Source organism: Bartonella sp. TT29SHDZB (assembly GCF_042193395.1).
GTDB lineage: Bacteria > Pseudomonadota > Alphaproteobacteria > Rhizobiales > Rhizobiaceae > Bartonella.
This window is the reverse complement of the sequence record NZ_JBHILQ010000004.1, coordinates 41,333-86,967: the sequence shown is the minus strand read 5'-3', so window position 1 is coordinate 86,967 and position 45,635 is coordinate 41,333. Positions and strand designations below refer to the sequence as shown.

38 protein-coding genes and 3 pseudogenes are annotated in these 45,635 nt (G+C 39.0%); 20 read left to right on the top strand and 21 right to left on the bottom strand.

The features are described from left to right. Window positions 1-1,271: 1,271 nt before the first annotated feature. Window positions 1,272-2,062 (top strand): annotated as a pseudogene (locus ACFIJJ_RS03550) (tyrosine-type recombinase/integrase); the annotation flags it as partial. A gap of 907 nt (window positions 2,063-2,969) precedes the next feature. Here ACFIJJ_RS03550 and ACFIJJ_RS03545 read toward each other — a convergent pair. The 3 genes from ACFIJJ_RS03545 to ACFIJJ_RS03535 form a co-directional block, all read right to left on the bottom strand. Beyond that, on the bottom strand, window positions 2,970-3,554 hold the full coding sequence (locus ACFIJJ_RS03545) for a CarD family transcriptional regulator (RefSeq protein WP_273790499.1): 585 nt from the start codon (window positions 3,552-3,554) through the stop codon (window positions 2,970-2,972). Window positions 3,555-3,858: 304 nt separating this feature from the next. Beyond that, window positions 3,859-4,200, bottom strand: coding sequence for a ferredoxin FdxA (gene fdxA / locus ACFIJJ_RS03540; RefSeq protein ID WP_375622556.1), 342 nt, complete (start codon window positions 4,198-4,200; stop codon window positions 3,859-3,861). A gap of 21 nt (window positions 4,201-4,221) precedes the next feature. Beyond that, window positions 4,222-5,802 carry a hypothetical protein gene (locus tag ACFIJJ_RS03535; RefSeq protein WP_375645929.1) on the bottom strand — a complete coding sequence of 527 codons (1,581 nt, stop codon included), beginning with the start codon at window positions 5,800-5,802 and terminating at the stop codon, window positions 4,222-4,224. Between the two features lie 573 nt (window positions 5,803-6,375). On the opposite strand from ACFIJJ_RS03535, the gene ACFIJJ_RS03530 reads away from it, so the two are divergent. Beyond that, window positions 6,376-7,287, top strand: coding sequence for an RNA polymerase factor sigma-32 (locus ACFIJJ_RS03530; protein ID WP_375645928.1), 912 nt, complete (start codon window positions 6,376-6,378; stop codon window positions 7,285-7,287). Window positions 7,288-7,596: 309 nt separating this feature from the next. On the opposite strand, the gene ACFIJJ_RS03525 is transcribed toward ACFIJJ_RS03530, so the two are convergent. Next, window positions 7,597-9,171 (bottom strand): M48 family metalloprotease, encoded by a 1,575-nt coding sequence (locus ACFIJJ_RS03525; RefSeq protein ID WP_375645927.1) that lies wholly within the window; start codon window positions 9,169-9,171, stop codon window positions 7,597-7,599. A 161-nt stretch (window positions 9,172-9,332) separates the two neighbouring features. On the opposite strand from ACFIJJ_RS03525, the gene ACFIJJ_RS03520 reads away from it, so the two are divergent. The 4 genes from ACFIJJ_RS03520 to rimJ all read left to right on the top strand — a co-directional run bounded on the left by ACFIJJ_RS03520 (window position 9,333) and on the right by rimJ (window position 13,450). Continuing rightward, window positions 9,333-9,968: a thiamine diphosphokinase gene (locus tag ACFIJJ_RS03520; protein ID WP_375645926.1), complete on the top strand. Its 636-nt coding sequence runs from the start codon at window positions 9,333-9,335 to the stop codon at window positions 9,966-9,968. Window positions 9,969-10,068: 100 nt separating this feature from the next. Beyond that, window positions 10,069-10,455 (top strand): hypothetical protein, encoded by a 387-nt coding sequence (locus ACFIJJ_RS03515; protein WP_375645924.1) that lies wholly within the window; start codon window positions 10,069-10,071, stop codon window positions 10,453-10,455. Further along, on the top strand, window positions 10,455-12,317 hold the full coding sequence (locus tag ACFIJJ_RS03510) for an ABC-F family ATP-binding cassette domain-containing protein (RefSeq protein WP_375645963.1): 1,863 nt from the start codon (window positions 10,455-10,457) through the stop codon (window positions 12,315-12,317). The genes ACFIJJ_RS03515 and ACFIJJ_RS03510 overlap by 1 nt, the downstream gene beginning before the upstream one ends. A 569-nt stretch (window positions 12,318-12,886) precedes the next feature. Beyond that, window positions 12,887-13,450, top strand: a complete 564-nt coding sequence (gene rimJ / locus ACFIJJ_RS03505; RefSeq protein WP_375645923.1) for a ribosomal protein S5-alanine N-acetyltransferase — start codon at window positions 12,887-12,889, stop codon at window positions 13,448-13,450. A 544-nt stretch (window positions 13,451-13,994) separates the two neighbouring features. Here rimJ and ACFIJJ_RS03500 read toward each other — a convergent pair. Then, complete coding sequence (locus ACFIJJ_RS03500) at window positions 13,995-14,255, bottom strand: DUF2312 domain-containing protein (protein ID WP_005774567.1); 261 nt, start codon at window positions 14,253-14,255, stop codon at window positions 13,995-13,997. Between the two features lie 262 nt (window positions 14,256-14,517). Here ACFIJJ_RS03500 and ACFIJJ_RS03495 point away from each other — a divergent pair, with 262 nt between their 5' ends. The 3 genes from ACFIJJ_RS03495 to ACFIJJ_RS03485 all read left to right on the top strand — a co-directional run bounded on the left by ACFIJJ_RS03495 (window position 14,518) and on the right by ACFIJJ_RS03485 (window position 17,249). Then, window positions 14,518-15,006, top strand: a complete 489-nt coding sequence (locus ACFIJJ_RS03495; protein WP_375622563.1) for a DUF1036 domain-containing protein — start codon at window positions 14,518-14,520, stop codon at window positions 15,004-15,006. Further along, window positions 15,003-16,439 carry a pyruvate kinase gene (pyk, locus tag ACFIJJ_RS03490; RefSeq protein WP_375645922.1) on the top strand — a complete coding sequence of 479 codons (1,437 nt, stop codon included), beginning with the start codon at window positions 15,003-15,005 and terminating at the stop codon, window positions 16,437-16,439. The genes ACFIJJ_RS03495 and pyk overlap by 4 nt, the downstream gene beginning before the upstream one ends. 645 nt (window positions 16,440-17,084) lie before the next feature. Beyond that, the gene (locus ACFIJJ_RS03485) at window positions 17,085-17,249 is read left to right on the top strand and encodes a hypothetical protein (RefSeq protein ID WP_375622567.1); all 165 of its coding nucleotides are present in this window, start codon (window positions 17,085-17,087) and stop codon (window positions 17,247-17,249) included. A gap of 614 nt (window positions 17,250-17,863) precedes the next feature. Here ACFIJJ_RS03485 and ACFIJJ_RS03480 read toward each other — a convergent pair. Further along, window positions 17,864-18,253: a cell division protein ZapA gene (locus ACFIJJ_RS03480; protein WP_375629691.1), complete on the bottom strand. Its 390-nt coding sequence runs from the start codon at window positions 18,251-18,253 to the stop codon at window positions 17,864-17,866. A gap of 12 nt (window positions 18,254-18,265) precedes the next feature. Then, entirely contained in the window at window positions 18,266-18,541 is a 276-nt protein-coding gene (locus tag ACFIJJ_RS03475) for a DUF4164 domain-containing protein (protein WP_005774573.1), read from the bottom strand. A gap of 334 nt (window positions 18,542-18,875) precedes the next feature. On the opposite strand from ACFIJJ_RS03475, the gene tkt reads away from it, so the two are divergent. The 6 genes from tkt to ACFIJJ_RS03445 all read left to right on the top strand — a co-directional run bounded on the left by tkt (window position 18,876) and on the right by ACFIJJ_RS03445 (window position 26,910). Then, window positions 18,876-20,882, top strand: a complete 2,007-nt coding sequence (tkt, locus tag ACFIJJ_RS03470; protein ID WP_375645920.1) for a transketolase — start codon at window positions 18,876-18,878, stop codon at window positions 20,880-20,882. Window positions 20,883-21,084: 202 nt separating this feature from the next. Beyond that, window positions 21,085-22,092 carry a type I glyceraldehyde-3-phosphate dehydrogenase gene (gene gap, locus ACFIJJ_RS03465; protein WP_375645919.1) on the top strand — a complete coding sequence of 336 codons (1,008 nt, stop codon included), beginning with the start codon at window positions 21,085-21,087 and terminating at the stop codon, window positions 22,090-22,092. A gap of 515 nt (window positions 22,093-22,607) precedes the next feature. After that, window positions 22,608-23,801 (top strand): phosphoglycerate kinase, encoded by a 1,194-nt coding sequence (locus ACFIJJ_RS03460; protein ID WP_375645962.1) that lies wholly within the window; start codon window positions 22,608-22,610, stop codon window positions 23,799-23,801. Window positions 23,802-23,909: 108 nt separating this feature from the next. Further along, window positions 23,910-24,941: a class I fructose-bisphosphate aldolase gene (locus tag ACFIJJ_RS03455; protein ID WP_375645918.1), complete on the top strand. Its 1,032-nt coding sequence runs from the start codon at window positions 23,910-23,912 to the stop codon at window positions 24,939-24,941. A 756-nt stretch (window positions 24,942-25,697) separates the two neighbouring features. After that, a complete protein-coding gene (locus tag ACFIJJ_RS03450; protein WP_375630921.1) occupies window positions 25,698-26,039 on the top strand; it encodes a hypothetical protein in 342 nt (113 codons plus the stop codon). A 562-nt stretch (window positions 26,040-26,601) separates the two neighbouring features. Next, the gene (locus ACFIJJ_RS03445; protein ID WP_375645916.1) at window positions 26,602-26,910 is read left to right on the top strand and encodes a hypothetical protein; all 309 of its coding nucleotides are present in this window, start codon (window positions 26,602-26,604) and stop codon (window positions 26,908-26,910) included. Window positions 26,911-27,997: 1,087 nt separating this feature from the next. Here the strand turns inward: ACFIJJ_RS03445 and ACFIJJ_RS03440 are convergent. Beyond that, window positions 27,998-29,788 (bottom strand): ABC transporter transmembrane domain-containing protein, encoded by a 1,791-nt coding sequence (locus ACFIJJ_RS03440; RefSeq protein WP_375645915.1) that lies wholly within the window; start codon window positions 29,786-29,788, stop codon window positions 27,998-28,000. 186 nt (window positions 29,789-29,974) lie between these two features. On the opposite strand from ACFIJJ_RS03440, the gene rpmE reads away from it, so the two are divergent. The 3 genes and pseudogenes from rpmE (at window position 29,975) to ACFIJJ_RS03425 (ending at window position 33,218) form a co-directional block, all read left to right on the top strand. Beyond that, window positions 29,975-30,196: a 50S ribosomal protein L31 gene (rpmE, locus tag ACFIJJ_RS03435; protein ID WP_005774581.1), complete on the top strand. Its 222-nt coding sequence runs from the start codon at window positions 29,975-29,977 to the stop codon at window positions 30,194-30,196. A gap of 691 nt (window positions 30,197-30,887) precedes the next feature. Next, a pseudogene (locus ACFIJJ_RS03430) lies at window positions 30,888-31,085 on the top strand (ABC transporter); the annotation flags it as partial. Window positions 31,086-31,937: 852 nt separating this feature from the next. Then, window positions 31,938-33,218 (top strand): hypothetical protein, encoded by a 1,281-nt coding sequence (locus ACFIJJ_RS03425; RefSeq protein ID WP_375645914.1) that lies wholly within the window; start codon window positions 31,938-31,940, stop codon window positions 33,216-33,218. Between the two features lie 467 nt (window positions 33,219-33,685). Here ACFIJJ_RS03425 and ACFIJJ_RS03420 read toward each other — a convergent pair. From ACFIJJ_RS03420 to ACFIJJ_RS03360, 13 genes and pseudogenes are all read right to left on the bottom strand, one after another. Continuing rightward, window positions 33,686-34,403, bottom strand: a pseudogene (locus ACFIJJ_RS03420) (inositol monophosphatase family protein); the annotation flags it as partial. Window positions 34,404-34,409: 6 nt separating this feature from the next. Next, entirely contained in the window at window positions 34,410-35,201 is a 792-nt protein-coding gene (locus tag ACFIJJ_RS03415) for an inositol monophosphatase family protein (protein ID WP_375645913.1), read from the bottom strand. Window positions 35,202-35,212: 11 nt separating this feature from the next. Then, window positions 35,213-35,788 carry an elongation factor P gene (gene efp / locus ACFIJJ_RS03410; RefSeq protein WP_015856958.1) on the bottom strand — a complete coding sequence of 192 codons (576 nt, stop codon included), beginning with the start codon at window positions 35,786-35,788 and terminating at the stop codon, window positions 35,213-35,215. 441 nt (window positions 35,789-36,229) lie between these two features. Next, window positions 36,230-36,625: a helix-turn-helix domain-containing protein gene (locus ACFIJJ_RS03405; RefSeq protein ID WP_375645961.1), complete on the bottom strand. Its 396-nt coding sequence runs from the start codon at window positions 36,623-36,625 to the stop codon at window positions 36,230-36,232. 4 nt (window positions 36,626-36,629) lie between these two features. Continuing rightward, window positions 36,630-36,767 (bottom strand): hypothetical protein, encoded by a 138-nt coding sequence (locus ACFIJJ_RS03400; RefSeq protein ID WP_375645911.1) that lies wholly within the window; start codon window positions 36,765-36,767, stop codon window positions 36,630-36,632. 197 nt (window positions 36,768-36,964) lie between these two features. After that, complete coding sequence (locus tag ACFIJJ_RS03395; RefSeq protein ID WP_375645910.1) at window positions 36,965-37,363, bottom strand: hypothetical protein; 399 nt, start codon at window positions 37,361-37,363, stop codon at window positions 36,965-36,967. A gap of 118 nt (window positions 37,364-37,481) precedes the next feature. Continuing rightward, complete coding sequence (locus tag ACFIJJ_RS03390) at window positions 37,482-37,607, bottom strand: hypothetical protein (RefSeq protein ID WP_375622591.1); 126 nt, start codon at window positions 37,605-37,607, stop codon at window positions 37,482-37,484. Between the two features lie 386 nt (window positions 37,608-37,993). Beyond that, window positions 37,994-38,362 carry a helix-turn-helix domain-containing protein gene (locus ACFIJJ_RS03385; protein ID WP_375645909.1) on the bottom strand — a complete coding sequence of 123 codons (369 nt, stop codon included), beginning with the start codon at window positions 38,360-38,362 and terminating at the stop codon, window positions 37,994-37,996. A 165-nt stretch (window positions 38,363-38,527) separates the two neighbouring features. After that, window positions 38,528-39,571 (bottom strand): tetratricopeptide repeat protein, encoded by a 1,044-nt coding sequence (locus ACFIJJ_RS03380; protein WP_375611748.1) that lies wholly within the window; start codon window positions 39,569-39,571, stop codon window positions 38,528-38,530. 364 nt (window positions 39,572-39,935) lie between these two features. Continuing rightward, complete coding sequence (locus ACFIJJ_RS03375; RefSeq protein WP_375645907.1) at window positions 39,936-40,301, bottom strand: helix-turn-helix domain-containing protein; 366 nt, start codon at window positions 40,299-40,301, stop codon at window positions 39,936-39,938. Window positions 40,302-40,672: 371 nt separating this feature from the next. Then, a complete protein-coding gene (locus ACFIJJ_RS03370; RefSeq protein WP_375645906.1) occupies window positions 40,673-41,074 on the bottom strand; it encodes a helix-turn-helix domain-containing protein in 402 nt (133 codons plus the stop codon). Between the two features lie 530 nt (window positions 41,075-41,604). Continuing rightward, window positions 41,605-42,342, bottom strand: coding sequence for a TIR domain-containing protein (locus tag ACFIJJ_RS03365; protein ID WP_375645905.1), 738 nt, complete (start codon window positions 42,340-42,342; stop codon window positions 41,605-41,607). A gap of 310 nt (window positions 42,343-42,652) precedes the next feature. After that, window positions 42,653-43,315: a thiamine phosphate synthase gene (locus ACFIJJ_RS03360; RefSeq protein WP_375645903.1), complete on the bottom strand. Its 663-nt coding sequence runs from the start codon at window positions 43,313-43,315 to the stop codon at window positions 42,653-42,655. 365 nt (window positions 43,316-43,680) lie between these two features. On the opposite strand from ACFIJJ_RS03360, the gene ACFIJJ_RS03355 reads away from it, so the two are divergent. Continuing rightward, window positions 43,681-44,823, top strand: a complete 1,143-nt coding sequence (locus ACFIJJ_RS03355) for an OpgC family protein (protein WP_375622600.1) — start codon at window positions 43,681-43,683, stop codon at window positions 44,821-44,823. A gap of 180 nt (window positions 44,824-45,003) precedes the next feature. Beyond that, window positions 45,004-45,522 (top strand): DUF1465 family protein, encoded by a 519-nt coding sequence (locus ACFIJJ_RS03350; protein ID WP_375645902.1) that lies wholly within the window; start codon window positions 45,004-45,006, stop codon window positions 45,520-45,522. Window positions 45,523-45,635 lie beyond the last annotated feature (113 nt).

Genomic DNA, 45,635 nt, shown 5'->3' with positions numbered 1-45,635 from the left:
CGATGTGGAACAGGGAATGTATCGTGGACGTTCTGTTTTAGTGGTTAAAACTTTAGCGTTTTCTTTCTTTTCCAGAGATCAACTTCTTTTATTTCATTAGTGAATGCATTGGGTAAGATGCGTTTTTCACTTTTTCTTGAGAACATGTGTGGGATAAAGTTTTGCTGTAAAGAAATGATTCTATTGTGGGAGATGATTTTCTTGTTTTCTTGAGAGGCTATAAAGGGCTACTTGTATCAGTGTCTTTTATGATGACTTCGTTAAGAGCTTGGGTATTGATATAAGTTAGCTCAGTAATAGAATCATTTTGTATCGCACTTAATCTTTATTGATTATAGAGAGAATCCTATTAGACCGTAAAATATCGTCGTTTAAGGTGGTTGATCCATGTAAGGCTTTAAGCATACCGGTGTTTTTTATGAGAATATTTAAGGCAATGGTTTGTCTATAGGCTTATATTGTGACATGTGATTCTCCTTAAAAAAATAGAGATCGACATCACATTGATTTATAAAGATCATTTGTTGTTTTGCGCCTTGAATGGAAGGTCTATCGTAGGATTTTCTCATTTCAAATTTCTCTCATGTTGAATCAATGACAATCACTTGCTTTTCGGTCACACGTGGGGCTGGCATGTGGGTGAAAACTCTATAAAAAAGGAAAAATGTTTATAATGAATATTTTCAAATGTAAGAATTGTTGTAACATTGGGGTTAAATGTATGCTGATGCCAGCGCGCTTTCTTATGAGCAGAAAAGAGAAAACCGTTACAAGACAGAAGGTGTACACATTCAATGATCTTTAGTGCTTTTTATGATAAAGGTGCATGAGACTTTTCTATGAATATCACGCTGTCTTTTCATATTTTTGAACTAAGAATTGTCCATATATTTTTCTTATTTTTGTGAATATAAGGGATTTGTTGCGAACAGCTTGTAAAAATAAGTAAACTTAAAACCAAATGTGTTGTGTATGGGGATGAGCAAAGTATTTTATCAAAGTCGGTATGACTTTCCAGTTCATAGCTGGTTTATGAATGATTTTATGGTGGTGCTTATCTAAGTTTATGATTTTTTTTGTTATCTGCTCATCACTAGATAACATATTGATTTATACATATAATTTACTTTTTTCATATTGAATTAGAACCCCGAATAACGTAAGATTCACTCATTTCAAATCTCTCTATCTAAAATTAATCAACACCACTCGTTTGCACGTCACAAGCGGGATGAGTGTGTGGATAAAGTTTGTATAAGAAAGGACTAGAAATGGCTCTTATGAATTGTCTCAAGAGCCAAGGGCTGTCGCACAACACCCACGAGCTGACAAATATAACGATGGTGCCGGCTTGCTTCTTCATCAGCGTAAAAATGGGGGTGCTTAATGGACTTAACGTTATACCATTCCGGGGGCTGCGAAATGGGCTTGGGTGCCTTGAGAGATGTTTCTTTAAAACAAACTCCGTGAATTGGCAACTGGGTGGTGGGCTGTTTTACGTGAGGGGCGTGATCCCATTAAAGAACGTGAGAAACAAAAGCGTGAGGCAATGCGCAATCTCCATTATTTAAAAGATATTGCTTTAGATAGCGTAAAACTGAATTAAAAAGAGATGGTAAAACTTGTGATTGGTTTTCACCCTTACGCCTTTATATTCTCCCCAAATTAGGTTGTCTGCCCGTTTCAGAGATTACGCAAACAGAGATACGCAATACCCTTGCCTCTATTTGGCATGCAAAAGCTGCAACAGCAGATAAAGCACTGAAGCGTCTTAATCTTTGTCTCAAACATGCGGTTGCTTTGGGTTTGGATGTTGATTTACAAGCAACGATAAAAGCATGCGCGCTCTTAAGGCAAACAACGTCATAAAACCACTCATAGACCAGCCATGGATTGGAAAGATGTTCCTGCTTTTTATCAGTTACTCTGTAAAATACAAAACATAACACAACTGGCTTTGCGTTTGCTTATCCTGACAGGCGTTCGTACTAATCCTTTGCGTCATATTCGTGAAGATCAGATTGAAGATGATATATGGACAATTCCTGCTGAGAATATCCAATCTTTAGCGGTTTGTTTGAAACAGAGATTGAGACTTTTAAGAGTTCTATGAATCATTCTAGATTTTATGTGTCCGATTAGAGTAAGAATATTGCGTATATCTCGTAATCTCTGAAATGAGAAATCTCATTTGGGAAAAATATGAAATTGAAAGGGCAATGCTAACGTTCATTTTTATTGTTATTTTTTAAGTTAGCTTTACTGCTTTCAAAAGTATTTGGCATGCCTTTTACAGAATGGAGATGATGGTTTTAGTTCATGCTTTTTTTATCGCGTTCTTTAATGGGGGAATGCTTCTCATGCAAAATAGAGCGCCCACGACAAAATATGCTTATGTTGTACCGTCACGCGTTTTTTTAAAAGGAATATTTTTCAATATTTGTGGCATCCATTTTATGACGGTATTTTTGAATGTTACGATGGTTTTGTAGAAGGGTAAATGGTAAAGTCTCGGGTGTAGTGTATAAACGGCACTATGATCTTTACGCTTAATGAAAAAGCAAGCCAGCAGCCTTACACATTTTGCCAGATTCCAATGTTGGTATATCCTTTGGTGCTTGAGATGGTTCTACTAGCTCTTTTTGTACAGTTTTTACCCACAGATCAGCTCCGCTTGTGATTGACAAACAAGTAATTTGATTAATTTCAACATGAGAGCAATTTGAAATGAGAAATCTTACCATATTCAAGATTCTAATTTAATATGAATATGCTAGATTATGATGATTAATCAGTTTGTTATTTATGAAGAAAGAAAATGAGGAGGAGGAATTTGTCGAAAAGTTAGATTGTTTATAGATTGGCGTTGGTTAAGAAATTTTGTCCTTAAGGGCAGAGAGGATGTTAAAAAATAAAACCAGCAAAAAGCTGGTTTTACCGAAATATTATTATGATGATGAAAGAGTGTATTATGCAGCGTAGACAGCTTTGCTGTTTTCATCTGTTTCTTCTCTCTCAGTTTTAAACTCGCGTTCCGGCTTGTTGGAGAGATGCATCTCTATGAGATTGATAGCTTCTGTTTCAGAAAGACTATTAATAACTGCAATTTCGCGGGCCATTCTTTCAAGAGCAGCTGTATAAAGTTGGCGCTCAGAGTAAGATTGTTCAGGTTGTAGATTAGAGCGGAAAAGATCACGGACCACTTCGGCGATACAAATAAGATCTCCTGAGTTGATTTTAGCATCATATTCTTGTGCACGACGTGACCACATGGTCCGTTTAACGCGTGCTTTTCCGCGTAAAACTTTTAAGGCACGTTCGACAGAGTCACTAGCAGATAATTTACGCATTCCAACGGAAAGGGCTTTTGCAATGGGGACTTTGACATCCATCTTATCTTTTGCGAAATGAATGACAAAAAGTTTTAATTTATGTCCTGCAACCTCTTGATCTTCAATCGCTATAATTTGTCCTACTCCATGCGTAGGGTAGACGATATATTCAGAGGTTGCGAATTCTTTGGTCTTGGAAGACGTTCCATGTTGGGATGCCATATTTTAGTTTACTCCCTTATGATCAACAAATGTATCGGAAAACAGGTTATAAACCTGAGGGTTGAGTTTTCTTTAACCAAGTATATTGTACCAATTAAGTGAGCATAAAAGTCGAGTACTTTTAAATCCAAAAAAAAATACATCGCTTTACTATAACAAGCAAAGAAAAATACTTAGAAAGATGATCATGTTAAAATAACACTAACATCAAACTTCCAAAGAATCAATCATTTCGCTTAAGGATTTTTTATTTTTACAAGAGAAGTCTTTCAATCGTTGAAGGAGGAGGGTGGGCACTGTATCATTACTCTTCGCCACTTCCTGGATTTTCTGAAAAATACTTTTCTAATTTATTTGGAATGCCATCCATTTCTTCTGCTTGAGGAAGAGGATCTTTTCGAGTGGTTAGATTAGGCCATTTGTTTGCATAATGAAGATTAAGTTCTAACCACTTTTCTAATCCTGGTTCTGTATCAGGTAAAATCGCCTCTGCTGGGCATTCTGGCACACAAACACCACAATCGATGCATTCATCGGGGTGAATAACAAGCATATTTTCCCCTTCATAAAAACAATCAACTGGGCAGACTTCAACGCAATCCGTATATTTGCAGTGAATGCAGTTGTCGGTTACTACGTGGGTCAAGATCAAACTCCATTTGTTACTTTAATTCTCTTTAGAGGAAAGTGGGTGCGTGTTTTTATGATTGGTGAGTTGATCGCGTAGTACAGCTAGTTTCGCAAAAGGTGAATCAGGATTAAGGCGCTTTTCTTTTTGAAAAGGCTTATGATTTGCATGTTTTCCTTGGGATTTGTGGAACTTATGAGAGCGTTTTGCTTGTGATAGTGCTTCTTGAGGGGAATTTTCATTTGTGTGTTCCGCTTTTTTTACAGCGTTCTTCGATTTATTTTGCCACTTATTTCCTAATTTATCACGTTTTTTTTGTGCTTGGTGGTGAAATTGGTGCCTATAATGCCATAATAAAATAACTTTATCTTCTTCTGTAGAGCGAGGGGATTTGGCAAAATTCCCAACAGGTTCAGCTGCTGGTAAACGATTGGTTTTATGGAGATGTTTTTCAATACCAGAGGATAAAGTGTTTGGGTATGAGGTAGTTTTTTCTTCTCGTGTTGTTTCTAAATCGCTTATTGTTTGCCATTGACTTCCAACGCATTCTGCTGCAGGAACATCTTGCATTGCCCCATTGACAGGGGAAGAGGCTTGGTGTGCAAAGAGATTTTGTTCAAAAACACTATTGCTTATGCTGTACGATTGATAACCAAGTCCTTTGAGGATTTCTTCCATATCGTTTCCATTGGCCCCAAGAATGGACATCATGGCTGGTGTAACAAAAAAACTTTTGCCATCATAGGCTCCATCGGGCTTAGGATCACTTCCTTGTTTCCAATGAAGTGCGGGGCGGATGAGATTGGCAAGACGTTCTAAAATATCAATCCGTACAGCACGTTGTCCTAAGATTCGGTAGCCGGCTAATTGATAAAATTGGCGGTTATAGGTAGGGTCAACAATCAAAGAGGTTCGACCAGCAGATAATGCTGAAAAAATTTCACCAAAACCAGTTTGATCTTGTCCCGCATTTTGAAGAGTCCACAGGAGAGTAATGGCTTGAACTGGAGCTGGTTTAAGCATTCCGGCAACATAGATGTGAAAAGCGCCAAAACGCACACCTAGACGCCGAAGCACGGCACGCGATTCTTGCGCAAGACCTTTGACAATGTCTAAGACTTCGCGGCGGGGTAAAATCCCTAAAGAGTTAAAAAGTTGTAAAGCAAGACTGTTTGTTGAATCCGTTAAATTATCAGCATTGCGCAAATCAAACAGGGGTTTTAAAGTCGTTTCAAAATGAAAGGTGACAAAGCGTTCTAATCGCTTCACAACGTTATTGCGGGATTCTCCCGTGAGTTGTTCATCTGCTAAAACAATCAGTTTGGGTTTGAAAAAATCTTCTGTTGCTACAAGTTGTCCTACAGGTTGACCAATCCAGCGCACAATTCCATCAGAACTGAGGGTAAAATCTCCATTTGCACAAGAACAAAAACGGGTCGCGCGTTTGGAAAAAGCAAGAATCAAATTCTCATTATCTGTTGAAATTTGCTTCTCAGCTATTTGATCGGTACTGTTTTTGTTGGCATAAAAACGAAAACCTTCAAATTTACCCCTTCCGTGTTTTTCAATGAGAATATCATCTTGAAGAATCTCATTCTGTTGAACAATCTTGCTATCCATGATCATTTTCTTTCTCAGTGTGACACTGGTCAAAAGCTTTTTGCGACAATTTCATAATGGTGCTCTTTCTTTAACACGTTTGTTACATTTGCTTCAATCACTCTTGTCATTTTTTGCTGTTTCTTTGCGCCTTAAAAACTTGAATGATTCTTTTTTTATTCAGTTTTCATTCAGTTTGGATGCTTTATATTTGCAAGTTACACTTATTAGTTGTATTGTAAAGCTGAAAGCATAAATAAATTCTTCAATTTAAAAGGAAACGGAACCGGTTATCAAAAAACAGCATTTGTTTTGCATGATCACTTTTTTTTGCTGTTTTGTCATGAAAAGTGAAGAGAAAGTTTTTTCAAATATTTCATAGGCTAAAAGGCATAGTGTAAAGGCATTTTACAGGTGAAATTGTGTCTTGTGACAAGAAGTTTTACCATGACAGTAAAAAAAACAATTGCGATTATAAATTTACACGTTAAAGTAGTGGATACAGAAGTTAACAACTTTTGCGTTCTTTTTAAGCGAAGAACAATGATGTCGTTGCCAAATCAATTTTGATAATTTTAATCGCAAGGGGTTATTATGGGTAATCTTTCAAATGCTGTTTATAAAAGCAGCAAAAATTATAGCGATGCAGACAAAAGCTTAGGACGTAATATGATGCGTTCTGCTATGCAAGCACCTTATCTTGAACGACAAAAAGAGCATGATTTGGCTCTGCGGTGGAAAGACAAACGTGATGATGATGCCATGCATCAAATTGCAGCGGCTCATATGCGTTTAGTGATTGCTATTGCTAATCGCTTTAAACGTTTCAAAATGCCATTGGGGGATTTGGTACAAGAAGGGTATGTGGGACTATTGGAAGCTGCTGCACGTTTTGAACCTGATCGGGAAGTGCGTTTCTCAACGTATGCAACGTGGTGGATACGCGCTTCTATTCAAGATTATATTTTGCGAAATTGGTCAATTGTTCGAGGGGGAACCAGTTCTTCGCAAAAAGCACTTTTCTTTAATCTGCGGCGTTTGCGAGCAAAACTAGTGCAAGATGATAGTGCTTTGTCAAAACAGGATATTTTTCGCACAATTGCTGAAAAACTCGGTGTTTCTGTGCGTGATGTTGAAACAATGGATTTTCGTTTTTCCAGTTCTGATAATTCCTTGAGCGTTTCTGTTTCTGAAAACAGCGATAATCCCATTGCTAAAATGGATGTGTTGGTGGATGATAGTCCTCTTCCTGATGCTTTAATTGAGCAAGTGATTGATGGTCAACGGCGTACACAATGGCTTTACGATGCGTTGCAAATTCTCAACGAACGGGAATTGGAAATTATTCGCTTTCGTCGCTTAAATGAAGAGGGGGCGACTCTAGAAGTGCTCGGTGAAAAGTTAGGAATCTCGAAAGAGCGCGTGCGTCAAATTGAAGCTAGGGCTTTGCAAAAATTGCGTTCTGCTCTCCTTACGGTTCATTCAGAAGACGCTTACGATATATAAGCAGTGAAATGCTTTGGGGGGGGGGAGGAAAGAGAATGTATTAAGTGGGGGCATATGAGAATATGATAAAGTCAGTTTTAGGGGGTATTCATATTTGTTTAGGAATATGCCTCCTTGGGGGCGCTACTGATAAACAGAGGAAGATAGGGGGCAGAGTTAGTTGGAGGAAATATGTATCACACGGAGGCCTATAAAGGCATGATGAAGTTGGATTTTAAAGTGTTCCTCTTTATTTTCGAATATGCTTTAAGGGGGAGGGCGTGATACAGATAGAAAAGAATTAAAACTGTAATAGATGGGAAGAAAGGCTTATTCTGTAATAATTTTCACTTTTGCACCTGCGGGTAAAGTTTGCGTTGGTGAGAGGGCGTTGAGAATGCGGAAGAGTTTTTCTTTATATGGTGTGTATTGCATTTTATCTGCAAGATTTGCAACGGTTTCTCCTTGTTTAACACGGACAACACGGATTTTTAAGGGCTGCAATTTTTTTAACTGTGAAGATGAAAGAGAATGAAAGCTTTGTAGCGTTTTTTGGGCAACCTCTGCAAAATTTCGAGAATTATGTGGGGCGGCCGTCAAAAAACGAAAGATGTGGTTGTTGAATGGAATGACAACTACATCAAATTGCCATTGATCATTGGTAGCATGGGCCCGTGCTCCAAGTAAACTTTGGCTTTGGGATTCTTGGCGCATAAATTCTTGATTGGGGAGCCCTTGAATTGTGATGGGGCGGATAGATGATTGGTCTAGCCCGATAATCCAGCCGCTTTTCAAATAATCACTCGCAGATATTTCAGAAGAATGTGGAATAGCGTCAAAACGAATCGCAATTTTATCTGGTCCACTGGCCCAAACAGTGTGTGCTGAATGTTCTATTGTAAAATTGTTTGGAACAGAAAAAGCTATGCGCAATTGTGGGTGAATAAATTGGTTGCCTCGGACAAAACCTGTATAAAAGCCTCCTCCAAAAATTATGCCATCAATGCTTTTGAGAAAAGAATCATGATCGGATATTTTACTATTCTCTTTACTGATTTTACGCGCTTTTTCTATCGCAAGCCGAATGCGTTGAGGGGTGGTTGGGTGAGAGGCTAAAAAATCTAGAGAGGCATTGGTGCCAGAGATATTACGAAAAGCACTATAGGCTTCCATTGTTTGAAGAAAGCGTGGTGAAGCAAATGGATCATATCCTGATTGTTGGAGCATTTCGAGTGCAAGAGAATCAGCTTCCAGCTCTTGATTTCGGGAAAATTGCGCGAGTTGTTGCTTGTTTTGCATAGGGTTATGAAGTTTTTTGCCAATAGAAGAAAGAAGACGTGAAGACATGTGATTGGTCATCTTTAATTGGGCTTCTTTTTGCAGGCGTAAAATGCCATGATTGGCTCTGATATGTGCTATCTCATGGGCTAAAATGGCTGCAACTTCTGAAGAATCATTGGCTAATGCCAGCATACCACGAGTGATGTAGATCGAGCCGTTGGGGAGAGCAAATGCGTTAACAGTTTCTGAGTTTAAAATTGTGACAGAATAGCTTTGATGAGAACTATGTGATGCAACTGCCAGTTTACGGACAATCTTTGCTAAAAGGTGTTCAAGTTTTGCATCATGATAAGCGCCACCATACATTTGCAAAATACGTGGGTGTTGCAGAGCGCTTAATGTGACATAGATATTGTGGTTGTTGGTACGTTTGATCGTTTTAGAAGAAGTGGAAGAAAGCCTTTCATTTTGAGAAAAGGGTGTATGACAAGCGGAAAGGAGAAACGTTAAACTTATGAAAGTTGCTTTATACAAGCACGAGCGAAAAAGAAAATTGCGGTGAAAAATAGGGTGTATTGGATCACGATGCACGTTGTTTCTGCAGTGTAATTTGGCAAATTTCATTTGTATCTTTGTATCGTGTGTTTGTTGTAAGATAAGCTTTAGGGATAAAGATATATCACGGTTATTGTTTATAAAAAAAGGCTCTTATTTATAAAAAGGGTGCTTTAGATTTATAAAAAGGGTGCTTTAGAGAAGAAATTTTGTGAAAGGCAAAGTATGGCATGACAACATTTACGATATTGTTAAATGGCGATGTTTGTATCACTGATCGTTTGCTTAATCAAATTCAAAACAGTCGGGTGATTGCTGCGGATGGTGGTATGCGTCATGCGGCAACGCTTAATGTAACGCCTGAGTTGTGGTTAGGAGATTTTGATTCATCAGATGAGAATTTAATCCGCCAATATAGTCATGTTCCGCGTGAAGTTTTTCCCTCTGATAAAGATATGACAGATAGTGCTCTGGCATGTGAAAGAGCGCTGCAAAAGGGTGCTAAAAAGCTTATTTTATGCGGTGCTTTGGGAGGGGAGCGAAGTGATCATAGCCTTTCTCATATGACGCAAGCGTTGATGATGGCTGAAAGGGGTATTTCAGTGTTGTTGACAAGCGGTTTGGAAGAAGGTTGGCCGGTTTTGTCAAAACCTTGTTCATATGATTTGCCTAAAGGGTGTTTGTTTAGTCTTATCGGTTTTTCTGATTTAAAAAGTTTAACGCTTAAGGGAGTAAAATGGCCAATTTGTGATAAAAATGTGTCATTTGGCTCTTCTTTAACACTTTCTAACCGTATTTGTGGAACCTTTTCTTGCCATTTAGGTTCTGGAAAAGCTATATTGCTAGTGTCTGTACCTATTCCATAAAGCTCTTCCAATATATTTTGAATAAGGCAGGGGGGGGCCTAGTGATGAAGTGCCGACATAAACGATATATGTATTGATCTTGAGAAGGAAAGGTTTTGATATGTTAAAATCAATTTTTAAAGTGGCCGTTGTTGCAGCCATTGGTTTCAGTTCAGTCGCTTGTACTACAAATGATGAACGCGTTGCACGTTACGGCGTAGGAGGAGCAGCAATCGGTGCTTTGGCTGGAACTGCTATTGCTGGAAGTACGCCTGGAGCAGCACTTACCGGTGCAGCATTTGGTGCTTTGGCTGGAACAGTAACAGGTGCAGCTGCAAATCAAAGAAAACAACAAAGACAGGCATCACAATTGTGCACGTATCGTGGTCGTAGAGGGCATGTTTACCAAGCACCTTGTAGACAAAGAGTTCCAGTACGGCAATTGTGTGCTTACCGTGATGCAAGAGGGGTGATGTATCAAGCACCTTGTCCGCGCCGCGTTCGTTAATGGCGGTGCCGCTTCTGCGGCTTGACCGCATTTTCTTAAATTTTGGAAAAACGCCTTTGCTCAATCAAGCTTCTTTATCGGTTGAGCAGGGGGCGCGTATTGCGTTGGTTGGCCGTAATGGTTGTGGAAAATCAACCTTATTAAAAATTGCCGCAGGAATATTAGAGCCTCATGGTGGCGAAATTTTTCGCCACCCGCGAGTAACAATCCGTTATGTCTCACAAAATCCGGATTGTTCAGGATTTGAAGATATTAACGCTTATATGGAAGCAGGGCTGGACGATACATCTGATGTCCAGTGGATCAATACGCTTCGCACAAATTTAGGGTTTTCTGGGGCGGAAAAATTGGAAACGCTTTCGGGAGGCGAAAAGCGGCGTGTTTCACTGTTACGGGCCATTGCTGCAAAACCCGATATTTTGTTCTTAGATGAACCAACCAATCATCTTGATTTACCAACCATTGAATGGCTGGAAGCTGTTTTGGCTTCTTTGCGTTCAGCGATTGTGGTGATTTCCCATGATCGGCGATTTTTAGAAAATGTTACGCGGTCAACGGTATGGCTTGATCGTGGCACAACCAAAAGACTGGAAAAGCGTTTTTCTGAGTTTGAAAATTGGCGTGATAAAGCACTGGAAGAAGAAGCCATCGAACAGCATAAATTGGGGCGCCAAATTGCTCGTGAAGAGCAATGGTTGCGTTATGGCGTGAGCGCACGGCGTAAGCGTAATGTACGGCGCTTAGGCGAATTAAAAGACTTAAGACAGCGTCATCAAACCTATAAAGGGCAGCCGGGAAATGCACTTTTGACAGCAGCGAAAAGTCATGATTCTGGGCAATTGGTGCTTGAAGCAAAGAAAATTTCAAAATCCTATGGTGATCGCATTATCGTGAAAGATTTCTCTTTGCGCATTCAGCGGGGTGATCGAATCGGGTTGGTAGGACCCAATGGTATCGGAAAGACAACGCTCCTTTCTGCATTAATTGGGCAAGAAGCCGTGGATAGTGGAACGGTGAGGCATGGCTATAACCTCTCCATGGCATTGCTTGATCAGCAACGTATTTTAAATGAAGAAGAAACTTTAGCGCATTATTTAACGGGAGGAAGAGGTGATACTCTTGTGATCAATGGGCTGGAGCGGCATGTGGTTTCTTATATGAAAGACTTTTTATTTTCACCGGAACAAGCACGCACTCCCCTTAAAGAATTTTCTGGGGGAGAAAGAGCACGCCTCATGCTTGCACGTCTTCTTTCTCGTCCTGCAAACTTTTTGATTCTTGATGAACCGACCAATGATTTGGATATGGAAACTTTGGATTTGTTGCAAGAATTTATTGCTGATTTTGCGGGGACAGTATTGTTGGTCAGCCATGACAGAGACTTTTTAGATCGTACTGTAACGCATATGTTGGCACCTCAAGGTGATGGTCATTGGGTTTTGTATGCGGGCGGCTATAGTGATATGATGGCGCAAAACCAGCATGCTCTTCGCTTACAACGCAAAAGAACAGAATTATCGCAACGTAAAGCACCTTCAAAAGCTCATACGGGAGAGCTTTCAAAGCAGGACACATCAACAGATGATCGCTTGATAGGGCGGGAGAAAAAAACACGAGATAAATTGTCTTATAAGCAGGTTTATGCATTAGAAAAATTGCCTGAAGAAATTGCTGTTTTGCAGGACGAAATCAAAAAAATTGAGCAAGAACTCTCTGATCCAGCCCTTTATCGCAGTGATAAAGAGCGTTTTGAGCGTTTATCAACAGCGTTGGAAAAAAAGAAAAATACTTGCACACAAAAAGAAGAAGAATGGTTAGAGCTTGAAATTTTACGCGAAGAAATGGAAGCGCGTTCACGGTAATGTTTCAGATATTAAGATCTAAGCATTTTAATTCGTATTGCATCATCGCTTTTCTTTGATTTGTTACAAGAGTTTGTGGCTGATTTAGCGCGAACAGTGTTGTTGACGGGTTATGGCAGAGACTTTTTAGATCGCACTGTAACATATAGCACCTCAAGGTGATGGTCATTGGAATTTGTATACGGGGGTAGTGATATGGTAGCGCAAAACAAGCATGCTCTGAGCTTACAAGGCAAAGAAACAAAACTATCTTTGCCGTGAGTTTTTTCAAAATTTCGTATATGGAAATATGCCAGTTCCATTGCATATTTTGCTCGCTCTTAGTGTTGCTATAGCGCCCCTTGGAATTTGAGAGCATTCATAAGAAACATGCCCTTGTCTTTACCTTATGCTTTAAACATACCACCCCCGCTTATGATGGAAAAGCAAATGATCCTCATTGATTCTAACGTAAGAAGTGTTGTGATGAGGAAAGCTTACTGTATTTGATGTTATAATTTAAGTTTAAAAATGATGATTTTCTAGGATAAATCAACGTGTTATTGTAACATTTCTAGGAGGAGGAAATGATGGCAATTAAAACAAAGCGAACAATTTCCACATTGATCGGTTTAGAAGATGCAGCTGAGCTGTCTTCTTATTACCTCCGTAATGCAAATCATCTGCGTCCTTTTGAACCTGTTAGATCTGATGGTTATCACAGCCTAACAGCTTGGGAAACACGAGCCAATGCATTTGCTTGTGAAAGCGTACAAGGACAAGCATACCGATATGCTGTACGATTAAAAAATGAAAATACAATTATCGGTGTTGTTAACTTTACAAATGTGGTTCGGGGTGTTTTTCAAGCCTGTCATCTTGGTTTTTCTCTTGATGAAAAACAACAAGGAAAAGGTCTTATGTTTGAGAGTTTATCGGCTCTAATACGCCATATCTTTCATGTTTATCATCTACATAGAGTGATGGCAAATTATAGACCTGAGAACATAAAAAGCGAACGTTTATTAAAACGCCTTCATTTTGAAAAAGAAGGCTATGCCAAAGACTATTTGATGATTTCTGGAAAATGGAAAGATCACATTCTAACCTCTCGAATCAATGATCTTTATGAGTCCGTTAATAGATTCGAATAAAGTTTTGTTAAGGGTCTTTTTATCAAATGTGTAAATATGCTGAATTTTTCCCTATCCTAAAAGACTAAGATCTTTAACCACCTCTTCTTTTGTAAACAGTTCAGATTCTCGTTTAGCGGATTTCAACTGCTGACTATTTTCATATGTTTCTTTTCGTAGATAAGAAATTGATTTATCATCATAACTCATTTTTTTAATTTGAAGAGAGTCCTCAATATCGGAAGACTTTCTCACTTCAAATTTATTGATGTTTAATCATAAAAACACCTCTCTTGCACATCACAAACTGAGTTGGCATAGATTGGCATACAAGTGAGGGTTTATGTGGATAAACAATGATTGAAGAATAAGAATAAAAATTCTCTGTATAAATCCTTTTAAATGTGAGGGCTGTTGCAATATTGTGTATTCTGTGACCGATAGTCTCGTTACAAGTTACACAAACTGCTTATTATTGGGTAAAATTTTATACATTCATTTGTTTTTTGCCATTTGTTTTTTGCATTTTCTTTTCTTAAAAAAATTTCCAACGTTATCAATGGTTTTAATTCATACCAAGCGCATTTTTATAAAGCTCAATGATTGCTTCTTCTTCCATTCGTTCATGTTCTTCTTTTTTACGCAGCCGTATAATGCTTCGAACAGCTTTACTATCGAAACCAGAGCCTTTAAGTTCAGTGTAAACGTCTTTAATATCATCAGAAATGGTTTTTTTCTCTTCTTCTAGTCGTTCAATACGTTCGATAAAAGAGCGTAATTGGTTTACGGATATAGCGTGTGTTTGATCGGTTACTGTATCGTTCATTGTATTTTTCTCCAAGTTATATATTTTAAGTTGTTTTTCGACGACGAATTTATGTTAAAAAGCTTGAAAATAAAAAGTAAATCAAGCTACACAGCTTTTTTACAAATTGACTTTAAATATTTTGTAAAATTTTTAAGATATATGCATTGATAAAAGGGCTATAAAAAGAAAAATATAAAAATATACGTTTTAGATTTGAAAAGCTTTAAAAAAAAGAAATGTGTAATTTGTTTTGAGAATTTGGCATTATAGAGGAAGTTTTGTGATTTTAAAAAAGCGATATTGGGTGTTTCAGAAAGGATTAAAAGTTTTTCTCTTGAGCATTTTGCTCTTGTTTCCCTTTGTTGTTTTTGCAAAAGCTGACTTTAGAGTTTGTAATACAACCCAGCAGTCTGTAGGGGTTGCTCTTGGATATCGTACATTTTCAGGATGGGTGAGCGAAGGCTGGTGGACGGTACCAGTGACGGAGTGTAAAACTTTAATTGAGGGGCCTCTTGCTTCACGGTTTTATTATTTTTATGCGGAAGGGGCACAAAAAAAAGGGAACTGGGCAGGCTCTGTGACCATGTGTGTGCAAGATAGCCAATTTACTATTCAAGGGGTTCATGATTGTTTCCCTCGAGGATATCAAAAGGCTGAATTTAAAGAGATCGATACCGGAAATCAAACCAGTTGGATGGTACAGTTGACGGATGAGTCTTTGTTAAACAATTCAGTTATACCTTCTCTTTCAGGAAATTCTCCACCGTGAAACGTGCACGTAAAGTAAAAATTATTGCAACTCTTGGTCCTTCTTCTTTTTCTCGTTTGATGATTGAGAAGCTTTTTAGGGCAGGAGCAGACGTTTTTCGTCTTAATATGAGCCATACTGATCGTGATATGCTGGGTGATTTGGTCAAGTCTATACGAGAAGTTGAAAAAACAGTTCGACGCCCCATTGGTATTTTAGTGGATCTTCAGGGGCCAAAACTGCGTGTGGGGCGTTTTGCTAAGGGGCAAGAAGATTTGCGTGTTGGGCAAAGCTTTACATTAGATAATCGCGATGTTCTTGGTGATGCACAGCGTGTTTTTTTTCCTCATGAGGATGTATTTGCGGCTGTTAAACCAGGGGACCGGTTGTTGATTGATGATGGAAGGGTGGAACTGCGCGCGCAAGTATGTGATGATCACTTTGTTCAGTGCCGCGTGGTTTCTGGTACCCGTATTTCTGATCGAAAAGGTGTGAGTTTTCCCGATACAATTTTGCCTTTTGATTCGATGACCTTAAAAGATAAGGAGGATCTTCAGGCTCTGTTACAGCACCCTGTTGATTGGGTTGCGCTTTCTTTTATTCAATGTCCAGAAGATATTATAGCGGTGCGTCAGTTGACGAAAAACAAGGTGTCTTTGATGGCTAAAATCGAAAAGCCTCAAGCCTTGGAGCATATAGAGAAGATTATTGAAATTTCCGATGGGATTATGATTGCACGGGGTGATCTCGGTGTGGAAATACCTCTGGAAAGGATTCCTGCACTTCAGATGGAGTTGATAAAAGCTTGTCGTTTAGCTGGAAAACCGGTTGTGGTGGCAACACAAATGCTCGAATCAATGATCACATCTCCTGTTCCCACACGCGCAGAAGTCTCAGATGTTGCTACAGCCGTTTATGCAGGAGCGGATTCGGTGATGTTGTCTGCTGAATCTGCTTCTGGTCGTTATCCTGAAGAAGCTGTGCTTATGATGGACCGAATCGCGCGGCAAATTGAGCAAGATCACACTTATGCCGCTCAGGTTGGGGCACAACATCCTGCACCAGAATCAACTGGAACGGATGCGATTTCTCTTGCTGCGCGTCAGATTGCTGAAACACTTGCGCTATCCGCTATCGTTGCTTATACGGCTTCAGGAACAACGGGGGTGCGCGCCTCTCGTGAACGCCCTAATAGACCAATTATTGCTTTATCGCCCATTGTGGAAACAGCACGGCGTTTGGCTTTAGTTTGGGGGCTTCATTGTGTGGTCACGCAAGATGCACGGAGTTTAGAGGATATGGTTGATCGAGCAGCAGCTATTGCATTTCAGGAAGGTTTTTGCCAAGAAGGGGATCGTTTCCTTGTGACTGCCGGCGTTCCTCTTGGAACGCCTGGTGCGACAAACCTCTTACGTATTGCTTCTGTCTCTCAAGATGGAACGAAGGGGATTTAATCCGCTTAGAGACAACAGGCGCGTGTCTCTCGTGAACGCCCTAATAGACCCATTATTGCTTTATCGCCCATTGTGGAAACAGCACGGCGTTTGGACATCAGGTTTTGGGAGCGGGATGTGGTGATGTTGTTTGTTAAATCTGCTTCTGGTCGTTATCTTGAAGAAGTTGTGTTTATGGTGCGGCGTTTATGGGAGATTTCTATACCTTTTATCTCATTTTTAGGCATATTGTGAATCGCTTTATTGAGGTTTATACGAGCGAGATGTTCATTTTTCTGCCTTTTGAATGAGAGCCTTGAAATTTTTCCCATTTTAAACTTTTGCAAACAGAATTGAATAAAATTAGAATTATGTGCCTAAAAAGTCATGCTGGTATGTTATGAGAAAAAGTGTTAGGTGAATGTGTTTTGAAAATATGCTTTGTCGGATCATTTGCAACATATTGATTTATAATGATAATATAGCATTGTTCAATTTGAATTAGAACCCCAATATCGTAAGATTCTCTCATTTGAAACTTGTTCATGTTGAGTCAATGATAACTCTTCACTTGCACGTCATAAATGGGTGGGCAATAGCGGGTGTGCCTTGCGGGTAAAACTGTACCAATTATGAATCGTTTTAGTGCCAAGGACTGTCGCAACAATGAGGGCTGGTAAAGTGTATGATGGTGCTGGTTTCCACTTTCATAGGTGTGGAGGTTTTGAGGGGGAGGAGAGGGGTAGAGTGTTGTGTTATCAGGATAAAGATGGCGGTCGAGAATGTTTGCAAAAACTATTACTGTTGTTTGTGATGTTTGAAGTTGTATGAGATTAACATAATCTTTTGGTCTGGCTTTTTTTCTACTCTCAAGGATGAAAATTCTAAAACCCACGCTGATTTGTACACAATATGGTTCTTCTTGGGGGGCTCGTCTGTTGGATATTTCAGGGCAGAGACTGCATAGTACTTATTATAAAATAGCGGTGTTTTACAGTATAATAGATAAGGTTATATTTTAATATATATTGAATCTGCTTGATATTATCTAGGGGCAAGGATTTTGGGGTATGCATTCATAGGGAACATGAATATAGCTCTTTTTCTTTGAGGATGCTTTATTTGTTTGTTGCTGTTGTCATTTATATGATTTTTTTTACAATGATGTTGATTTTGTTATCTTATTGCGCGGTTAAAAGACATCTCATTTGAAATGTGGTGATATAAGGCAGTCTCCTTGATATAGGAAGCGTTTGTGCGGAGGTGAAATATTCAGGGTAGGGCTTTCTTGTTGAGGTTTAAGTTAATCCCATAAGTCGTGAGTAGCTGGAATCCTTCCTATAAAAAACCAGACTGTTTACAGACTGGTGTGGGTTTAAGATTTTTATCCTGTGAGATGTGGCGGACAAGTCAAATCTCTGGTTTATTACGCGCTGATGTACTTTTTAGAAATCTTCCTGTTCCTGTTCTTGTTCTTGAAGGTTTGTGCAGTTTTGATCATCTTTGAGCAATTGGTTGGTGAGATTTTCAATGCGTTGTGTGGTGTCACGCATAATTTTCCCCATGGTGCGGTCTCTTTCGTTGTGGAGTCGTAAAAGAGTATTGTAGTCTTCTTGTAATTTTTTATTTTCTCGTTTTATTTCTTCCATTTCATCAATAATCATTATGCCGGCCATAACCGATAAACGATGGTCGCCAATTTCACCAAAATTGTTCTTTAAATGTGTGATATATTGATCCAATTGAGCAGCAAGCGCAATAAGACGACGTTCTTGTCCTTTGTCACAAGCCATGCGATAAACTTTACCATCAATGGTAACGGAAACAGTTTCCATACATTCAAACCTTTATCTATCAATGACAACACGAATTGTTTCCATTGCTTTAATAAGACGTTTGGAAACTTCTTTGTTTACGGACTCTAAGCGTTCAATTTGGGCTTCAGCTTTGTCAAGCGCTTGGGCAAGATGGCTGCGGTCAGCATTCATTCGTTGGATTTCTTCTTCCCATTCGTTATTTTTATCAATAACGGCATTGCGGTTTATTATGGTGATCTCTAAAGTTCTAAGTGCCTTTTCTAGGTGCTCTAAAGCATCTTGTAGAACTGTAGTCTCTTGGTTCATTGCTTTTATCCTTTGGGTAATTGTATCCTTTATCAATGTGTTATGCAAAAACGAATCACTTTCACTCTTGTGTTGTGTGCATTTTATTTTTAAGTATGTAGGATATTTTAGCAAGCAAAGCAGGGGATAGATATAAATTAAAAGCTGGATTTTTTGCGCGTATTGGCATAAATGACATGGATATACAGAACGCGTGAGGGGAATGTTATTAATATTATTGAAGTGGTGGCAAAAAGTCTCACGCTAATGGTTAGAAAATAGTATTTCTTGAGAATTTTAAGAGAATACGGAAAAAGCAACAGAATAACGTATTTAACGAAATGGTCGATTATTCATGACAAACACCCACCAACAGAATCAGATGGCCAATGCTATCCGTTTTCTTGCTATTGATGCGATTGAAAAAGCAAATTCTGGTCATCCCGGCTTGCCAATGGGAGCAGCCGATATTGCTACGGTTCTTTATACAAGATTCCTTGCTCATGACCCCACGAAACCTCGCTGGCCTAACCGTGATCGTTTTGTGTTATCAGCAGGACATGGCTCTATGTTGCTTTATGCTCTACTGTATCTTTCTGGTTATGAAGATATTGGCATTGAAGATCTCAAAAATTTTCGCCAATTAGGAGCAAAGCTTGCTGGGCATCCAGAATATGGGCATGTGGCGGGAATCGAAACAACGACTGGTCCTCTCGGACAAGGATTGGCTAATGCCGTGGGGATGGCTCTTGGAGAGCGTTTGCAAAATGCCCGTTTTGGTGATCTTATCAACCATTACACTTATGCGTTGGTGGGCGATGGATGCCTTATGGAAGGGATATCTCAAGAAGCAATTTCCTTGGCAGGGCATTTGAAACTCAATAAGCTTATTGTGTTGTGGGACGATAATAATATTTCTATCGATGGAGAGATTTCCCTTGCTGACAGTACAGATCAGATTGCGCGTTTTAAGGCATCTGGGTGGGAGACACATAAAGTCAATGGGCATGATCAAGCAGCAATTGCGCGGGCTATTGAGGCGGCACAAAATTCCGATAAACCAACTTTGATCGCTTGTAAAACAACAATTGGCTTTGGAGCACCAAATAAAGCGGGTACCAACAAAGTTCATGGAGCCCCTTTAGGAGCACGAGAAATTGCTGAAACCCGTATTGCTTTAGGGTGGGATGCTGAGCCTTTCGTTATTCCAGCCGATATTCTCGATAATTGGCGCTTGGCTAGTCTCAATGCTGCTAAAAAACGCCAAAAGTGGGAAGCAAAATTTGCTGATCTTCCTGTTTCAGAGCGTGTGGAATTTGAACGATTGATGCGGGGCGATCTCGTGGGCGGATTTGATAGCGCTGTCGATGCTTATAAACAGAAATTGGTTGAAGAGCGCCCCGTTGTTGCTACGCGTAAAGCTTCGGAAATGGCTCTTGAAGTGATCAATGAGGTCGTTGTTGAGACTATTGGTGGTTCGGCTGATTTAACCGGATCTAATAATACAAAAAGCAGCCAGATGAAAAGTATCTCTGCTGAAGATTTTTCAGGGCGCTATCTGCATTATGGAATTCGCGAACATGCAATGGGAGCTGTGATGAATGGTCTTGCCCTTTATGGCGGCTTTATTCCTTATGGGGGAACCTTTTTATGCTTTTCTGACTATATGCGTCCTGCTATGCGTTTGTCTTCTCTCATGGGGTTGCGGGTGATTTATGTCATGACTCATGATTCTATTGGTCTTGGTGAGGATGGGCCGACGCATCAACCCGTGGAGCATTTGGCTTGCCTGCGTGCAATGCCTAATCATTTTGTGTTTCGTCCTGCCGATGCTATGGAGACAGTCGAGTGTTGGCAATTGGCTTTGAAAGCACGCGGGATGCCTTCTACCTTGGCTTTGAGCCGACAAAATCTACCGCTTTTGCGTCAAGAGTATGAAGAAGAAAATCTCTGTATGCTTGGTGCTTATGAATTCCTAACAGCTAGCGATGATGCACAAGTGACGCTGTTTGCTTCTGGTTCAGAATTGCAAATTGCAGTGGAGGCACATGCGGTGTTAGAAGAAAAAGGCATCCCAACGCGTGTTGTGTCAGTGCCTTGTTTTGAACTTTTTTCTCAACAATCTCTCTCTTATCAGCGTGCTCTTATTGGAGAGGCGCCGATTAAAGTTGCCATTGAGGCCGCTGTTCGGCAAGGATGGGACCGTTTTATTGGCTGTGATGGTATCTTTATTGGCATGGATGGCTTTGGAGCAAGTGGAACGATTGATGCTCTTTATGCGCATTTTAATATTACTTGGGAAAATGTCGTTGCCACCGTTGAAAAAGAGCTGGAAAAGATCAAAGAGCAAAGTACAAAATGACAGCTTTATGTTGTCATGAGTGGGGTTGGTCGTAGGCATCTATTTTGTACAGTGTTGTGGATGATCTTGTGCATTACTGTGGATAAGTGAGTGAGTGATCAAGATATTGACGTTATAGGAATTAATGATTTTGGATTGGTGAAATACCCATTTATTGTGTTTTAAATGTTGTGCTTAAAAAATTGATGAGGAAACATGTGAAATGACAGTTCGTGTTGCAATTAATGGGTTTGGTCGTATTGGTCGCAATATTTTACGTGCACTTGTGGAAAGTGGACGACAAGATGTTGAAGTGGTTGCAATTAATGATTTGGGATCGGTGGAAACAAATGCCCATTTATTACGCTATGATTCAGTTCATGGGCGTTTCCCTGGGATCGTTAAGGTGGTAGGGGATGCTATTGATGTAGGGGGTGGTTTAATAAAGGTATGCGCAGAGCGTGATCCTGCTCAATTGCCTTGGAAAGATTTGGATATCGATATTGCTTTGGAATGTACGGGTATTTTTACGGCACGTGATAAAGCAAGTGCTCATTTAGATGCGGGGGCAAAGCGTGTTCTTATTTCTGCGCCTTCTGAAGGAGCAGATCTTACGGTTGTCTATGGGGTTAATCATCAATCTTTAAGCAGCGAGCATCGCGTTGTTTCAAATGCTTCTTGTACAACCAATTGTTTGGCGCCTGTTGCACAAGTTTTGCATAACACAGTGGGTATTGAAAAGGGCTTTATGACAACAATCCATTCTTATACGGGGGATCAACCTGTATTGGATACAATGCATCGGGATCTTTATCGTGCACGTGCGGCAGCTCTTTCTATGATTCCTACTTCAACAGGAGCGGCAAAAGCTGTGGGATTGGTCTTGCCAGAATTAAAGGGATTGCTTGATGGTGTATCGATTCGTGTTCCGACCCCTAATGTTTCTGTCGTTGATTTGACATTTATCGCTAAGCGTTCCACAACAATCGAAGAAATTAATACAGCTATTGCTACTGCTGCACAAGGGCATCTGAAGGGCGTTTTGGACACGACAGAAGAAAAGCTCGTGAGTTGTGATTTTAATCATAATCCTCATTCAGCTATTTTCCACAATGATCAAACCAAAGTGATTGATGGTAAGTTCTGTCGCGTTCTGGTTTGGTATGATAATGAGTGGGGCTTTTCTAATCGTATGAGTGATACTGCTGTAGCTTTTGCTCAGACAATATAAGAGGACCTCAGGGTCCTCTTTTTATAAGGAAAAGTCTCATTTTTGTGCAATTTTGAGAAAAACAGATAGAGGCTGTTGTTCTCATGCGCTAGAGAGAAGAGGCTATTGAAACATTGATGATGTGTTTTGTTTTAATACTGTGTCAATACGTGCTTTTAAAAGATGAATGAAAGAGTAAACTTTTAAAAAGTAAGATCTGAACGAGATACCTTTTGAGAAAACGTTAGAAAACAGGAGATGTAAACTCTTTTTCCTAGAAGTAAAAGGAAGCTTTAATAGAGATCAAGTTGAGCTAATGCATTTGTTTGCCACAATGGAATATGAAGATTAAGAGCAATGGTGGGCTTTTGTACATTTGACGATAAAAGCTTTGGATTTTTATTAAGAAAAGGGTGAGAGATAGGCTGTCGTGGATCTCTTGTAAAAGCAAAAAGGGGGATAAGTGGAAAGAAAAGTAGGCAGGGTTATTGGATGCGTTTTTATTTGAAACAATGGAAAGTGAAGAGGAAGCAGTGATGGGGTTTCGTACACTTGATGATGTTGATGTTTTAGGTAAACGTGTTCTGGTGCGCGTAGATTTTAATGTTCCTATGGCGCAAGGTAAGGTATGCGATGAGACGCGTCTTGTGCGACATAAAGAGACACTCGTTGAGCTACAAAAGTGTGGTGCTAAACTTATTCTGCTTTCTCATTGTGGTCGCCCTAAAGGAAAGGTAGAGCAAGAGTTTTCACTCCGTCCTGTTGTGCAAGTGCTGGAAAAGATCATTAATCAGCCGGTTGCTTTTGCTCCGGACTGTATCGGTTCGGCGGTGCAGGTTGCAGTTGAGTCATTACAAAATGGTGGTGTTTTACTGCTTGAAAATGTTCGTTTTCATGCTGGTGAAGAAAAGAATGATTGTTCTTTTGCTGAGGCTTTAGCCCATCATGGCGATCTTTATGTTAATGATGCTTTTTCAGTTTCTCATCGTGCCCATGCTTCGGTAGAGGGAATAACGCATTTGTTGCCTTCTTATGCAGGACGCTCTTTGCAATATGAGTTGCAGGCATTAGAAAAAGGACTTGGCAATCCAGCACGTCCTGTGGTTGCCCTTGTGGGAGGAGCAAAGGTTTCTAGTAAGCTTTTTGTGCTCAATCATTTGGTGGAAAAAGTTGACTCTTTGATTATTGGTGGGGGGATGGCTAATAGTTTTTTAGCTGCGCAAGGTGTCCATGTAGGAAAGTCTCTGTGTGAACATGCATTGATGGAAACAATAAAAAAAATTATTAAAAAAGCACAAGAGTGTCACTGTACGCTTCTGCTCCCTCAGGATGCTGTCGTGGGATTTCGTTTTGAAAAAGATGCACCGCATCGTCTTTATGACATTGAAGATATTCCACAAGATGGCATGATATTGGATATTGGGACGCGCTCTATTGCGCATATCAATGCTGCGATAGATGAAGCTGCTACTCTTGTGTGGAATGGACCCCTTGGTGTTTTTGAGATGCCTCCCTTTGATAAGGGAACCATTGCCGTTGCACGCCATGCAGCAGAACGTAGTTTGACGGGAAAGTTGGTTTCAATTGCGGGAGGGGGCGATACGGTTTTTGCCCTTAATCATGCCGGTGTTGCCAATGATTTTACTTATCTCTCAACTGCTGGAGGAGCTTTTTTGGAATGGATGGAAGGAAAGACCCTTCCTGGTATTCTTGCCCTCATGCAGGCTTAAAGGGCTTCTTTGAAGGGGAAGGTTAAAGAAAAACTATACGGTCGTGTAGAGTGTTTTGATAGTGTTGCGCATTTTTAGAAATTAAGACAAAGTAAAGAGGAATTTTTTATGAATGAACGGCTTGAAGATATTGCACTTGCTTTGGTGCATGCGGGTAAAGGTATTTTGGCGGCAGATGAAAGTACGGCGACCATTGGAAAGCGTTTTGAAAGCATTGGTGTTGAATCCAATGAAGATAAGCGCCGTGCTTATCGTGAAATGCTTTTTAGTACAAAAGAAGCGATGGAAAACGCCATCTCTGGGGTTATTTTATTTGATGAAACCATTCGGCAAAAAGCATCAACTGGGAAAATGTTGACGGATCTTATTCGGGATTCAGGCGCTTTGCCAGGGATTAAAGTTGATACCGGTGCAAAACCCTTGGCTGCTTTTCCCCAAGAAACAATTACCGAAGGGTTGGATGGTCTTCGTGAGCGGCTAAAAGATTATTATGCTTTGGGAGCACGTTTTGCTAAATGGCGGGCGGTAATTGCTATTGATGAACACACTTTGCCAACAAGAGGCGCCATAAGACAAAATGCACAAGCTCTTGCACGCTATGCTGCCTTATGTCAGGAGTTCGATATTGTGCCCATTGTTGAACCGGAAGTGTTGATGGATGGACCATCGTGTGGGCATTCAATTACACGCTGCTTTGAGGTGACACGCACTGTTTTGCAGGCTGTCTTTAAAGAATTGTTTGAAGCTCGTGTTCTTTTGGAGGGGATGATTTTAAAGCCCAATATGGTGATTGATGGAAAGGATGCACGCAAGGCTTCTGTTGAAGAAGTTGCTGAAAAGACTGTCCAAGTGCTTAAACAGACTGTTCCTGCTGCTGTTCCTGGAATTGCTTTTCTTTCTGGAGGACAGTCTGATCAGGAAGCAACGGCGCATTTATCTGCTATGAATTCTTTGGGCGTATTGCCTTGGAAATTGACCTTTTCCTATGGACGAGCACTGCAAGCAGCTGCCTTAAAAGCATGGGCGGGAAAAGATGAAAATATTGCTGTTGCACAGAAGGCATTTCGTCATCGGGCTCGGATGAACCATCTTGCGGCTTTGGGACAATGGACAAAAGAACAAGAAAAAGCGTGCGATTGAAGCACAAGCCCTGTTTTTAAATGCGGAGAGATTTTTCATATTTCTGCGTGATTTTTTATGCCCTCATCATGATAAAAATGGCGGGGGCATTTTAGGCTTGAAAGCTTTCTCAGAGAGTTTTTTCCTTGGACCTTTTAAAAGTCTTTAATGGGTGCTATCGAGAGATAAGATTGCGGGAGAGGTGCAATTTCGAGAAGGGGAGACAATGCTAGGAAATTTGTGAATGCACAGCACTTTAGTATGGTGTCGTTCATGAGGTGGTACTTACTTTTTGCGTGAAAATCATAAAGCTCATACTGTATTGAAGAGTTTGATATTGTGATATTTTTTCTTTTTCATGTTATCATTACTTGTCATCGGCAGAATTCATTTGATTGCAGTTTCAAAGGTGGATTAAGCGGGTAGATTAGAGAGTTGCGATTTCTGAGCGGATTGGAATACAGCTTATGAAGCTTTTCTGCATCAGGGTAGCTTCCTCTTCAATGGGGGTAGTTTTTCTATTAACGAGCGAATTGAATAACTCTTGCGAAAGAAAATAGATTTGCCCCTCAATAAAACACCTATTTTTTCGTTAAAATGGATAAATTTTTCTTGTATTTTTTGATGATATAATTAAAAGTAATTAACTTCATAGCATCTTGGCTTAAAACGGGGGGAGTTGTGGACGGTATATCTTCTAAAAATAACAGTATATCTTCTAAGAATACAAGCATCAAAAGAAAAAATCGATACGCAGAACAGAGCTTTTCTGCAATTATGATGCGAAAATTGTGCAATATGGTGCGTGGGGTATTCGAAGGGATCTTTACAGTATTTACTTTCATAATTTTTATTATCTTGCTCAGCATACGTGGACCGGTTCATACCGCATTAAAAGTTTTTGGGTCGGTGAGTGGAATAGGGTGCTTTTTCTTTTTTGTCGGATACTACTTAGAACGCCGTGACGCAACAGCAGATGAAGCCGGTATATCGTTCGCATTACTCATGGCAATTGCTGAAGGCGTTTCTTCTATTTGCTGCCTGTCTGCTGCGTGGGGTTACGACGCTCTCTTATTCCGTTTAGCACCTCCTGGGTATGTTCTTATTCTCCCTGAATAAATAGAGTGCAATTCGTTTGCATACAAATAAAAATGAGAGGCTGTCTGCCTCTCAAATTCTTAATAATCGCTCTCCAAAATCATAACATCAAACCCGCTTTTAATGAAGGGACTAACAAGCTTTGGGTCCTTAAGCCTCAAGGCAACCCTTTACAAGGGCGGTGCGCCTAACGGCATCCTTGACCTTAAGACACTCAAATGGCTTATTTTGTTTTTCTCATGTATGATATAAGGGGAAAGCTTCTCATCGTGCCTAAATGGTACTTTATCGTGTGTTAAATGGAAAAATGAGAAAAAGCATCTTTATGCAATATAATCCAATTATAATTTTTTGATTTGAAGATAAAGGGTTTAAAGTTCTACAAGACTGATACGATAAAGGGGGGAGGTTGCCTATATTGAGCAACTAGGGCGTATTTTAGGTGCGATTGATATAGCTATCTCACCAAATGGTTTTGAAGACTTATCCTTTTCGCTCTATTTATTAAAAGGTTATTTTGAGGGGGCTTGGTTAATGAATGTAAAGGAAAATTAGCACGTAATATTTCGCTTTGCTGGTATAGATGCTGAATGAGTTAATTATCGAGAGGATCACTGAAGAGGGAGCGCTAAAAAATGGTGAAAATCCTCCGTACTTCGGTGAATTCGTGGTTGAAGATATAATCGTAAAACTTGGCTTATCTGTTCCTGAAACAGCTGAATGGTTTGAAATGGTTAGGGTGTCAGTTCTGCATATGCTTGGCTCGCTATACAAAAAAAATTATGATTTCGTGCAAGCTTTTAAACATAAATACCCTAAAGATATATCCTCTTTGTACATGTTCTTATCATTGTTAAAATGCCTTCTTAAAGCACGACAGGGGGTGCTATAAAATTGAGAGCTGTAAAATATATGGGGCTTGGAGGGGGGGAGAAGATGGTGTTCAATCGAAGTACTCTATCCTTATTTTTATGGGCTATGCCTGAAAGAGAGAGCTGGAGAGACAATTTATGAGCAAAGAGAACGGTGTTTTGAGGTTGCGGTGTCTGCAAGAGCAGAACAGTGGTCGTGGTGATATTTAAAAACAATAAATTTGATAAAATTTTACAATTTTGCCAAAAGCCGGTTTATTATAAAAGCTGTTGCTCATGTGCTCTCACAAAGTTATAAGAAGCCCAAAAGTGCTAAAAAAGTCTTTGCTCTTTTTCAATAATATGAATCTGCAAACAATATTCAAAAAGTGTTCGTGTTTTTGAAAGAGAATAAAAGGATATTCTTGCAATAGAGAAGCGTATTTGTGAATTACAATTTGTCATGATTTTCAGTAAATACTATTGTTTAGAGCGGTGAGAGAGGGCATGAAAAAATTTTCATATTCAGTTTTTTAAAGAGTGTGGTCAGTCTTTAGGATAGAGCTTGTGTCCCTAGAGCCTATCAAGTGAGCCCGCATAAGGGTTTCGCAAGCGAGCACCATTATACTCTTTGCTAGCGTATACTCTTTTGTCAGCGCCCCAATGTTTTGACAGCCCTTAGAACGTAAAGGGGCAAGGGAGGTATTTTACCTCTTTCTTGTACCGTTTTACTCCACACACCAACTCTGCTTGTGATGAGCAAGCCAAGAGATTTTGTTTGACTCACTATGAGGGTTTGACATGAGAAAATCCTATGGTATTCATGATCTTTCATGAAAAACAATGAATTATCCTTATAAATCAACGTGACAGTGCTGTTATGAAGAGAACTCCTTGCACATCTTAATAGCCCATAGCGATTTAACTGGGTATTATTTTATATTCTGTACACAGAAGTGTCTTTATAAAAATACTCTATCTTGCGCAGAAAAAAGAACAGCCCGTTAAGACTTTAAAAGAAAAAACTCAATTTTTTCCCCTCTTTTTTCCATGAGCCCTTAAATTAATAATCCTCTACCTGTAAAGCGCGGTATTCACGCCCAAGTACTGCTCTTGTATCAAGATTACTTATTCGGGTGAAAATTGGAGTTTTGCGAGGTAAGCATAAACGCCATTTTTTGCCACAAGTTCGGCATGGGTTCCTTCTTCCACAAGGGCGCCTTTATCCATAACAAGAATGCGATCTGCTTTTAAAATTGTTGCCAAACGATGTGCAATGACCAAGGTTGTGCGGTTTTGCATCAACCCTTCTAAGGCGTCTTGCACCAACTTTTCACTGTTTGCATCTAAAGCCGATGTTGCTTCATCAAGCAGCAACAGGGGTGCATTTCTTAAAATTGCCCGCGCAATACCAATGCGTTGTTTTTGTCCCCCAGAAAGCATGGTACCGCGTTCTCCTACTTGCGTATCCAAGCCATCTGGTAAAGCTTGAATAAATTCAAGTGCATTAGCCGCTTTAGCGGCAGCAAGGATTTCCTCTTCATGGGTATTTTCAGTTCCAAAAATAATATTATCACGCAATGTTCCATCAAAAATGGCGACATCTTGTGGAACATAGGAAATTGCGCTGCGTAAATCTTGTAAAGAAAGGCGATTAATTTCCATGCCATCCAACCGAATTGTTCCATTTGTCGGATCATAAAAACGAAGGATCAAAGAAAAAATGCTGCTTTTTCCTGCTCCGGAAGCCCCAACAAAAGCAACCGTTTCGCCTGCTTTTACAGAAAATGAAAGCGAGCGTAAAACCTTCTCTTGTGGTCTAGAAGGATAGGTAAAATCAACCTGATCAAAAACAAGTTCACCTCGAATAGGTTGCTCTAATGATAAAGGATTTTTAGGTGCTACAATAGTAGGTTGCTCTTGTAACAATTCGGCAAGCCGTTCAGCAGCGCCTGCTGCTTGGATTAATTCTGCTCCCAGTTCCGATAATTGCGCAAAAGTAGAAGCTCCAAAAACCGCATAAAGGACAAATTGCCCTAATGTCCCTCCTGTCATCGTTCCATTCAAAACATCGCGCGATCCAATCCATAAAACAGCAACCACACTGCTAAAAACCAAAAAAATTGCAAACCCCGTAAAAAAGGAGCGCAAGATTACAGAGGCACGTGCTGTTTGAAAAGCACGTTCTATCAATTGTGAAAAACGTATTGTAACGAGTTTTTCAGCGGTAAAAGCTTGCACAGTGCGAATAGCGCTTACCTGCTCTGTAGCAACAGCATTGGCATCTGCGAGACGATCTTGCGCCGCGCGGGTACGAGAGCGAACTTTACGTCCAAAGACTACCAAGGGAATGGCCACAACAGGAATAGCTGCTAAAACCAACAAAGACAATTTAGCATTGGTGATCACCATCATCACGACGGCTCCGATCACGATAATCAGCTGACGCAAAGCGGTAGAGGCGGTGGAGCCCACAGCTAATTTTATTTGTGTGGTATCTGTTAGAAGCCTTGAAACAATCTCTCCTGAATGTGATCGATCAAAAAAAGCAGGAGAAAGTTTCATAATATGGACAAACACATCACGCCGTAAATCGGCAACAATCCGTTCTCCCAAGGTGATAACACAGTAATAACGGGCTGCTGAAGCAAATGCGAGAAACAAGGCTAAGATAAACAAAATTCCAAAGTAAAAATTGATATGTCCATGGCTTGAAGTAGAAAACCCATGATCAAACATTTGGCGGATAGCCACAGGCAAAGCTAATGTGACAAGAGCAGCAACAGATAACGCTAGAAAAGCAAAGATAAACAACCAACGATAGCGCAAAAGATAAGGAACAAAAATTGCAAGCGAAGAGAATGAAGATTTCTTAGGGGAAGACTTTGTCGATTTTTCTGAACGAGAACGTAATGTCATAAAATTTTGCTCACTGTATTGGATTTGTAACACTTGATACAATGATGTATCTTGAACACTTGTTTTTTGATGCGTGCTCAGTTATAGGAATAAATACTTTAATCAATGTATCAAAAAGACAAAGGAAGTGCACTTAAAAAAACAAGCAAGTGCTATTTCATTCTATAAACGCAAAAGGTTTGACGCATGAAAGCGAATATTCACCCCAACTATCACAAAATTACCGTTGTTATGACGGATGGAACCCAATATACGACGCGCTCTACTTGGGGAAAAGAAGGCGATACTCTTAATCTAGATATTGATCCAAGAACGCATCCGGCATGGACAGGTGGCTCCCAAACACTCGTAGATCGTGGTGGTCGTCTTTCTAAATTCAAAAATCGTTTTGGTAATATTGGCATGTAAAAGCCTCCTCTTTATGGGGTACAAGGGTTTTAAACAAAACGATTGCAAACGATGAGTTTTTGATCCTATCAAAGAGTGCACTTTAAATATTAATTCAAAAACGCATCCGACATAAACAGATGGGTCTATAAATCATTGTGGTTGCGTTTTTTAAATTCAAAAATCATTTTGAAATATACGCATAAATCCTTTCTTCCCTAGAGTATAAAGACTTGAAATAAAATAATTGCAAACTTTTCTTCTTTTTTGGAACTGAACATATCCATGGAGAGGAAGTATTTTCCGCTTCTAAAGCTGCCAATGTATTTGAATTTATTCAAGCTTTACCAAACGTCTTTGATACGCAAGTAGAAGAACGTGGTACTATGCTTTCTGAGGGGCAAAAACAACGTATTGATATTGCATGGGCGATTTTAAGAAATGCAGCCCTCTTGTTGCAAGCCGGCACCGTCATTATATTTGCCAACTCGTGGATGTTGCTACAGCCTTTGGCACTTGAGACGATTTACTATAGGCATTTTAAGTTCTTTCTTAATAGTTTTTTTATTCACGCGGGCGCTCCCTGCTTGTAAAGTGCAAAAGACATGGTTTTTGTTGATTCAACATGGAACAGGTTTGAAATGAGAGAATCTTACGGTATTCGGGATTCTCATTCAACATACAAAACAATGAATTATTATTATAAATCAAAATTTTGCTGCTTGATGAAGCAACATTTTCTTTAGATGCAAACAGTGAAAAGTTGGTGCAAAATGCCTTAGAAGGATTGATGCAAAATCGTACAACCTTGGTCATTGCCCATCGTTTGGCAACAATTTTAAAAGCTGATCGTATTCTCGTGATAGATAAAGGCGCTTTTGTGGAAGAAGGAACACACAACTCATTATAAAAAAATAATGTTTATGCGCATTTGGCTAAACTGCAATTCTCATCTGAGTAAGTGATCTTGATACAAGAGCAGTATCTTTAAGGGCATAAACAGCACTCTTTTCAGACAGGCTTATCAATTTGAAACTCTCATGGAAAAAAGAAAGGCAAGCATTGAGATGTTTTTCTTTTTTAATAGGCTGTTCTTTTTTTTGCCTGAGATGAAGTATTTTTATAAAGACACTTCTGTGTATAGAATGTAAAACGATGCCACGTTAATCTCTATGGACTATTAAGATGAGCGAGGAGTTCTCTTCATAACAGCACTGTCACGTTGATTTATAATGATAACTCATTGTTTTTCATGAAAGATCTTACATGGAATTTCTCGTTTCAAATTTGGTTATGTTGCATTAGTCAAAACCATGTCTCTTGCATGCTGCAAGCAGAGAGAGCTCGCGTGAAGTAAAAATACTTAAAGAAAGAATAAGTCCTCTTCATGAAGCGTCCCAAGTTTTAGGGGCGGTAGTAATATTGAGGGGATTAGGAAAGTGTATGATGATGTCGCTTTACTAAAAAAGAGCCGATAAATGAGTAGAAAGACGCTTTTTATTACTTTGAAAATCAATATTTCATGGATCATGCATTTTGAGGGCTTATAAGGCTTTTCTTTAAAGTACATAAATCATTAGAGCAGTACAATTAAATACAAATTGTTTTATTTTACCAGAAAAAATATCTATATTTTGTGTATTGTTTTTATTAAAATATAATATGTAGTGATTTTCAAATCATATGTACACATAATGATACAATAACGAGGGATCGATAAAAGAGCTGCGTTAAATATTGGTGGGAATAAAAGAGAGCAAGAATGAGTGATCAGGATACTTTCAGAGTTATAGTAGGAATAGTTATAATAGGGAGCATAATCTATAGTCTTTGGTTAGCAAATTATCAGAAAAAGCAATTAAGTGAACAACTTGAGCAATATGAGAAATTATGGCAGCTAAAAGATCGAGAGTGCGCGATATACCAAGATATTATTGCACAATGGGAACAAAGGCTTGTTAAAAAAACTCAAAAAATATCGCCAAAATGGATTAAACAATGGGATGAAGAAGCAAAGCATTGGGAAAGAGATTTACTGGAGATAAAAAATCCTGAACATTGGCTATCTTCTGAATCGAGCGGACAATGGCCTTTGATGGTAAAAGATATTTGTATGCAAGGATATGGAGAAGCGTGGTTTTTGTATGAAAAGGCGCTGACAAAAGAACTGACTGATGAACATATCAAAAAAATAAATGAATTAATGATGCGTCCAATTTTTAAAGAAACTTATCCTAAAGTTGTGCGATTCATGAGACAGAATGGTGTCACATTACGAAAGTTTGTGGACCCTTTGACGAAAAAAAAGCGCTATAAGCCTACAATGCTGTTGTTTCATTGGTGGTTATATATGATTGATGATATGATTACGGCTGAATATGAACAGCAACTACAAGACAAGGCTTCAGGATACTATGAAGAGTTAAAGTCTTTGGAAATTTATTATGAAGATATACCTAAATATACAGAATATGAAACGCTAGAAGAGATACTGTCTTGTTGGTATCTTAGTCTGCCTAGAGATGCTGAATTACTATGCATTTGTAAAAGAGAGCTTCTAGCATTATTGTATGATATTTCCAGTGCTTATAAAGCGGCAAGAAAAACTTTTATTTACTATAAGCAGCTTATTGATACGGTAAAAGAAGGATATATGGCCTTTGATAAGGATTGTCGTTACTCCACGGTTAGAAATGACATTGATGTTTGTAGAGAGAAAGATAAAGAAAAGAAAAAGGGGTTGCGTATTGCTAAAGAGACTCCAACATATGAAAAAGCCTATAAATTAGGAGTCATAGAATGGATGAAGTGGTCAAGTAAGAAATGTGATAATCAATGGATCTTTTGGAAAATGCTTGTCAAAATAGGAAATTCAAAAGAAAAATTAAAAATCATTTTTGGTGATGAAAAGGTAAATGCACTGGAAGAGGCTATCAAAAAAGATCAAGAACAGTTCGTGAGCGAATTTCAAGAAGCAATTCTCGAGAACAAAAATGTGCATTTTTATAAATCCCATGCCTATTTGATACATACTTTAGAATAATGCTGAAAAGAAGGAGAAGCTGATAACAATTGTATGAATCGGTGAATTTACTGAAACCTCTGTTATCACACGCGGTGGTGAAACATATTGATAAGCAGTGAGAGTAATGTACAGCAGCTCTTACCAAAAAGGAGAGAGTGGGCTCTTCTAGAGTCAAGTTTTTGCGCGCAGTGTAAGAGTGATCTCTCAAGAGAAGTAGGAGAGGTTTTTGCCTCAGGTGCGATAATTGTTTCTTGTGGCGTTTGGTTGTGATGTTTTTTTGTTTATTGCCTTTTGCAGATTGTTGGGAGGGGGATTTGGATAACAGAAACGTCAATAAGGTAAGCTATTGGGGATTGCTTTTGTGGTGGGTATAGCGGGTATATTTTTTATTCGTGATGATGTTTTTGTCACTATCTAATCAGTTATTTCCTATCGTTATTTGAAAGAAAATTTAAAACTTTCTCTTCACGTGTTTTTTTAAAGTTCTAAGGGTTTTGTAAAAAAACTGTAAGAATTAAATGCTTTTTTGAAGTTTTTTTATAGTTTGATGCGAATGTGTTTATTGCAAGCAATGATGTGTTTTTGCGAAATATATCGCTGCTGCCTTCTTTATCAGTGACAAAAACACCGGCTTCGCGAAGCATCAGTATGCTGGTAGTTTTATCAAAAATGTGCAGGTTATCTTCCCAAAAACCATCGGTTTTTTCTGCGGCGACATAAGCTAAATTCAAGAGCAGCAGCACCAAAACGGCGAAGTTTGGCAACTTCCATCATTATATTGCGTAATTCAATAAGATAGGTTCCATGATTTGGACGACCAAAATGAGGCATTTCCCGTGGCAATGACACAATCTTCTAGTCTACGCCGTGCAGAAACGCGACAGCGTCGGTCATTGAAAAAAGCACCACACCCGCGTTCTGCGGTGAAGAGTTCATCACTCACGGGATTGTAAATGACACCACCAACGATTTTTTCCTTGGCTTTCTAAGGCAATGGAAACAGCAAAAAAGGGAATGCCATGGAGAAAATTTGTGGTGCCATCTCAAAGGGTCAACAATAAAACGGTGTTGTGAATCTTCGCCAATGATTTCTTCTGACTCTTCCATCAGAAAACCAAATTTGGGGTGCGCTTTGCTTAATTCATTTAAAATAATTTTTTCCGCTTTGCGATCTGCTTGGCTGAGGTAATCTGCTGGATTTTTTTAGGCTTAAATGCCTTTTTTGAGGGTTTTTTCTAATTTTAGGCGAATGTGTTCATTGCCGGCGATAATATTTTTTTTGCGGAATATATTGTTGCCGCCTTCTTTATCAGTGACAAAACCACCGGCTTCACGAACCATCAGTATTCCAGCAGCCATATCCCAAATTTGTAGATTGTCTTCCCAAAAGCCATCGGTTCGGCCAGAAGCAACATAAGCTAAATCAAGAGAAGCAGCACCAAAACGGCGCAGTCCAGCAACTTCCATCATCACATTACGCAATTCAATAAGATAAGTTCCATGATTTGGGCGACCAAAATGAGGCATGCCTGTGGCAATGACACAATCTTCTAGTCTGCGCCGTGCAGAAACGCGACAGCGTCGGTCATTGAAAAAAGCACCACACCCACGTTCTGCGGTGAAGAGTTCATCACTCACGGGATTGTAAATGACACCAGCAACGATTTTTCCTTGGCTTTCTAAGGCAATGGAAACAGCAAAAAAAGGAATGCCATGGAGAAAATTTGTAGTACCATCTAAAGGATCAACAATAAAACGGTGTTGTGAATCTTCTCCAATGATTTCTTCAGACTCTTCCATCAGAAAACCAAATTTGGGGCGCGCTTTGCTTAATTCATTGAAAATAATTTTTTCCGCTTTGCGATCTGCTTGGCTGACATAATCTGCTGGCCCTTTTAAAGACACTTGCAAATTTTGCACTTCACCGTAATCACGCACCAACGAGCGTCCTGCTTTCATTGCAGCTTGCACCATGACATTCATGACTGCAGAATGGGCCATTTTTTATTCCTTTATTTATCTTTTTCATTTGCACGACGCAAATAAATTAACTCATTGGTGTCTACAATGATACGTTCACCAGCATTCATAAAGGGGGGAACAAGAATACGAATCCCGTTTTCAAGAATGGCGGGTTTATAAGAGGAGGTAACCGTTTGTCCTTTGATGGCAGGGTCGGCTTCTGCAATCGTGACAGCAACTTGATCAGGAAGTGAGATGCCAATAGGCTTTTCTTGATAAAGTTCAACTGTAACTGTCATCCCATCTTGGAGAAAAGCAGCACGTTCACCAACAAAATCCTTTTGAAGTTCTAGTTGTTCATAAGATTCTGAATCCATAAAGACCAAAGCATCCCCTTGTTGATAAAGAAATGTGAAATCCTTTTGTTCAAGGCGCACGCGTTCAACGGTCTCAGCAGCGCGAAATCGCTCATTAAGTTTTGTACCATCAATCAAATTTTTCATTTCAACTTGGTTAAATGCACCACCTTTTCCTGGTTTTACAGCGTTGCATTTAACAGCAACCCATAAGCTTCCTTGATGTTCGATCACATTACCAGGGCGAATTTCATTGCCATTAATTTTCATCGTTTCTATCCAATTCTATTCTTGCAAAAAGAACTCTCTTGTTGTCTTTATGGCGCTTTTCTTTGCTGCCTTTAACGGTCAAGCTCTTTTGTTATTTTCGGGCTAAAATCCCTTTGATTAACCTTGCGGCTCTCTCATGGTCCTGTGTGCTCTTTATGGGCTTTCTCCTGCTTTTTGCAAAGAGAAAAGCTTAAGTAAAAAAGGACCTTTATGTATTTTTGCTTTTCAGCTCTTTGCAAGACCATAAAAAGCGCTCAGACGCAAGCTTTTTAAAAATTTGCACAAAAATTTTTTAGAATTTTTGGGGAAATTTATCCCGTTGTGTCGTAAAATATCATCATTGATGGCAATGATATAATTGATGGTAATGATATAAGTTCCCTAAACCCATGAGGTGTTTTTAATTAAGAATATGTGATGAATATGTGAATACGGAGTTTATTATAGTGTCTCATGTGATAGAGCGTGGTGTGTTGTCACAGGGTGTTCGTTTGTATTCTTATCAGCGATCAGCTGTAAAATGGCTCTTTGTTTTATCGAGGTTAGAACTCTAAATCTTTTGAGCAGCAGGTATTTTTCTGTACTTGATGCGATTTCATCATGAGAGTACGGGGGCAGTTGTTTTGTTAAGATATCAGCATAGAAAAAGGAAAGTAGAACATTTGAGATATCGGCCATTTCTTTTAAACGCCCTACGCTGAAACAATTTAAGCCGTTTTCATATTTCTGGATTTGTTGGAAAGTAACACCTAAATGTTGACCTAATGTTTTTTGAGACATCTTCAACATTTTTCGTCTCAAACGAATTTTTTTGCCAATGAATTTGCCACTGAAAATGTCGTTATAAGGATTTTACCAAGACCCTAGAAAATGCTACACGGGATATAGAAAACTGTTCAGCTGCTTCAATCACAGATAGTCCAAGTTTTGCATTTACATCTTCGCGTAACAATTCACTAGGGTGTGGGGCATTTTTCATTATTTTTAGTATTCTTCTTTTCTTAAATCTCAAAGCTATAATTTACACTATTTTGTATTGTCACAATCTATAATAAAATTTATCCACTCTGGCTAAAAATGAGGTTTTTTATTGAGGTGCAAATCTCTTTGCCTTTCGCAAGAGCTTTTAAGTCTTTACGTGTAAAATATAGAGAATGTTTACATTAAATAGCGGGTTCATTTGGGCTGAGTACTTATATGAGCACGTGGTTCTCCGTTCACATTATACTGAAGAAGAGACACTATAACTCTACTATTTAATTGTATTCTATAACTCAAATTCACACCCATGTTTTGCTGCTTTTGAGGTTGATCTGTATAGATCACATTATATCCATTCCGTCGCAACAGATTGATAAATAAAGGAGTAAAGCTGTCTGCTGTATTATTTTTCTTTATAAGAAGTGTGGTTGTAGCTGGTGGTAGAGATCTCTTGATATCGCTAATAAATTTGTTAGCGACTAATTGTGCCTGACGCTTTGTAAGACTTTGATCAACATAATTTGATGAATAACTGCCTACAGATGCGCAACCTGCCACCAACACAACCGGTGACAGCAATAAATATTTTAACATCTTTAATTCCCCTTACTTATTGTTGCTCTTTATTTGCGAAGCTCCTCTTCCAGAAATAAGAGCAACTTTACTTATAGCCATTAACAACATATCGGTATCTAATCAATAGGTTAATTAATCAATGAATAATGGTTTCAGCTGTAAAGGCTGCTTGAAGTGCTTCTGGTGGCGTATATTTTAATAAACTGCTGCTTTTAGTGATATGATAAAAAAGCAATTTTTTGCGTTTGCATGTTAAGAGCATGTCCTCTATCACTATTATAAAATGATGTGTTAAGTGTTATTCCAGATTGATCAAAAAAATTTTCAAGCATTGCTTTTTGAGGGCTGTCTTTTTTTAAATACGTATGAATGCTTATTCTGTTTGCTGTAAAATACTGTCGTTTGAGGTGTGGTGCTATAAGACATAAAACTTTGCACATGTGATGTTTTTATGAGAGTGTGTGGTGAATATTTGAGGGGGAGCTTGTCCGGATAATTTTGTGAAATGAACCACATAAAATGGGAAGCTAAAAGAGTTCTGTTCTGAGAAGACGGATTGTTTCCCAACCGGATAGGGAAGGGGCTTCTGTCCTTTGAGGGGTGGGAGGCAAGTCAAGAATAGAGAGTGTAGCGCCCTATATTATGATGTTAAAAGCTTTCATTTTGATCAGAGATGAGCTGTAAAATGGCTCTTTGTTTTATCGAGGTTAGAACTCTAAATCTTTTGAGCAGCAGGTATTCTTCTGTACTTGATGCGATTTCATCATGAGGGTATGGGGGCTGTTGTTTTGCTGAGGTGTCCGCATAGAAAAAGACAAGTGGAACATTTAAGATATCGGCAATTTCTTTTAAACGCCCTGCGCTGACACGATTTAAGCCGTTTTCATATTTCTGGATTTGTTGGAAAGTAACACCTAAATGTTGACCTAATGTTTTTTGAGACATTTTTAGCATTTTTCGTCTCAAACGAATTTTTTTGCCAATGAAAATGTCATTATCAAGATTTTTGGCTCGCATTTTAAAGCTCCCGCCGGTTGCGAGCGCCCTCGCGTTGGTATTCCGGGAGTCTAAAAACACTGAACTCAAATCAGCATTTTGCTTTTAGTGCTTAAAGCACCTGGACAGAGCAAAATCTCCCGGAATTTCTATAAATTTTATCTTTTTGATGCAGAGAGGAGTATTTTAAAAAACAGGAAGGAGCTTTATTGCTTCTTTGTGCGCTTTTTCTAGTTGTGCCTTATCCATGCCTTGGAGCATTATTTCAAGATCAGGAGCTTGCATTTTTGCCTCCTTTGCGAGCATATACCATGCCGCTGCCATTATTATATCGCCTTTTGTTCCTGTGCCATCTCGATAAAGCCTTGCAAGGGAAATCTGTGCTGGTGCTACCATGTTGATCGCATTTCTTTGAAGTAAATGAAAAGCACGCTGAAAATCTGTTTCTCCTCCACGCCCCTGTACAAGCCATTGTGCTAAATGAAGTTGAGCTTTTAAGTGGTTGTTTTGAGCCGCTACCTCCATGAGCTTGCGGGCATTGCGATCATCTTTTGGTCGCTTTAACGTGCCTAAGGAAAGAATTTTTGCAGCAGAAAAAGCCGCTTCAGCATCGCCAAGAGCAGCACCTTTTAAGTACCATTTTAAGGCTTGCTCGATTGCTTCATTTTCACGACTTTGGGAAGAAACACCAGGGAGAGCTTGTTTTTCCTGTGAGGCTTTATAAAGAAGCAGTTGTCCATAATAAAAATAGGCTTCCTTGACGCCTGCTTTGACAGCTTTTTGAATGAATTGCGCACCAAGTTCTTGATTTTGTTTTATAAAGTTACCATCAAACAACATAAGTCCATAGCGTAGTTGTGCTTGGGGTTCTCCCTGTTTTGCAGCGCGTTCAAACCATAAAGCAGCACGCGCACCGTCAATAGGAACAGCACATCCTTCCATATAAATTCGGGCAAGAAGAGTTTGTGCAAAAGGATCATTTTTTTCAGCACGTCGGAGTGCTTCACGAAAAGCTTTTAAATAATAACCTTGGATGTAATAGTCATAGGCTTGGTCATAGTCTCCAGCTTTTAAGGGCTGAAAGGGTTCTTGAGTGTTTGAAGCTTCTTGAATCGTATTGAAAGAGCTTTCAGAATTTGAGATTTCTTCAGTGTTTCCCGCTGAACTTACAGCAGAACTTGCAAGCCCAATCACGCCTAAGATAAGCAGCTTCACGCTTCTCTTGATCATGGTGTTTTCTCCTCATTACCGATCAGAATTTTCACATTTTTTTTTCATCATTACAAGCCGTATAAGAATTTCATTTCTATATTACTTTTTATCTCTCAGTTTTTCGTCTTGGTTCAAGGTAGGGTTGGGTAAGTTAAAAAAGTAGCATAAATGTCGACGAGAGACAGACTGTTTAAAACAGTTCTGTTAAAAATAATACAGTCCTGTTAAAAATAATAATGATGAGAGGTTATCGTATGTAAAGATGCTTATCTTCTATTATATCAATGGCTTATTCCCCTAAAATGAAAAAATGCTTACAATGGAGGTTGCTTTTTAAAATACGTATGAATGCTTATGAATAGCGCACGCTATCCGTGTGAGGTTAGCTTGCATTCTCATCAGAGATCAGCTGTAAAAAGGCTTTCTTTTTTACCGTTGTTAGAACTCTAAATCTTTTGAGCAGCAGGTATTCCTCTGTGTTTGATGCGATTTCATCATGGTGGTATGGGGACTGCTGTTTTGTAATGATATCCGCGTAAAAAAAGGCAATGGGAACATTCAAGATATCAGAAATTTCCATTAAACGCCCTGCGCTGACACGATTTAAGCCTTTTTCATATTTCTGGATTTGTTGGAAACTTACGCCTAAAGCGTGCCCTAAAGTTGTTTGAGACATTTTTAGCATTTTTCGTCTCAAACGAATTTTTTTGCCAATAAAAAGATCAATATTAAGATTTTGAGATTGCATTTTTCCCCGCCGGTTGCGAGCGCCCTCGCATGAGTATTCCGGGAGCTTGAAAGTACTGAAATCTAATCAGCTTTTTTTGCTTTTAGTGCTTAAAGCACCTGGACATAGCAAAAACTCCCGGAATTCCGGGATACCCACAAAGTGGGGTAAATTCATGTTTAGATTTTCGGGCTTTCAAGACCCTCTTGGTCGTTGCGTATGCGACCAAAACATCTTTTAATTCATAAAGTAATTTTAGGAAATTTACAATAAAAATTAAAATAGTGTCTCTTAACGTGTCGTTTCTTAAAATGGAGGGGTGGCATGTTTTGCATTCAAGCAATAAAGTGTTCACAAAGGGGACTTTGAATAGCACACACTATCGCGTTATGTTAGTTTGCATTCTCATCAGAGATCAGCTGTAAAAAGGCTTTCTTTTTTACCGTTGTTAGAACTCTAAATCTTTTGAGAAGCAGGTATTCCTCTGTGCTTGATGCGATTTCATCATGGTGGTATGGGGACTGCTGTTTTGTTAAGATATCCGCGTAAAAAAAGGCAATGGGAACATTCAAGATATCGGAAATTTTCTTTAATCGCCCTGCGCTGACACGATTTAAGCCGTTTTCATATTTTTGAATTTGTTGGAAGCTTACGCCTAAAGCGTGCCCTAAAGTTGTTTGAGACATTTTTAGCATTTTTCGTCTCAAACGAATTTTTTTGCCAATGAAAATATCATTATCAAGATCTTTGGTTTGCATTTTAAAGCCCCCCGCCGGTTGCGAGCGCCCTCGCATGAGTATTCCGGGAGTCTGAAAACACTGAATCCGAGTCAGCATTTTGCTTTTAGTGCTGAGAAGCACCTGGACATAGCAAAATCTCCCGGAATTCCGGGATACCCACAGGAGTGGGTTTATTTTTACGCTCGGATCTAGGGTTTTCAGTTCCCTTTTGGTCGTTGCGTATGCGACCAAAACATCTTTTAATTCATAAAGTAATTTCAGGAAATTTACAATAAAAATAGTTTTTTACTTACAAAATTTGTTTTTTAATGAGAGGCTATCTGCCTCTTAAATCTCTCTGGAATGATTGTCAAAATCATGACATCAGCCCCGCGTTTATTAAAGAGACTAAAATGATCTTCTACGGTAGTGAATTTACACGCGGTATCTTCATTAAAATTTGCACAATCGCTTGCTGTTTGAGGAAGGGTGGGGGATGATCGTTTCTCTGTGCTATAGGATGTGTGTGTGTCTGTGGAATGTGGTGGAGTGCCTTGTGGTTTTGGGCGTGCGCTTTAAAAAATAAACATAAGCATTATTCAAATTTACTTTAATGCATGAATTGTATCTGTATTAAAAGAGAAATCAGCTTTTTGTAAGCGCTTAATAAGTTTGGGAAATGTTTCGTTTACGTGTTCTTTAAAAGAAAGGTAGTAAACTCCACCAACATCTGAAAGCATTTCAATGCCTTCTTTTTGTAGAATAGCAATTCTCTCAAGAGGAAGTGCGGCAGCTAACATGCCCATTTCGAAAATAACGTTTTGTCGTGCACGGGGTTGAATTTTTTCTGCACCTTGAGATATAGCATAACCCATGTCATCATGCGTGAGGAGTACAATACCAAAACTTATAGAACTGTCACAAATTTCTTTTTTCAAAGTTTGAATGATGGGTAAACCATTGCCACTCGTATTTTGTAAGATGTATGGTTCGAGACCAAGCTTGAGAAGAACATTTTCAAGCTCCGTTAAGGCATAACAATCATGACCATGAACGATAAAAATTTTTTTATTTGAAGGATTGGAGGCAGTTTTTGAGGAAGGAATCGTTGATGTTTCTTCTATATGCTTTGCTAAATCTTCTATTAACTTTTGTTTTATGTTTTCTTTGCCTTGAACGTTGATTGTTCCTGTGCTTTTAAACCAATTAATAGTGCCTCCTTCGTAGGTTTTGATCTGATATCCTTCAGGGGATGGATGTGATAGAGGTTTAGTTTCTTTGATTTGATATCCAGCTTTACAAATTATGTTTGTAAGATCTTCAAGTGTTCCGCTATATTGCATTTTTATGTCCCCTGCATATTTGTATCATCAGCTATTGGTATTCAGCACCAATATTGAAAATGACCATTTTCCCCAATCATAATGCTTTGTCTTTATAAGACATTGAACGAGAAAGTTTTTATGATTGTTTTTTCTATATATTATATGAAAAAAAGACGCTAGATTTTTCATCAATTTGATTGAATTATTAAGCAATTTTATTGAGTTTTGAGGTATCCTCTTTATCTGTTATTGTGTGTTCTATATAAGTAATATAGTGGTGAGTGTTTGGATTTTTATTAACGCTTTATTTATAAATTCTCCTCCTATATTACAAGGGGGTTTTCTTACATTTTTCTTGTATTGTTTTAAGCAGTATTAAGGGGTTGTCGTTCCCAAAAATCACTTCTTCTACAGCAATGAATTCACATCCAGTCTTTAAGACTTCATCAAAGGTTGAAAAATCGCTTCCTGCTTGCACAACAGCAGGGATTTCCATAATTTCTGCCCACCATGTTGCTAACTGGAGATTGCGGGGGTGCGCTTGGGGTTTTTTATCAGCCCCGAGTTTTCCAAAGAACAGGTAATCCACACCTGTTTCCGCTGCAAGCATAGCACTATGGCGATTGCGTAGATTGCCAAAGCCTATGATTTTTTGTTCCTTTTGCTGATTTTTGAAGCTTTCAAGAGCGTTAAGATCATCTTCTATGTGTAATCCATCAGCCTTTATGCGCCCAGCAATGCGGCTGTCACCCGCGATGAGAAGAGCGGCATCATTATTTTGAATATCTTCTGCGTAAATTTGCGCTTGTTGTTGCAAAAAAGAGCTATCATCTTTCAACTTTTCAGAATCATAGAGGATGACGCATGCAAAAGACTTTGTTTGCAAAATTTGCTGCAAAAATGTGTGTGGGGTGTTGCGCCGAACATCAAGTGTTAAAATCAACTGAGGGAAAAGAGGTGGATCAATTGGTTTATTTTTTTGTTGTGTCATGTCAAATCCCTGTTTCTTAGAAAAAATAACGCTTAAAAATTAAAGTTTCATTCTATTATGCTTATTTGCGATGAAACTGACCACCATTTTCACCTAATTTAAAGGATTTGTGGGTGTGTGGAAGCCTGTTTATGAGAAATGAGAGTGTTTTTAAGCATAATATGTCGCCTTTTTGTTGTGATACACGTATGGACGCTTTTCGTTCTTTTGCCTTTAAAAAACTTTTGCTTTTAAAAAAATAAACGCTTAAAATGAAACTTGACTCTTAAAAATTAAAATTTCATCCTGTTCATGCTTGTTGGCAATAAGGGTAAGCACCATTTTTATGGGACTTCAAGGGGTTTGTGACGTGTGGGAGTCCACTGATGAAATACCAAGGTATTCTTGAGCATAATACTCAACCTTCTCATCGTGATACACGCATTGATGTTTTTCGTTCTTTGGCCTTATTGACGATTTTCATCAACCATATTCCCAGAACGATCTATGAGTCTTTTACTCATAGAAATTTCGGTTTTTCTGATTGTGCAGAAGTGTTTGTTTTGCTTTCAGGGATTGCTCTTGGGTTAAGCTTTCATGGACGATTACAGCAAAAATCCTTTGCTTTTATTATCCGAAAACTTTGGTACAGAGCTCTGCAGCTCTATGGTGCATATCTTTTTACTACTTTTGTCACGTTAAGTCTTTTTTTTGCTGCCTTTTTATTATGGCGAACAGAAAAACTTTTATCGATGAACAATGTGGGACTCTTTTTTAAAGAGCCTGGTATCGCATTTTTGAGTACCTTAAGCTTTGGGCATCAATTGGGATATAATAATATTCTTCCTCTTTATATCGTTTTGATGTTTTTTGCGCCTTTTATCCTTTATTTGAGTTGTAAGCAGACAAAATGGCTGCTTTTGGGCTCCTTTACATTGTATCTTATCTGCGGATTTTACAAAATTGCTCCTCCTTCTTATCCTTTAAAGGGAAAGTGGTTTTTAAATCCTTTGTCTTGGCAATTCTTATTTGTCATAGGATTGACCAGTACTTTAGCGCTTAAACAAGGAAAAAAAATCGCTTTTCAGTCTTTTTGGATTGTTTGTGCGGCAGCGTATCTCTTGTTGGCGCTGTTATGGGTTCGCTTAAATTGGTGGGGCATTTTGGGGTGGCTTGGCTGGTCTTCCCCATTGTTGAACTTTAATAAAACCTTTTTAAGCTTGCCACGTTTACTCCATGTTCTTGCATTAGCCTTTCTCATTCTTTCTTTGCCGCGCATCAATAAATGGTTTTATGTCTCTCAGAAACATCCTTTAGCAATTTTAGGAAAACATAGTTTACTGGTCTTTGTAACGGGAACCATTTTTGCGATGTTTGGACAAATTATAAAAACAGTGATGACAGAAACGGTTTTTTCCGATACCCTCTTAATAATAACGGGTATTGCTTTGCAATTTGGAGTCGCTTATTATTGTGAAAAACGGCAATCTTGGCAGTGGTCATTTTCAAGGAAAATGATCCGTTTATAAAAAACATTCCTATAGTGTTTGTTGGGCACGTTAACCTTAGTATAAAAAGTGCGTTGCGCAAAAAAATTAAAAGAGGTAGCAGTTTTAAAAAAAAGCGTTCTACACAGCAACAAAAGAAACTTTTTAATACTCTGTTCGTTGAAGAGTGTGATTTTGTGCTGATACTTGGAGTATAAAAGCGTGAGTGTACATAAACGTCCATATGATGAACCTATTATCATGATTGAGCATAATGCTTTTGAAAATGCTTTCAATCGTCTCTATGAAGAAACAATGGCGCTGATTGAAAAAACCGCAGCGTATATTGACTCAGAAGGGAAATTAGTGGCACGTTCCCTTTCGACAGAGGTTTCTGCAATCTATGCAAAAGAGGCTATGTATTTAAGTACACGACTTATGCAAATTGCCTCTCAACTCCTTCTTCTTCGAGCAGAGCGCGAAGGGGAAATGTCGTCAGAACAAATAAAAAAAGAAATTGTAAAAGTGTCACTTCATACACCGACATTGGAACTTGAAACCCCTCATTGGCATGAATTGCCAGAAATTTTTCGCCAATTTGTTTCTCATTCATTGCGTTTAGAAGCACGCATAACCTATATGCGTGCTGGGTGGGAAACTGCGGCCTCCTGTGATTTAGAAGATGATAATCCAGTGGGAAAACAAATCGAATTGCTCAAAACAGCCTTTGGGCGTTCTTAGAGGTACTCCCTTGCTTTGTGCGAAGGGGAAATGTCATCAGAACAAATAAAAAAAGAAATTGTAAAAGTGTCACTTCATACACCGACATTGGAACTTGAAACCCCTCATTGGCA

Bases quoted from the DNA above. Each gene is read 5' to 3' on its own strand.
- ACFIJJ_RS03545 (WP_273790499.1), bottom strand. From the start codon at position 3,554: ATGGCATCCCAACATGGAACGTCTTCCAAGACCAAAGAATTCGCAACC.
- ACFIJJ_RS03535 (WP_375645929.1), bottom strand. From the start codon at position 5,802: ATGGATAGCAAGATTGTTCAACAGAATGAGATTCTTCAAGATGATATT.
- ACFIJJ_RS03530 (WP_375645928.1), top strand. From the start codon at position 6,376: ATGGGTAATCTTTCAAATGCTGTTTATAAAAGCAGCAAAAATTATAGC.
- ACFIJJ_RS03525 (WP_375645927.1), bottom strand. From the start codon at position 9,171: ATGAAATTTGCCAAATTACACTGCAGAAACAACGTGCATCGTGATCCA.
- ACFIJJ_RS03520 (WP_375645926.1), top strand. From the start codon at position 9,333: ATGACAACATTTACGATATTGTTAAATGGCGATGTTTGTATCACTGAT.
- ACFIJJ_RS03515 (WP_375645924.1), top strand. From the start codon at position 10,069: ATGTTAAAATCAATTTTTAAAGTGGCCGTTGTTGCAGCCATTGGTTTC.
- ACFIJJ_RS03510 (WP_375645963.1), top strand. From the start codon at position 10,455: ATGGCGGTGCCGCTTCTGCGGCTTGACCGCATTTTCTTAAATTTTGGA.
- rimJ (WP_375645923.1), top strand. From the start codon at position 12,887: ATGGCAATTAAAACAAAGCGAACAATTTCCACATTGATCGGTTTAGAA.
- ACFIJJ_RS03500 (WP_005774567.1), bottom strand. From the start codon at position 14,255: ATGAACGATACAGTAACCGATCAAACACACGCTATATCCGTAAACCAA.
- ACFIJJ_RS03485 (WP_375622567.1), top strand. From the start codon at position 17,085: ATGAGGGCTGGTAAAGTGTATGATGGTGCTGGTTTCCACTTTCATAGG.
- ACFIJJ_RS03480 (WP_375629691.1), bottom strand. From the start codon at position 18,253: ATGGAAACTGTTTCCGTTACCATTGATGGTAAAGTTTATCGCATGGCT.
- ACFIJJ_RS03475 (WP_005774573.1), bottom strand. From the start codon at position 18,541: ATGAACCAAGAGACTACAGTTCTACAAGATGCTTTAGAGCACCTAGAA.
- tkt (WP_375645920.1), top strand. From the start codon at position 18,876: ATGACAAACACCCACCAACAGAATCAGATGGCCAATGCTATCCGTTTT.
- gap (WP_375645919.1), top strand. From the start codon at position 21,085: ATGACAGTTCGTGTTGCAATTAATGGGTTTGGTCGTATTGGTCGCAAT.
- ACFIJJ_RS03460 (WP_375645962.1), top strand. From the start codon at position 22,608: ATGGGGTTTCGTACACTTGATGATGTTGATGTTTTAGGTAAACGTGTT.
- ACFIJJ_RS03455 (WP_375645918.1), top strand. From the start codon at position 23,910: ATGAATGAACGGCTTGAAGATATTGCACTTGCTTTGGTGCATGCGGGT.
- ACFIJJ_RS03450 (WP_375630921.1), top strand. From the start codon at position 25,698: ATGATGCGAAAATTGTGCAATATGGTGCGTGGGGTATTCGAAGGGATC.
- ACFIJJ_RS03445 (WP_375645916.1), top strand. From the start codon at position 26,602: ATGCTGAATGAGTTAATTATCGAGAGGATCACTGAAGAGGGAGCGCTA.
- ACFIJJ_RS03440 (WP_375645915.1), bottom strand. From the start codon at position 29,788: ATGACATTACGTTCTCGTTCAGAAAAATCGACAAAGTCTTCCCCTAAG.
- rpmE (WP_005774581.1), top strand. From the start codon at position 29,975: ATGAAAGCGAATATTCACCCCAACTATCACAAAATTACCGTTGTTATG.
- ACFIJJ_RS03425 (WP_375645914.1), top strand. From the start codon at position 31,938: ATGAGTGATCAGGATACTTTCAGAGTTATAGTAGGAATAGTTATAATA.
- ACFIJJ_RS03415 (WP_375645913.1), bottom strand. From the start codon at position 35,201: ATGGCCCATTCTGCAGTCATGAATGTCATGGTGCAAGCTGCAATGAAA.
- efp (WP_015856958.1), bottom strand. From the start codon at position 35,788: ATGAAAATTAATGGCAATGAAATTCGCCCTGGTAATGTGATCGAACAT.
- ACFIJJ_RS03400 (WP_375645911.1), bottom strand. From the start codon at position 36,767: ATGAAAAATGCCCCACACCCTAGTGAATTGTTACGCGAAGATGTAAAT.
- ACFIJJ_RS03395 (WP_375645910.1), bottom strand. From the start codon at position 37,363: ATGTTAAAATATTTATTGCTGTCACCGGTTGTGTTGGTGGCAGGTTGC.
- ACFIJJ_RS03390 (WP_375622591.1), bottom strand. From the start codon at position 37,607: ATGCTCTTAACATGCAAACGCAAAAAATTGCTTTTTTATCATATCACT.
- ACFIJJ_RS03385 (WP_375645909.1), bottom strand. From the start codon at position 38,362: ATGCGAGCCAAAAATCTTGATAATGACATTTTCATTGGCAAAAAAATT.
- ACFIJJ_RS03380 (WP_375611748.1), bottom strand. From the start codon at position 39,571: ATGATCAAGAGAAGCGTGAAGCTGCTTATCTTAGGCGTGATTGGGCTT.
- ACFIJJ_RS03375 (WP_375645907.1), bottom strand. From the start codon at position 40,301: ATGCAATCTCAAAATCTTAATATTGATCTTTTTATTGGCAAAAAAATT.
- ACFIJJ_RS03370 (WP_375645906.1), bottom strand. From the start codon at position 41,074: ATGCGAGGGCGCTCGCAACCGGCGGGGGGCTTTAAAATGCAAACCAAA.
- ACFIJJ_RS03365 (WP_375645905.1), bottom strand. From the start codon at position 42,342: ATGCAATATAGCGGAACACTTGAAGATCTTACAAACATAATTTGTAAA.
- ACFIJJ_RS03360 (WP_375645903.1), bottom strand. From the start codon at position 43,315: ATGACACAACAAAAAAATAAACCAATTGATCCACCTCTTTTCCCTCAG.
- ACFIJJ_RS03355 (WP_375622600.1), top strand. From the start codon at position 43,681: ATGAAATACCAAGGTATTCTTGAGCATAATACTCAACCTTCTCATCGT.